The sequence below is a fragment of the Ruegeria sp. N4 genome (assembly GCF_056531425.1).
This window is the reverse complement of sequence record NZ_JBQFLT010000011.1, coordinates 56889-114559: the sequence shown is the minus strand read 5'-3', so window position 1 is coordinate 114559 and position 57671 is coordinate 56889. Positions and strand designations below refer to the sequence as shown.

The window sequence follows — 57671 nt, the reverse complement described above, 5'->3', positions numbered from 1 at the left end:
GTCTGGTGGCCCCAGCCGATCTGCTCGACCTCACCCACCGCACCGAAATAGCGCGGGCGTTCCCAGCCCGCGACCTCGCCAAACACCGCGCCCTTGGCGGCCAGCCGGTCATAAAGCGGATGGCGATTCAGTGGGCGCAGGCTGTCGAACTGCTTGCCGGGGCAAGGTGTGTCATGGCGGCGCATGAACTCGTCCTTGGTGCGCTCGGTGATGAAATTGTCGGTGCTGAAATCGCCATAGCGGCGCGGGTCCATCCCACGGGTGTTGATCTGGGTTTCGCCATGCACCATCCAGTCGGCCAGCACCTTGCCAGCCCCACCGCCCCATGCGAGCCCGATCGAAGACCCGCAGGACAGCCAGACATTCGGCGCACCCGACGGCCCCACCAGCATCCCGCCATCCGGCGTATGGGTGATCGCCCCGCGCACCACCCGCCTGATTCCCAGTTCGGCCAGTACGGGCATCTTGCCGAATGCCACCATCAGAAAATCGCCAATCGAGTCGTAATCGGCCTCGAACAATTCATTCTCTGCCGCCCATGGCGCGCCTTGCGGCATTTCCCAAACCGTGGGGCAGACATGGCCTTCATAAATCCCGATCAGTCCCGATTTCTGCTCCTGCCGGATATAGCCGCCAAAGGCATTGTCGCGCATGACGGGCAATTCCGGACGGTCGAGAAACTCGGGCACCGTATCCGTGACCAGATAGTGATGCAGGCAAGACATTGACGGGATTTTCAACCCGAACCATTCCCCCACCTGATTGGCATACGAGCCTGCGGCGATCACCACATGCTGGGCCAGAACATCACCCTTTTCCGTCGCCAGACGCCACATATCACCCTTGCGCGATGCGCCGGTGACGCGGGTGTGCCGCTCGATCCTGGCCCCCCGCGCGCGGGAGGCAGCGGCCAGCGCCATGGTGACACCGGATGGATCGATATGGCCGTCTTCAAAGGTCTGCACGGCGGCCTTGATGTCAGAGGTCCGGTAGAAGGGGTTGCCTTTGGCCACTTCCTCGGGCCCGACCAGTTCCATCGGCAGGTCCAGCAGCCTGCCGACCCCCATGATCGACTTCATCCAGTCGACCTCATCATCGGTGGTGGCGATTCGGAAGCCGCCGACCTGATGCCAGCCGATGCTCTGGCCGGTCTCTGCCTCGACGCGCTTGTAGGTCTCGATCGAGGTCTTGTTAATCCAGCCCGCGATCCGGCTGCCGACCGCATGGGCGATCTGGCCCGCCGCATGCCATGTGGAACCGGAGGTCAGTTCGGCCTTTTCAAACAGGATCGTGTCTGTCCAGCCGTTTTCAGCCAGCTGAAACTGGGCGGCGACGCCCATGATCCCGCCGCCGATGATCGCGACCTGAGTGGTGCGGGTCGTATCGCTCATTGGAACGCCTCTTTGGCGGGTTTCAGGGCGGCGCGGGCGGTAAAGCGGGTGCAGGCGATTTCCACCTCCACCGCCCATGTGCCATCTGCGGTGAAAGACTTTTCATCGAAAAATCTCGGCGCGCCCGAGATCATTGCCAGCGCAACAGATCGGCCGAACCGGTAACTCCACGCGGCAGAGGTGATCTGGCCCGCGACCTTCCCTTCGAAATAGACAGGCTCGTCATGGATCGGGATCGCATCCGGGTCATCGAATAACAGCGAAACGATCCGGCGTGCGGGCGTGTGATCCCGCAACGCCTCTTCGCCCACAAACCCGGTGCACATGGCGCAGAATGCGTCCAGACCGGCCTCGTGCGGGGTGGTGCCGGGGGTCAGCTCGTGCCCGAAAGCGCGGAACCCGCTTTCGATGCGAAGGCTGCCGCTGGCGTAAAGACCCGCATGGCTGGCCCCGGCAGCTAGCAGCGCCTCATACGCGGCCATGGCCATGTCGGCCTGGATATAAAGCTCGTACCCCTCTTCGCCGGTGAAGCTCAGCCGCCCCGCCCAACCGCGCGCGAGGCCGATCTCGACCGGCGCGAAGTAAAAGCGTTTCGGATCAGGGACCGGCATGTTTGTGGTTGCTTGCAACACGGCACGCGCCTGTGCCCCAGCCAGTCCCAGAATGGCATAACCGCTGGTCACGTCGGTGAATTCCACCCGGAAATCGCCCCGTGTCTCGCGCATACGCTTTAGGACGCGCACGACCTCGCCCGCGCCGGTGATCAGCAGATAGGTCTCGGGGCCGTGGCGCTGCACGGTCAGGTCACTTTCCACCCCGCCGCGTGCGTTCAGGATTTGGCTGTAGGCGATGCGCCCGACGGGCATATCCATCTGCGCTGCGCAGAGACGGTTCAGAAAGGCGCAAGCGTCCGGCCCCTGCACCATGATCTTGCCAAAGGCGGATTGATCCAGAATGGCGGCACCGTTGCGGCAGGCCTCGACCTCGGCCCCGACCTGATCGCGCCACGCGGGCACACCGAATGTCAAAGGCAGGTGCGCGGCCTTGCCGCCGAAATGTACGGCGCGCTCCCAGCCGCCGCGCGATTCAAACAGTGCCCCCGCAGCCACCAGACCGGCGTGAATGGGTGAGCGGCGCTGACCGCGGGCGCTGTCCATCGCCCGACCCGGATAGGGGTTGTCGTAATGGCGGCCCAGCACCTCGGGGATGCGGGCCTCCAACGCGCCCAGCACGTTCATCTCGCGGCTGAACCGGCGAATATCGGCCTCGTTCAACTCCATGGTCGGCTCGCCCGCGATGATCCATTCGGCCATCGCCTTGCCCGCGCCACCAGCCAACGCGATGCCGGTCGAGTTCATGCCCCCCATCAGGAACAGGCCCGGCACCTCGGGGCTTTCGCCCAGCATGAATTGGCTGTCGAGGGTAAAGCTTTCGGGTCCGTTCAGCAGCATCCGCACCTCGGCCCGCTCCAGCGCGGGAATCCGGCGCAGGGCGTTTTCCATCATTGGCATGAAGTGGTCCCAATCCTCGTCCAGCAGATCAAAGCTGAAATGCCGGGGCAAACGATCCAGCGGCAAGCCCTTGGCGTTGGGTTCAAAGCAGCCCACCAGCAGCCCTTCGACATCATCGCGGGCATAAAGGAACGCGTCCTGATCGTTCAGCGTCGGCAGATGTGCCCCTTTGCCAAGCGCCTGCACCTCGGGCAGGGGTTTGGTCAGGATGTAGAAATGCTCGCAGGCATAAAGCGGCATATGGGCACCGGCCATCGCCGCCACCTCGCGGGACCAGAGGCCGCAGGCGATCACCACCTCGTCGGCCTTGATCACATGATCCCCCACCGTGACGCCCGAGATACGCCCGGCCTTTTTCCGCAAGCCGGTGACGGCGGTATCCTCGAAAATCCGCACCCCTCGTGCCCGCGCGCCTTTCGACAGCGCCAGCGTCACGTCCGAGGGGTTCACCCGCCCATCCGCCGGGGACCAGACCGCGCCGATTACGTCATCGGTTTCGATCAGCGGCCATAGTTCTTTCGCGCGGGCGGCATCGACTACCTCGGCCTCAAGGCCAAAGGCACGGCCCAGCGAGACCTGCCGTTTGATATTGGTCAGCCGGTCCGGGTTGGTGGCCAGCGTCAGCGATCCGGTCTGGGTCCAGCCGGTGGCTTGGCCGGTTTCACGCTCCAACTCCCTGTACAGTTCAATCGAATAGTTGATCAGCTTGGTCAGAGTTGCCGAGGGCCGCAGGCGGCGCACCAGACCGGCGGCGTGCCACGTCGTACCACTGGTCAGTTTCGAGCGTTCGAGCACCACGATATCCGTGCGCCCCTCGCGCGCCAGATGATAGGCGATGGAACAGCCGATGACGCCGCCACCGATGATGACCGTGCGGGCATGGGACGGCAGGGTCATGGCAGTACCCCGTCGCGGATCATATCGGACAGCGTGGCGCGAAACGCCTCCAGCGCCTCATCGATCATGTGCGGCTCATGCGCCGCCGAGGTGACACCGGACGTGTAGGACATCATATCCACCCCGCGTGCCAGCAATCCGTCGCGGTAGGCTTTGACCGTCGATTTGGGCAAACCGCGTATCTGAGCCGGGCCAAGACCGTCCAGAGAGTCTTGACCAAAGAACACATGAAAGACCGAGCTGTCGCCATAGGTAATCCCGGCAACACCCAGATCCGACATCGCGGCATTCATGCCGTCCCGCATCCGCGCCGCCATCGCATCGGCCTTGGCCTGAGCCTCGCCACTGGCCAGCAACGGCATTGCGGCGCAGGCTGCAGCGGCAACCAGCGGTGAGGCATTGAACGTGCCCTTATGACTGACCGCCGGTGCGATGCCGTCGCGCATGGTCGCGTTGTTCATCAACTCCATGATCTCGGCCCGGCCGCAGACCGCACCGCCCGGCAGACCGCCGGTGACGATCTTGGCCAACGTTGTCAGGTCGGGCACGATGGCGTCTCGGGCCTGTCGCCCGCCGGGGGACCAGCGGAACCCGGTGATGATCTCATCAAAGATCAGCACCACACCCGCCGCCCGCGCCACGTCGTGCAGTGCCCGCAATGTCTCGCTCGACAACGGAACCGATCCGTAGTTCGCCCCGGACGCCTCGATGATGACCGTTCCGATACGATCATCTTGCAGCGCATCTGCCATCGCGTCGGGGTTTGCCGCGCAGACATGGATCAACTCATTCACCGCCTTTGGTACGCCCAGCGACGCGGCATGATTTGTTCCCGGTTTTGCACCTTTGAGCGCGTGGTCGTGCCAACCGTGGTAATGCCCATCCACACGCAGCACGTGGTCCTTGCCGGAATACGCGCGGCCCAGACGCAAGGCGAGCATCGTCGCCTCGCTGCCTGACGCGGTGAACCTCGTACGCTCGGCGCAGGGGTACAACTGATTGACCCATTCGGCCCAAAGGATTTCAGCCTCGTGACAATCGGCGCTGAAGATTGACTGTCCGGCCTGCTGTCTGATCGCCTCAATGATCGCAGGGTGGCCATGGCCCAGCATCTGGCTGGCGCTGCCCATCTTGAAATCGATATAGCGGCGGCCTTCACTGTCCCACTTCTCGGCCCCCTGCGCGTGCTTGATGTAGACGGGATGCGGATCGCGATAGCGCAATTCGTGGCTGACACCGCCCGGAAGGGCCGCGCGGGCGCGCTGGCTGAGGTCAGAATTCTTCATTCAGGTCGTCCGATTTGGGTCCGTGTCAGACGGATGTCAAAACTGCCACGCAAGCTGCGGTCGATGTGATCGGGGATATGCGCCGGGAAGTGGCTGTTCAGGATCTCGCGCGCCCGTTCGCGGGCGACGTCGCCGATCCTTTGTCCGCCGTGTTCCTCCCAGTCACGCGGGGCCCGACGGTCGCCGATTTCGGGATAGAAATAGTCCGACTTCATCCGGCTGAACGTGTGCATTTCGCCCAGATAATGACCCTCGCCCCGGCACACATCTGCAATGACATCTGCAGCGATGTTTTCCGGCGTGGCCTCGATCCCGCGAATGGTGCGCAGGATATTGCCCAGCAAATCGTTGTCGCTGACATAGGCGGCGTGGCTGACACCCAGAAGGCTCGACATCATGCCCGCCGCCTGCGTGACGATGTTCGACCCCGCATGGGCGGCCATGGTCACGGCCAATGATTTCTCGGCCCCGTATTGGGCGTCCAGCCGCTTGGCATCGGTGATCCCGGCAATCGAGCTGGTGGGCAAATCCCAGTGCCGCCCCATCTGCGCTGCACCCGCCATCAGGATCGCCTGCTCGCCGCCGCCGCCACTCATGGAACCGGTGCGCAGATCAGCCACCAGCGGTTTGGGCGCAAAGATCGCCTTGACCTCGGGATCGACCAACCGCGCAAAAACCAGCCCGGCCAGAGTTTCCGCCACCGCCTGCACCAGCGACCCGGCAATCGTCGCCGGGCTGGTCGCCCCGGCCTGACCGGCGCTGATCAGCTGAACGGGAAACCCTGCCCTGATCGCTAGTTCCAACACCTCGCAGGCCTCTTCCGCGAAGCGCATCGGCGGGACCACGTGACAGACCATGACGGTCAGAAACGGGCGGGCACGAAACGCGGCCTCACCACCCGCGATGCCGTAACAAAGCTGGGCGATCTGGGCGACGTTCTGCGGTTCAGTGATCGAGATCGACACATGCTTGGACGTGCCCGCCAGACAGGCATAAGCGGTATTAAGGTCCATCACAGCGGGGTCTTCGATATCCCGCGCCACAACCGACCGGCTGAAATGATGGATATTGTCCATCTGATCCACGATCCGGGCCGCATCATAGAGGTCCTGCAACGTGGAATCGCGATACTCGTGCGTGTTAAGGTCGAACACCCCCGGAGCAGCCCCGCCGGTTGACATATGCACCCGCGATCCTTCGATTTTAAGGTCGCGGTCGGGGTGCTGTCCACAAAGCGAGAACCCGCGTTGCGCCCCGTCAATCGCCCAGCGCACCAGATCGGGCGGAAACAGCAATCGCCCGTCACCCGTCCGCACACCGCCCGCCGCAACAACCTTGTTGATCATCGACGGGGTGGCCTGACTTAGACCAAGCGTTTCCAGCAGCGCAAAAGCAGAGCTTTCGACCAACGCCACCTCATCCGGGGAAAGCGGTTTGAGACGACCGCCCATGACCCCCGGCCAGACAGGCAGAGAGCCTTCGCTTTGCAGGGTGTCCTTCAGCCGGTCTTTACGACCCCGGCGGCGGCTGGGTTTGACCATCGACTCATGAAGTTTGCTTTTTGTCGAGATCAGGCTTTCATATCCAGAACACGTTTACAAAGGCAGCTTACTCAGCAATAGATGAGTAAAACTATTCAATAGGCTTGGCATGAAACCGTCCCTTCCCGCCCTGCGCGCCTTTGAGGCCGCCGCCCGGCTGGGCAGTTTTCGCGCCGCGTCCGAAGCCTTGTCAGTCACCCCGACGGCGATCAGCCACCATATTCGCGGGCTGGAAGATCAGCTTGGCACCAAGCTGTTCGTGCGCAGCGGTCGGGATGTCACACTGACCGAAGACGGCGAACGACTTGCAAACGCCGCCGCACAGGCCTTTGGGATATTGGACGAAGCGGTGCGCACGCTTCACCGCCGGTCCCGCAAGGTGGTCCGCCTGGCGGCAGGCCCGATTTTCACCGCGCGGTGGCTGATGCCAAAGATCAGCGATTTCTGGGCCTCTCACGCGGATATCGAGCTTGAGGTTCTGCCCACTTTCGAACCCGGAACAAGCGTGCGGGAAAACCTCGACATCGTGATCCGCTGGGGCCGCATGGCCGAGACATCGGGTGATGCGATCAAATTGCTTGAGCTCAGCCCCGTCGCCATTGCGTCCAAGTCATTTCTTGACACCTACGGACCCATTGAGGACCCGAAAGACCTGCTGAATTTACCCCTGCTGCACCAAAGGAACCACTGGGGGTGGCTGGATTGGTTCGCAGCCATGAACGTGCCCGTCCCAAACCGGCTGCGCGGTTCGATCTTCCAGGACGCAAACGCCCTGCTGCGCGGTGCTGCCGAGGGGCAAGGGATCGTGATCGGCTGGCTGCCGCTGATTGATCAGGACCTTGCCGAGGCACGGGTGGTTCGGCTTTTCGATGAAAGCATCCCCCCCACCCATGCCTATTTCGTCGAGGTGCGCGGAAGCCGCCCGGAAAGGCGGGAGGTGCAGCAGGTCGTGGACTGGCTTGCGGGCTGATGCTTGCGGCTCGTAGCGCGTGTAATTGTGGTCGTCACACAAACCTGTTCACATAATTCTCCAGTATCTCCTGACGCCCTGAATGTGGTTCCGGGTTGATCCCATCCCGCAAGACTCGGGCGGCAATGTCGTCGAGGCTGCTGTTCAACATGGTTTGCGCTGAGGGTGAGCTCCAATTGGAATACCTGTCAGAAAGCGCAGCATCCAAGCCCCCGTCTTCGATCATTGCGGCAGCGGCCCTGAGACCTCGGGCGCAAATATCCATGCCACCGACATGCGCGGCGACAAGGTCTTCTGCATCAATCGACTGACGGCGGATTTTGGCGTCGAAATTCGTGCCGCCGGTTGTAAAGCCGCCCGCTTTCAGAATGTAGAAGTAGGCCAAGGCCACATCGGGCGTGTTGTTGGGGAATTGATCCGTGTCCCAGCCGGATTGGTAATCGTTTCGGTTCATGTCGATGGACCCCAGCATCCCCTCGGCCGCGGCAACTGCGATCTCGTGTTCAAAGCTATGACCGGCAAGGATTGCGTGTCCCTGTTCGAGATTCAGCTTCACCTCGTCCTCCAACCCGTATTTCCGCAGAAACCCGATGCAGGTTGCAGCGTCATAGTCGTATTGGTGCTTGGACGGCTCCTGCGGTTTGGGTTCGACAAGAATGGCACCCTTGAAGCCGATCTTGTGTTTGTATTCCACGACCATGTTCAGAAACCGGCCCATATGGTCCAGTTCGGTCTTCAGGTCGGTATTCAGCAGGGTCTCATAGCCTTCGCGGCCACCCCAGAGGACATAGTTTTCTCCGCCCAGCTTGTGGGTTGCGTCCATGCACGATTTCACTGTTGCCGCCGCAAACGCGAACACGTCAGGATCGGGATTGGTGCTGGCCCCGGCCATCCAGCGTCGGTGGCTGAACATATTGGCCGTCCCCCACAGCAGCCGGGTGCCGGACGCCTGCATCTTTTCACCGATATAGTCGGTGATGTCTTCCAGCGTTCTCAGATTGTCGGCGAAATTGCCCTGTTCGGGCCGGATATCGGCGTCGTGCCAGCAAAAGAAGGGCTGGCCCAAAATCTCGAACAATTCGAATGCGATATCCGCCTTCATACGGGCCCGGCCCATATCGTCCTGCGGATGCCAAGGGCGTTCGAAGGTGGGTCCGCCAAAGGGGTCTCCGCCCTCCCACGCGAAAGAATGCCACCAGGCGACCGCAAATCGCAGATGATCTTCCATGCGTTTGCCCATGACAATCTCGTCCGGGTCGTAGTGGCGGAAGGCCAAGGGGCTTTTGCTGTCCATACCCTCGAACTTGATTTGTTCGATCCCGTCGAAAAATCCGCTTTTCATTCCTGCCCCCTAGTCTGCCTTCTGACCGGGCTGTTTGCCCAGAATGATCATCGACAAAAGATCGTCATCAGTGACGTCCGCGATATCGACCGTTCCCACCAGTTTCCCGTTTTTCATCACCGAGGCGCGGTCGCACAGATCCATGACCGCGTGCACGTCGTGATCAATCAGGAAGATCCCGATGCCCTGCGCCTTGAGTTGATGGATCAGATCCGTGACCATCTGCGTTTCATGCGGGCCAAGCGCCGCTGTGGGTTCATCCATGATCAGGATGCGGGCATTGAAATAGACGGCCCGTGCAATCGCCACAGACTGTCTTTGACCGCCCGACAGCGCGGACACCGGATCGCTGAACTTCTGAAAATTCGGGTTAAGCTGCGCCATGATCTTGCGGCATTCAGCCTCCATGGCGGCGTCGTTGACCAGCCCGAAGGGCGTCGTCATCTCGCGCCCCAGAAACAGGTTCGACGTTGCATCCAGATTATCGGCCAGCGCGAGGGTCTGGTAGATGGTCTCGATATTATTCGCCCGCGCATCCCGTGGGTTGTCGATCTCAACCGGTTTACCATCAATCAGGATCTCGCCATGGTCCATTTGATAGGCCCCGGAAAGCACCTTGATCAGCGTCGATTTCCCGGCCCCGTTATGGCCAAGCAAGCCAACGACTTCGCCGGGGTAAAGATCGACCGATACATGATCGACCGCCTTGATCCCCCCGAAGGAAATCGAAATGTCGCGCATTTCGACCAAGGGCGGCGCACCGGTTCCGCGAGCGGATGTTGAGGGCGTTTTCTGCGTGTCCTGAGCTTGCATCACTTTGCCCCCAGTCGCTTGCGGTAGACGATGTCGATATAGACGGCCAGCACAAGAACGCTGCCGACCACGATGTTCTGGAACGGCGCGTCAACGCCAACCATGGCCATGCCGGACTGAAGCGCCTGCATGATCAATGCGCCAAGGATCGCGCCGTAGATTGTGCCGATGCCACCGGACAAGGCGGTCCCGCCGATCACTGCCGCCGCGATGACCCTCAACTCATCCAGCGTACCGATGTCGTTCGAATGGTTCGCCAGCCGCGCCGAGGCGACCACGGCGGATACAGCGCACAGGAACCCCATCAGCGCGAAAATCTTGACGGTCAGAAGCCGTGTATTGATGCCGGATAGCTCTGCCGCGTCCGGGTTGCCGCCGGTGGCAAAGATATAGCGGCCGAACCGAGTTTTCCGGGCCACAACAGTTAGGGTGACCGCAACGATGATCAGGATGAGGACCGAGATCGGGATGCCGTACCCCACGACCAATCCCTCGGGCATCTCCTCTCCACGTGCTTCGAACATGCGTTGCAGTCGGCGCGTGGGAATGGCGTAGCTGTTGACAATGTATACATAGCCAAGGATCGCGACAGCGATGATCCCGGCCAGGGTGCCTTCGGCCCAGACGGGTTTGACAGGAAACCCGTGCGCGGATTTTGCACGCCGACCGCTCCACAAGGCCCAGATGGCGATTGCGGTGGCGAACAGCCCGAACAGCCAGCTTACCGTTGTGCCCAGGGTTCCGTTTGTGCCGCCGAACATCAGGAAGGTGCTGTCCAGCGGGCCAATGGTCTGACCGCTGGTCAGGTACCAGGCCACGTTTCGCCAGACCAGAAAACCACCAAGGGTGACAATGAAGGCCGGGATCGTGAGATAACCGACCAACCAGCCGTGAAATGCACCGATCAGTGTGCCCGCGAACAGACCGATCACTATGGTGATCGCCCATGTTGCCGGGTTGTTCAAACCCATCCCCAGCATGTGCGGCAGCAGTTCGGTTTGCGTCATTGCCATCACCGCCGAGGTTGTCGCCAGCAGAGCCCCGACCGACAGGTCGATATGCCGCGTGACGATGATGAACACCATCCCGCAAGCCATGATGGCCACTGAAACCGTCTGGATGGACAGGTTGAACAGGTTGCGCGGGGTCAGGAACCGTCCGTCGGTGACGATGTTGAACCCGATGCACAGGATGACAAACGCGCCGATCATGCCCAAAAGCCGCAAATCCAGTTCCAGTTGCTGGAACAGGCTGGGTTTTGCCTTTTCAGGTATCGGCTGAGACGAAGTTTCGGTCATTTCCGATCTTTCATTTTCAGCAAGTACCCCCGGCCCAATCAGGGCCAGGGGCTGAGTGGTTTAGTTACAGGGGGCAGGTCCGTTTTCGACGCCCTGACACAGCGCTTCCTGCGAAATCCATCCCGCATCCACGACGACGGACAGGTTGTCCTTGGTAATCGGGACCGGAGCAAGGAAGACCGAGTTCATCTCGGTGCCGCCCGGCGATGTCCAGCTGACCACACCATCCACGTCTGCAGGGCTTGTGCCACTACTCAGCGCAACCGCAATTTCACCGGCGGCTTTGCCCAGTTCACGGGCATCCTTCCAGACCGAGACAGTCTGTGTTCCAAGTGCAACCCGGTTCAGCGCTGCATGATCGCCGTCCTGCCCGGATACCGGAATACCCTCCATGCCCTGCGCCGTCAGCGCCGCGACAACACCGCCTGCTGTGCCGTCATTCGACGCAACAACCGCGTCGACGTTGTTTTCATTGGCCGTCAGGATCTGTTCCATGTTGCGCTGCGCATTCGCAGGTAACCAGCCGTCGGTATAGGCCTCACCAACGATGACGATGTCACCGCTGTCTACCGCCGCACCTATGATCTCTTGCTGACCGCCCCGCAGGAAATCGGCGTTTGGATCGGTGGGGGACCCCTTGATCATCACATAATTGCCCTTGGGCATGGCATCAAAGACGGCGCGGGCCTGCATGCGGCCGACCTCGACATTGTCGAAGGTCAGGTAAAAGGCCCGGTCATCCTCGATCAGACGGTCATAGGCAATCACCGGGATACCTTCGTCAGCCGCAGCCTGAACGGCCGGCCCGATGGCCTGCGCGTCTTGCGCTAGAATGATCAACGCGTCCACGCCCTGTGCGATCAGGCTTTCAATATCCGAAAGCTGCTTGGCGGATGACGACTGCGCATCAGATGAGATGTATTCAGCACCACCCGCTTCCAGCGCTGATTTGATGGCCGCTTCGTCCGTCTTCCATCGCTCTTCCTGAAAGTTGGACCAGCTTACGCCGACCACCGGCTCTGCGAAGGCAGCAGAAGCCAACAAGGTGGCCGCAGCCGAGAAGCTGAGAAGCTGAGAAGCTGAGAAGCTGAGAAGCTGAGAAGCTGAGAAGCTGAGAAGCTGAGAAGCTGAGAAGCTGAGAATTCTTTTCATGATTTCCTCCCATTTGCCGAGCCATCGAATCTCGATTCGCGGCTCTCACAGTTTTGAATACCATATTTATTTTAGTCGGCAAAATATTTACTCTACAAGAAGGCGGCAATTTCAAATAGATTGGGCCAACGGCAAGATTCGCGAGGATAAGATGCTGAAAAGCAAAGCCTCTCTGGTTTCATTGGAGCAAAGAAACACAACCCGCCTGCGGGTGTTGGAGCATATTCGAGCGCAAGGATCCGTCTCGCGGATCGATATCGCATCCGCTTTGCAAACCAGCCCGGCCACCGTCACAGCAGCAACAGCCGATCTTATTTCCGCCGGGTTGATCAAGGAAACCGAAGGCGAGGCGCAGCCCGGTTCCGGCAAAAGAGGCAGGCCCAGGGTTTTGCTGCAACTGGACGGGCAATCCCACCTTGTGGCGGGTCTGAAAGTCGCGCGGCATGTGATTTCGGTTATTCTGGTCGACTTTGAAGGCAACGAAGTAACATCGCACAAACAGCCGCTGGAACACGCCCGAATGACACCGGCGGAATTCGTCGAGGCAGTGTGCAAAGCCCTTCAGGAAACCTGCAGGCAGATTGGCGGCACGCTCAACAATCTGGCCGGTGTTTCCATTGGCGTGGCAGGTCTTGTCGATGCAAAACGGAACTTTGTGCACTGGTCGTCTTCGATCACCGACCGGAACATCGATTTCAATCTGTTGCTGTCGAAGGATATCCCCTGCCCGGTCTTCGTGGACAACGACGCCAATCTTGTCGCCAAAGCCGAACAGCTGTTTGGGCTGGGCAAGGGGCTGAAAAACTTTCTGGTTGTGACGATCGAGCATGGTGTCGGTCTGGGAATTGTTCTGGAAGGAAAACTCTACCGCGGAGAACGCGGCTGCGGCGCGGAATTCGGTCACACCAAGGTTCACCTCGACGGGGCCTTGTGCCAATGCGGCCAACGTGGATGTCTTGAGGCTTATGTCGGGGATTATGCCCTGATACGCGAAATGACCGTGACAGGCCACGACAGTGAGATGGAGAGCGTGTCCGACATCTATGATCGCGCCGGTTCCGGGGATGAAAGGGCTGCGTCGGTGCTTGCCCGCGCCGGTCAGATGTTCGGCCTTGGGGTGTCAAATCTGATCAACCTGTATGACCCTGAGTGTATCATCGTGTCTGGCACCCAAATGAGCTTTGAATACCTCTGCTCAGACCAGGTGATGAACCGCATCCGAAACGGTGTTGTCAGTGTCGATGCCCCCCTACCGGAACTCAAAGTCCACGATTGGGGCGATCTGATGTGGGCCAAGGGCGCAGCCGCCTATGGGATCGAACAGATCTCAATCCTCAAAGTGCAGGAGCTTACGGCCCATGCGTCCTGAACCGCTGGTCTTTTGGGTTCTGGCCAGTGGGGCTTACGCTGAGGGGCCTGCCCCCGAATTCCAGCGCATTGATGTCCCAGCCCATATCTACGATGGCGGATGGGAGCATTTTGTCGGCGGCGGCGTCGCGGTTTTCGATTGCAACGGTGACACGCTGCCCGAGTTGTTTGTTGCCGGTGGATCAAATCGATCTCAACTGTTCAACAATGCCTCAGGCGACACGGTTTCCTTTCGGGCCGAAACACCCGGTCAATTGTCGCTGACCGGGGTAACCGGTGCTTATCCCCTGGACGTTGACAGCGACGGCTTGTTGGATCTGGCAATTCTGCGCGTTGGCGCAGACCTGCTTTTGCAAGGCCTGCCAGATTGCCAGTTCAAGCCCTTTGACAACCTTGGTTTTCTGTCCGCCGACCACTGGACCACCGGCTTCTCGGCCACTTGGGAAGAGGGTCAAGACTTGCCCACTCTGGCCTTTGGAACCTATGTTGATCGATCCGATCCGGACGGTCCGTTTGAGGCCTGCGGGCCGACCCTGCTCTATCGCCCCGAAGGGCACAGCTACGGGCAACTGCAACATCTTGAACCCGGCTATTGTTCCCTGTCCATACTGTTCTCGGATTGGGCACGAACGGGGCGTGCGGATCTTCGTGTCAGCAATGACCGCCACTATTATGTGCGCAACGGGCAAGAGCAGCTTTGGGCGATGGAACCGGAACCCCGCCTGTTCACGCCCGAGGACGGCTGGATGCCCTATTCGATCTGGGGCATGGGGATCGCCTCGCGCGATCTGACGGGGGACGGCTTTCCCGAGGTTTACCTGACCTCCATGGGCGATCAGAAGCTGCAGGTGTTTGACCCAGCGGCGCAAGGCCCAACGTGGCGCGATGCCACTTATGACAAGGGAACGACAGCCCACAGACCTCATGTCGGCGATGATGGCAGGCCGTCGACCGGGTGGCACGCGCAGTTTGGCGACGTCAACAACGACGGCCGCGACGACATTTTCGTTGCCAAGGGCAATGTAGAACAAATGCCGGATGCCGCTTTGAACGATCCCAACAACCTGCTTGTGCAGACACCCCATGGGCAATTCGCTGAGACCTCGGCTGAGGCGGGCGTTGCTTCAATGGCAAAGTCCCGCGGTGCGGCAGTTGCCGATCTGAACAATGACGGGCGGCTTGATCTGGTGGTCGTCAATCGAGGCTCGGAACTGGAAGTCAGCCAGAACATTTCGCGCGCGGGCCACTGGCTGTTGCTTGGCGTTTCTCAGGATAGATCCAACCGCTTTGCAGTTGGTGGATTTGTCGAAATAAAAACTCCGGCAGGGGTTCAAACCCGCGAAATAACGATTGGTGGCGGTCATGCAGGGGGCATCTCGGGGTTTCATCATTTTGGCCTGGGCGATGAAAGCGACGCGCAAGTTCGGGTCATTTGGCCGGGCGGAGAAACGGGCAAATGGCAAAGGGTCAGCGCCAACCAAATCGTCCGGATTTCCCGTTAATCACTGATCCACCGGCAGGCCACTTGGAACTTGAGAGGGCACCCCCAACCGCTTTGCCGGGTCTTCAAGACTTGCCAGAAAGCTGAGAAGAGCGTCGATCTCCTGATCCGTCAGAGACAGTGGCGACAGGCTGTTGCTTTCCGCGATCTCGTCTATGTGTTGCCGATCCAATAACGGGCTTTGATCATCAGCACCGGGGAAATCCGGCAACAGGTCCATTTCAATCGTGTAATTCCGCAAAGAGGCCACTGGGTCCAAATGGTGGCGCACCATATCCTCGAGCCGGGCGAAGGCACCGTTATGTCCGTAAGGCGCGGTCAATGTCACATTGCGCAGCGATGGTGTGCGAAACGCAAATGCATCTTCCGGGTTACCTGTGACGCGAAAACGCCCGTCATCGCGCAGATGACTTTCAAATCGCGCGGATTTTCCCGGCCCGATCTGCGGCACTGCAATCGAATGGAAGCCGTGATCTGTCTGGAACCAACCTGAATGGCAGGTGCTGCACCCGGCCTTGCCATAGAACAGGCCCATGCCGGTTTCGGCGTCTTCCGGCAATTCACCTTCGCCTCTCATCGCGCGGTCAAAGGGGCTGTTATCCGCGCGCCACTCGAACGCGATGAAATCTGCGATCGCGTTGGCAATGGCGGTAAAGGTAATCTCGGCATCCGGGGCGATGACGCCAAACCTCTGCCGGTATTCCGGAATGGCCGCAACACGGGCGGCTATCAAATCCCACGCGCCGCCTTGCTGGGTCAAAAGACCCAGTCGAACCGCCTTGCTGACGTCATTTTCCAAGTAGTGACCCGCCATTTCATCCGGCGAAAGCACCGGGAACATGGCTTGCGCCGCCAAGGCGGATTGAAAGCCGGGCCGCATATGCGTGCCCAACGGCGTTCTGATCCCGTTCGGTTGCGTGGGGTCCGCCTCAAGCCGCCCATCGTGGAAAAACGTTGTAAACTCCGTCGCGCCGAGGTTCCAAAGCCCCGGTGAGTTTCTGGGAATACGTTGCTCAGGCGTGTTCTCGGGATCCAGCCTGCGTTCGGGACCCAGACCAAGCCCCCCTTCCCCGATGCCAAGGGACAGGCCATCTGATGTACCAAGATCGGGATGGTGACAGGTTGCGCAACTGATGTTCTTGTTGCCGGACAAAATCGGGTCATAGAAAAGCAGCTGCCCCAGTTCGACGCTGTTTAAATCAGGCTCGAGGAACTCGGGCCGATCACCAAGGTTCTGGGCACTTGTGCTGCCTGCGCTTGAGATCAATACGCAAAGAACCGGAAAGAGCCACCTAACCTTCATCACGACCCTCTGAGATCTCAAGGGTAAGCACCTGCCGGTACGGGCTTTCGGGCGTATGGATAATCGAAGGAAAGGACGGGATGTTGGGGGCGTTTGGGTATCCCGAAGGTTCGATGCACAGACCGGGCGATGCATATGGCGGTTTTGCCAGATTGGCACCTGAATAGACCTGCGCACCGGGCTGGTCGGAATAGGCTGTCAGCGTCAGGCCGGACGGCGCAGTGAACACCGCCACCGGTGCGACCGGGTCACGATCCTGGTCGAAGCAGAAATAATGGTCGATCCCCTTTGACGCCTGTCTGATCGGACTTGGTGCCGAAAAATCCAATTCGCTGCCAACGGTCGAACACAGTCGACCAGTAGGAACTCCCTGCTCATCGATTTCCAGATATCGGCTTGAAGCAAGTTCCAATCGATGTGCGGCAACGCCTTTGAAGCCACCTAAAGTGTAGTAGTTGTGTTGCGTGACACTGATGGGCGTCGGAAGGTCAGGATGTGCCGTGATTGTATAGATCAATCGCGGAAACCGCAGGGTGACGCGGACCTCGAACCTGACATCGCCGGGGAACCCGCCTTCCCCATCACGTGACTGATGGCTCAGCACAGCCTCGTTTGGTGCCGTCTGCGCAAGGGCCCAGAACTGCCGGGACAGTCCCTGTGCGCCACCGTGAAGAGTATTGCTGCCTTCATTGGCGCTCAGGTCGTAACTGCGACCCGCCAATTCAAACCGGGCACCGCCGATCCGGTTCGCGACGCGCCCAATGATTGCGCCCATGAAACTTGTATCCGAGAAATACGCGGCAGGGTCATCGAACCCAAGCACAAGTGACGTGTCCTTGTACCACCACCCTTGCGTGATCGCCCCGTAGTTCAGAACCGTGACCCGCATGTCACCATCCGACAACATGGCCGTTTCGATCCGAGAGCGCGTTCCCGCATCAGGTGTCATCTTGCAGCCAACGGCGCCAACGCCTTGTAGAATTGCCGGTATCGCCCGTATTCACGTTCATACATGTCGATCAGGTCGCTGCGCGGATCGATACGATCCTCGATTTCAGGCGGCGTCATAACCTCGGCTGGCGCGGCGCTGTTGACGGCGCAGATGGCAAGGCGCGCGGCCCCCATTGCGGCACCGAACTCGCTGCCCCTGGGCAGGTCCAGCGGCACTTGCAAGACGGTGGCCAATGTCTCCAACCAGAACCGGGATCGCGCGCCTCCGCCCACTGCCATCAGACTGCTTGGTCTTGTCCCCGTGCGTTTCAGGGCCTCAAGGCAATCCCTCATCGCAAAGGCAACGCCTTCCATGACGGATTGCGTCAGATCAACGGGCTCCGAGGCGACATCCACGCCCAAGAACGCGCCCCTGATGTGGCTATCGTTATGCGGTGTCCGTTCGCCCGACAAATAGGGCAGGAACGTAACCGACGACGGGCCCGACACCGCGCGAGGCAAGGCCGCAACCAGTTTTTCAACAGGCTGGCCCAGGTTCCGCGACAACCAGTTCATGCTGTTCGTGGCAGACAGGATGACGCCCATTTGTATCCACTTGTCAGGTACGGCGTGACAAAAGCAATGCACTGCCGTTTCCGGCGCAGGGGCGTAACCATCCCGCGCAACAAGCAAAACGCCCGACGTTCCCAGCGAGACAAACCCCGTGCCGTCCCGAATGCTGCCAATGCCACAAGCCGCAGCCGCGTTGTCACCTGCCCCTCCGGCCACGATCACATCGCCGGAAAGCCCCCATTCCTGTCGCAATGCAGCCTTCAACGCGCCGCCCGGATCGCTGCCTTCAACCAATCGAGGCATCTGATCGGCGCGCATATGACCCAATGCAAGCGCTGTTTCCGACCACCGCCGGGTTCCAACATCCAACCAGGATGTTCCGGCACTGTCTGACACGTCCGAAATGCATTCGCCCGTCAGCCAATACCGCAAATAGTCTTTCGGAAGCAAAACCTTGGCTGTCTTCGCAAACACATCGGGCTCGTGCGAACGCACCCACTCCAGCTTTGGCGCTGTAAAACCCGGGAAGACAATGTTACCCGAGATCGCGCGCATGTCCTGTGCCTGATCCAGCACTGCCGCCTCTTCGGCTGAACGCGTGTCATTCCAGAGGATACAGGGCCGCAACACGCGACCGTCCGCATCCAGAAGTGTCGCGCCGTGCATATGTCCGCTCAGGCCAATTCCACGCAATTTGGAAAACGCCTGTGCATCACGCGCGCGGAGTTCCGTGACAACCTTTTTGCATGCATCGATCCAATCTGACGGTGTCTGCTCGGACCACCCGGGTTTGGGCGTTGCGGTCGAAATGCTGACTTCGGCGGCACATAAGACGAGACCGGCGTCATCCACCAGAATCCCTCTGAGACCGGACGTTCCCAAATCCAACCCAAGGTACATTCGGCATTATCCCGTGTTATTATTTTAGTTGATAAAATTAATTGTGGCAGAAATCTTGTCAAGGTGCCTTGAAAGATACGCCTTTCCCAACCTGAAAAGGCCGCTATGGGCGAACACCTCTCACGCGCCCAGCGGAAAATCGCAGTTTCTATTGCTGTGACGCGGACGAGGACATACTGTTTTCAGTATGGTTAGGCTGCCTTCACAAATTGAGCTGTCATTTTGTAATTTAACCCGGCCTTCCGGTTTCAGTTAAGTGTGAGTCGGGGCAAACCAAAATCTCCCATTGGTTGTGCATTTCCGCCACAGCGCTTCCGTCAAAAAAGCTTAACGTCGCGATCAGATTGACTAATTAGATCAATGAACTAATGCTGCCGTCATATTACGTGATTTGAGGCTATTGCCATAAATGGACCCTGCTTCTTCGCCATTAGGCATACATCTTATAGCGGATTTCTTTGATTCAACTGCGCTTTATGATCCTACCCCTGCTCAAGACGCTTTGACGCGCGCGGCACTGGCTGCCAAGGCCCAAATTCTGGGCGTCGAGACCCATGATTTCGGACAGCGTGCCGGCTTTACCGGCGTGGCGTTGCTGGCCGAGTCCCATATCTCGGTCCACACCTGGCCCGAGCATGGCTATGCCGCCATCGACATCTTCATGTGCGGCGACGCCGAGCCGCAGCGCAGCCTGGACGTGCTGAAGTCCTTTTTCCGCCCGCAGCGCGTCGAAGCGCAGTCCCTCCAGCGCGGTCTGATCAGGCAAACCGTGCCACAGCTGGCGGTGGCGGGTTGCTGAAGGGCGAATGAAAAAACTGCGCAGATGCCCGGTCACGATCTCTCTTATCCTGTGCGCGATCTGCGTTTACATGCTGTTCGGTCCGGTGCGCTATTCGGGGCCGGTCCTGAGCTTGCCCGACCATCTGGTGTTCGTAATCCGGCATGGGGATCTGAACCATCTGACGCTCAATTGCCTGATGATCCTTGTTGGCGGTTCCCTGACCGAACCCCGGCTGGGCAGCATCGGAACCGCAGGTCTTGCGGTTCTGAGCACGCTTGCCGGAACAGTGGCAGAGTTCGCTCTGGCCGGGCCGGGATTTGTTGGGTTGTCGAGCGTTTCCTACGCCCTCGTCGCCTATGGCGTGGTTGCATCCCGCCCGGCAGCGCAGCGTGTCTGGGCGCTGGCGCTGATCTGCGGGCTGCTGACGGCCGAGTTTCTGTATCTGTGGTCTCAGATCGCGGTTTTCACCCATATTGCATCCGCGTTGATCGGAGGAGGTCTTGCCGTGTTTAACGCCCTGTTCGGCTCGAAAGGTCCGACGCTCAAACCTATGGAATGGCGGCATGTTTCGCCCGCCGTTCAGATCATCGCCCAGACCGACGAGGATGACGCGCTTGAAGCTGAAAGCACGTTTGTCAACGAAGGCACCGACAACATGTTTGTGCTGCTGGACCGGGGCGACGTGCTGGGACTGATCGGCTACAGCGTCGACGAAGACGTCCCCGATGTTGCCTGGCTGTCCTGGACCTATCTGGATCAGGCCCATACCGGCAAAGGTCTGGGCGGGCAGATGCTGAACGACTTGCTGGGCAAGCTGGCGCAGCTGCACATCCGCAAGATTTTCATCGAAACCAGCGACTATGAAGAGTTCGGCAAAAAGATCTATGCCGCCGCGCACAAGCTGTATGAAGAGTTCGGCGCTTCGGTCGAGCTGACTGTGCCCGGATATCACAGCCCCAAAGAGGCGAAGATCATCTATGGGCTGGACAATCCCGACGCGCCGGACCTGCCGCCCGCGCCTCCGGCCTCGACCGCGGGCCTGTCTGTCATTGACCTGCATAAAGCCGCTGAAACCGATGATGTCGCGGGTCTGCGCTGGCGTGAAGCCGGGACCGGGCTGGCCGGGCTGGATCAGCAGCTTTCGCTTGCGCGCACGCAGAAATACCGCATGGCGGTTCTGGCTGTCCCCTCTGACCTATCCGATGCCCACGCGGATGAATTGCAGGCGCATGGGATGACGAAATGCGGCGAACTGAATGAGTTCTACGGCAAGGACCTGCACCAGGTGTGGTGGTCCTGCCCCCTTGGTGAAACCTGAAAACACTGACTAAACTCGATAGGAGATTTCATGTTTGGAAAACTTAAACTGATTGCCATTTTGGGCGTTCTCGGCTTCGTCGGCTACACGATGTTCCTGGCCCCCAAATCCGAACAAACCGCCGATCTTGGGCAGGTTCTGGACCGGACCGAATTTGCGATCAATCAATATCAGGAATACCTGACAGCCAACAGCATCGCCGAAGCCTCGGACGAGCAAGTGGATGAATTCACAATATATCTGACGCAGGTCATGAACTCGGAACCGCGCTTTTATGACAAGCCGCTGGGTCTGGAGATTCTGTCCGACGCCAAATTCTCGGGCTATGCGGATCCGAATGGCAACGGCGTTCGCGACTCGGACGAGGGTGAGGTTTTCACCATCGAGATCGACGAGGCCAACAACCGTCTGATCGCCACTGACACCGCCGGTGAATCCGCAGGCCTGCGTTTCTCGGGCGCTGGTTTTCTGGCGGGTGCGCTGATTGGCAACCTGATCAGCCGTCAGCGTTCGGCCGGGATCAGCGCGTCCAGCTTCAACAATCGCAGCGTGACACCGCGCACCAGCTATTCGGCCCCGCGCAGCGCCCGCGCCGGTGGTTTGCGCGCCGGTAAATAAGCGCCGCGCCTACCCGAACCCCAACCTTGGCCCGGCGCGCTGATCGCGCCGGGCTTTCCAGTTTTCCGGATTTCACTATGACCGACACATTGACACCGCGTTACACCGACCTGCCGCGCCGACAGGCGATGGTTCTGCTTGGTGCGATCCTTGTTGTTGCCCTGTGTGGCATCGTCTACGAACTGATTATTGGGACGGTGTCCAGCTACCTGCTGGGCAACTCGGTCTATCAGTTTTCACTGACCATCGGCTTTTTCATGTTTGCCATGGGGGTCGGGTCGTATGTCTCGCGCTTTTTCCACGGCAACCTGATCCAGACCTTTATCTGGGTCGAGCTGATCCTGGCCCTGATCGGCGGCCTGTGCAGCGTGTCCCTGTTCATGCTCTTTCCCTATGCCCCGTGGTTCTACACGGTCGGCATGTTCACCTTCATCTCGTCCATCGGGTTTCTGGTCGGGCTGGAGATTCCGCTGCTGATGCGGGTCCTGTCCGAAAGCAGCACGACGCGGGAATCCATCGCCGACGTGCTGTCGCTGGACTATGTCGGCGCGCTGTGCGGGTCGGTTCTGTTTCCGATCCTGCTGCTGCCGTCGCTTGGGCTGATCTCGTCCTCGTTTGCCATTGGCCTGACCAATGCCATGGTCGCGTTGCTGAGCGTGCTGTGCCTGCGCGATCAACTGGACACGCCCAAACGGATGCTGGGCTGCGCCATCGGGACCATTGTCCTGCTGTTCGCACTGACCCTGCTGGCCGGGCGGATCACAGCATTCGCGCAGGATCACCTGTATTTCGACCGCATCGTCTGGCGCAAGCAGTCGCAATATCAGTCGCTGGTTGTCACCAACACCTGGCAGAAAAACGATATCCGCCTTTATATCGACGGCCATCTGCAATTCGCCGAAACGGATGAGTATCGCTATCACGAAGCCCTGGTTCATCCCGCCTTGTCCTGGGGTGAGGCCGCCCCCAAATCCGTGCTGGTTCTTGGTGGAGGCGACGGGCTCGCCGTGCGTGAGATACTGAAATACCCCAGCGTGTCGCGCATCGATCTGGTGGACCTCGACCCGGCGATGACCGATCTGGGGCGCAATCTGGCCCCCATCGCGCGTCTGAACGAAAACAGCATGGAGGCGTCGGCCCTGCACGTGCACAACACCGACGCGTTCAACTATGTCAAATCCACCGACCAGACCTATGACCGGATCATAATCGATTTCCCCGATCCCCATAACGAGGCGCTGTCCAAGCTTTACTCGGTCGAGTTCTACGCCATGGTCCAGAGCATCCTGACCGAGAACGGCGTACTGGTCACCCAAAGCAGCTCGCCGTTCTTTTCGCCTCATACCTACTGGACGATTTCCAGAACCTTGTCCGAGATTTTCCCGCAGGTCGTGACGTACCAGATGTCGATCCCATCCTTTGGCGTCTGGGGATACAACCTTGCCGCCAATGACCCGAACTCGACGCTGGGCCAGCTTCCGGACGGTCTGCGCTTTGTCACGCCTGATGTTTTTGCCGCCGCGCGGGTGTTTTCCGAGGACCTTCTTCCCAAGCGCGAACTGGCGGTCAATTCCATCTTTGATCCGGGCATCTATCACGAATATTCGCGCGACGTTTCGGGGTACTGAGCACTCCGTGACGCCGGGTGGAGGGCCGGCTTTTGCTGGGGTCGTTTCGGATCTGAACGTTCTGGACCGAGTTGTCTGTAAAATATGATGTTAGAAGTCTTACGGATAAGCGGACCGAATGGGTTCAATTTCGTTGGGTCGTGACGTGTAACTATCCGGTACAATGGCTTTCCTACGCCCGCTTAGCAGAGCAAACCCAAATCCCGAAACATTGTACCGGCGAATTCAACGATATTCCGATCACTGAATATATTTGCTACCTTAGCGCTATTGGTGACGCCGCCAACCTAGGTGATCAGTTCCGTGGGGCCAGCAATGCGAAGAATTCTTGCAGTCGTGATATGCGTCCTTGGGCTGGCCATACCGCGTGCATCATACGCCTGCGCGGTGTGTATTGAGCTGCCGGACGCATCCTTGGCCGATCACATTCTATCCGCGGAAGTCATCGTGCTGGCGGGCCCAGCATCAGACAATCCTTTCAGGTTCGAGGCGCAAAAAGTTCTCAAAGGGGATAACGAAAAGCTTAAATCCGCACCGGACATTCCGTTTTTGATCGACAGCGTTACACGACGGTCGTTCCGCTCGGATCCAACGCGAACCGTCTTGCTGACCTATGGACCGACCTACAAGGATAGTACCGGTCGCAGTTCTTCGCGGCATTGGAGACGTTTGTTTATTCTGACCCCCGAAAGACACGACTTTCTGGAAGACCTTCGTAGCTTCGGTCGGCTTTGGGCTTACGGAGAAACGGATAATCCCGACAGGGTTTTGTTCTTTACCCGGTATTTAGGGCACTCGGATCATGTGTTGCACAACATGGCCCTGATTGAAATCGGTCGCGCACCCTACGCGCTTGTGCGCCCGTTGAGCGACAGAGTTCCCGCAAGCTTAATTCTACAGGAATTCAGCGACATAAACCGCTTCGCATACAGATCCGCCGCCATCCGTTTGCTCGGGTTGCAATCCGATCCCCAGGCGCGCTCGTTTGTACGCACGCGATATGTTCGTTCGCTGGAATCAGGTGGGCTGAATTCTTTCGAGTGGGCTCTTGCTGGAATAGAAGCGGACCAATCGACTGCAATCAGCGCCATTGGCGCGGCCCTTCAAGATCCTGGCAAGACAAAAGAACACAAAAAGGCGTTGATCCGGGCTTTGGCCGAAGCGGGCACCTTACAATCAGAGTTTAAGCCAAAAATCGTTCAGATTTTTTCCGCTGCTCTGGAAAATGACCCCGAGCTTTTGGTTCAAATCGCTATCGCGACGCGAAATTGGGGCGAAACTGCGCTGCATCAACAGTTTGAAGCTTTAGCCGCTTTGGAAGAAACGGACCTCGCAACGCAGTTTGTTCTCAATATGGTTTTGGAAGCTGATTTACCGGCAGATTGATTTGGGTCTGTTCATGCCTCGCCGGTGCTGCACGTCAACGCTCGGGCCTTGGCGCTTGAGCCGACCAAGTAGTCAGCACTTGGCACGCGAAGGGACACGGCTGCATAGCTCAGGCCAGCGTTCTGACCAGCTTCAAGCACATCGGAAAGAAAAACCTCACAGAAACCAAAACAGCGTGATATAAACAAAATCGAATATAAACAGATTGCGAAAACTCTTCTTCTTCGCAGAATTTTTCGATGTGGGAGGTCCCAATGCTTCGGTTATCCGTTTGTTTTGTCGCTTTGATGTTGGCACCGGCAAGTGTTCTTTCTGACGCCGTGCCCAGCGAACAGGCGGCAGAAGGTTTATTTCAGGATCAGCCGTATTCTCCATATGCCGAACGCTCGTTCCCTGAACGTCCGCTTTGGGGGGACACCCATCTTCACACCGGGCTTTCGCTGGACGCCGGGGCCTTTGGGAACACTCTGCTACCAGATGAAGCCTGGCGTTTCGCAAAGGGCGAGCAGGTCATTTCGTCGACAGGTCAAGCTGTCAGATTGGCGCGACCTCTGGATTGGATGGTTCTTACGGATCACACGGACCTGATGGGATTTGCGCCGGACCTTCAAGCCGGAAAACCCGGCGTTATTGCTGATCCAAAAGGGTTAGAGTGGTACGAAGGCTATAAAGCTGGCGGGGAAGAGGCCGGGAAAACGGCCTTCGATATTATCACCAATTTCTCGCAAATGACTTTGCCGGAAATTCTTCTGGAATCCTACAGCCCCGGCGCAGACGCTTTTGCGTTCACTTGGGAACATATCGTTCTGGCGGCCGAGCGGCATAATGACCCCGGCAACTTTACCGCCTTCATCGGGTTCGAATGGACCTCGGTTCCCAAGGGTTTCAATCTGCACCGGAACGTCATGCTGCGTGACGGCCCGATCCGGGCCTTGCAAATGGTTCCCCCGGTCACGCAGCCCCCTTACGGCGATACGGACCCTAAATCGCTCTATGCCTGGCTTGAGGAGTATCAGGAAAAAACCGGGGGCCGCGCAGTTGCCTTTGCGCATAACGGCAACCTGTCGAACGGATGGATGTTCCCGACCGAGGATACGTATCACGGCGGCAAGGTTGACGAGGAATACGTCGCAGCCCGCGCCAAATGGGAACCTCACTATGAGGTTACGCAGATCAAAGGTGACGGCGAAGCCCACCCCTTCCTGAGCCCGGATGACGAATTTGCGGATTACGAGAACTGGGACGTCGGCAACCTCGACATAACCGAATTGAAAACCGATGACATGTTGGCCGGGGAATATGCCCGTGAGGCACTGAAACGCGGCTTGATGTTAGAAGAAAAATTCGGCGTTAACCCCTATAAGTTCGGCATGGGCGGTGCGACGGACAGCCATACCTCTCTGGCCACGGCGGAAGAAGACAACTTCTTTGGCAAATCCGTCAGCGTTGAGCCCTCGGCCTCGCGTATCAAGCACCCGTTTATCGCCAATGATCTGGGTGAGATTCCCGGTGATCTGCTTGTAGCGTCCGGCTATACGGCTGTTTGGGCGACCGAAAATACACGTGCTGCAATTTTTGACGCATTCAAGCGGCGTGAAACCTACGCGACCACGGGCCCCCGGATCGGTCTGCGATTCTTTGGCGGGTGGGATTTCAGTGATGCTGATGTCGAAACCCGCTTTCTGGCAGATGTTGGCTATACCAAAGGTGTTCCGATGGGGTCGGACCTGCGCCCCCGCGAAGGGGACGGCGCGCCATCCTTCCTGATCGCCGCTTTGCGCGACCCGATCGGGGCAAATCTGGATCGTGTGCAAGTCATTAAGGGCTGGCTTGATGCCGAGGGTGCCTTGCAGGAAAAGGTCTATGATGTTGCGTGGTCAGACAACCGTGTTGCAGATGATAGCGGCAAGATCCCCGCGGTGGGGAACACGGTGGATGTGGATACCGCCAGCTGGACCAACACAATCGGAACCGCCGAACTGGTCACTGTTTGGTCTGACCCTGATTTCGACCCGAACGCGCGGGCCTTCTACTACGTGCGGGCGATCGAAATCCCGACCCCGCGTTGGGTGCTTTACGACAAGCTAAGGTTCGGCTCCGAGCTGCCCGAGGATGCAGTGCTCACGCATCAGGAACGCGCGTATTCGTCCCCGATTTGGTATACGCCGGCCGAGTGATCCGCTGCCCACTGAGGTCGTGACCGCGACCTCAGTGGGCACGGCCAGCCCCTGAATCGGCAGCCGTCCATCACCTTGCAATATCCAACCCTCTGATGCCAGCATCGAGACGTAGAACCAGATCACGTTTTACGAGGAGCCTTCATGCGAATACTGAAAGAACCTCTGTTCCACTTCTTCCTGATTGGAGCGGCCATTTTCGGTTGGTTCCATATTGTTGCGCCAGAGTACCAGACGGCCGAAACCTCCGAGACGATTGCAATCGACGAAGAAGATGTCGCGGCTTTGTCCTCTCGGTTCAAAGCCCGATGGAAACGCCCGCCAAACGATACAGAGCTTCAGTCTTTGGTCGATGCATCCATCCGCGAAGAGGTTCTGGTCAGGGAGGCAAGGAAACTGGGTCTGGATCGCGGAGATACCGTGATCAGGTCTCGGCTAAGCCAAAAGATGGATTTTCTGACCGAAGCAATCGCCATGTCGGTTGTTCCGAAAGATGAAGATTTACAGGCATTTGTCGATCAAAACCCGGACCGCTATGCAACGCCTGACAAGGTTGCCTTCACCCACGTCTTTCTGGGGGAAAGGCCAAGCGAGGCAGAAATTGAAACAGCTTTGGCCGCGCTGCCTGAGACCGACGAAACCTCGGCTTTCGGGACCTCAACGCTGCTGCCCGCTTCGATGCCGTTGACCGCGACAAAGGTCATCGACTCGGTCTTTGGGACAGGGTTTTCCACGGGGCTACTACAGGCCGAAACAGGCCGCTGGACGGGGCCTGTCCAATCTGGCTACGGGACGCATCTTGTGCAGGTAATTGCCGTTGAACCGAGCCAGACACCGCCGCTGGCTGACATTCGCGATGCGGTACTTCAGGACTGGCGTCGCGCCACAAGCGAAGACATAGCCCGGGCGCAATACGAGACGCTTGCCGCCAGCTACGAGATTGTAATCCCCGATCTTTCAGGCTTGGCGAAATGAGACCCCTGATCTGCCTATTGTTTGCGATGTCGCTGTCCTGGCTGGGTGGCAACGTCACAGCCCATGCCCTTGACCCGGGATACTTGGAAATGCGGCAGATCGCGCCCGACACCTGGGCTGTTCATTGGCGAAAACCCGATGTGAATGGTCAACCGATGGCGATCGAGCCCATATTGCCGGAAACCTGTGTTCCGGCCCGTGGGCCAGATCCCGTTTTCGACAGCCGGGCCTGGGTTTCATCCTGGGTCACGGAATGCCCCAAGGGCATGGCAGGTGAATTCATCGCCATTGAGGGTCTGGAACTGCAGTTGAATGACGTATTGGTACGTTTGCACCCGACGGCATCCGAACCTGTGACGCTTCGACTAACCCCTGATGCGCCCGTTCAGGGAATTCCTTCCGATCAAACGACGTGGTCTGTGTTCGTGGCATATTTCCAGTTGGGATTTGAACATATTCTGGAAGGCTGGGATCACCTGCTGTTTGTCTTGGCGCTGTTCATTCTGGTTCGCGATCCTTGGCGGTTGGTCGGCGCCGTGACAGCTTTCACCCTTGCACATTCCATAACTCTGGCGCTGGCAACTTTTGGCGTGCTGAGCATTCCCGGCCCGCCGGTTGAAGCCGTTATCGCGCTGTCTATCGTCTTTCTGGCTATGGAGATCGTAAAAGGCAGCAAAGGTCTATTACGGCTTTCAAACCAAAAGCCCTGGATTGTCTGTTTCGGGTTCGGACTTTTGCATGGGCTGGGTTTTGCAGGGGCTTTGGCCGACATTGGGCTGCCCGCGAACGATATTCCTGCGGCGTTGTTTGCGTTCAACCTGGGTGTTGAAGCCGGTCAGCTGAGTTTCATAGGCGCTCTGGCTCTTATGGTTGCCGTCTGGCGGCTGATCGCGCGCCCGGTTGGCCAGAGGGCCACAGTGATTGCCGCCTACTGTATCGGCTCGGTGTCGATGTATTGGCTCATTGAACGAGCCAGCGGGTTTTGACTGATCCCCGGCGTTGCTCTTCCAGTGAGTGCCGCAGTGTATAAACGCGCAACAAGGCAATCATTCAGGTCAAACACAGCCCGAAGGCGATCAATCGGCAGGTCGGTCCGGCAATCCGGCAGTCCGCAAATCGTCGACAAAGCGATCCGGAATGCCCTGATCCCGGAATTTGCCCTTAAGACTGTGGCGTTGATCCTCAATCGTATAGCCCGGTTGATTTTCCAACAGCTTGTCTATCGAGGCTTTGGCCTCCTCCAGCCGCCCCAACCGGACATAAAGCGCCGCCTGTGTACGGCGCGCCAGATTGGGAATGTTTGTCATCCGATCGATCGCTTCTAACCCGGCTTCATACTCACCGGTGAAATACTGCGCCCAGGCGAGGCTCCACAGGTACCAGTCCGGATGATGGGGATTCAGCCGGATCGCGGTTTGAAGCCTTTCGACGGCCTCGGTCGCGCGACCAAGATATACCAACGTTTCGACCGAGCCCGCCAACACACCTGCCGAGTTCGGATTAAGCGCAATGGCGCGGTCGTACTCTCTTTCGGATTGCTCAAGATCGTTGGCCTGCATAAACGCATGCGCAAGAACCCAGTGCGCCAGAGAACTGTCGGGATCAAGTTCAACAGCTTTGCGAGCCGCCGCAAAGGCGAGGTCCAGAGCTTGGCCTCGTGGCCGGTCAGCACACCATCCCCACCGATCACAATTGATATGCACCCAGGCAAGGCTGAAATATGCAACGGAATAGTCGGGGTCCAGTTTGATAGCCTCTTCAGCCAGCCGCTTGGCTTCTTGATTACCGGCCGGCGTGAATTTGAAACGTTCGGCGCGGCTTAGATAAACAAGTTCGTACGCGCCGTGGCTTTGAGTGGACTGGCGCAGCAATCGGTCGAATTCGGCAAGGTCAAGGTTCTGTTCCAGCGTCGCAACAATTGTTCGGGTAATTTCATCCTGCAGCGCAAAGATATCCGTCAAATCGCGATCATAGGTTTCAGTCCAAATTGCATTCCCGGCCGCCGCGTCAATAAGGGTTGCATTCACGCGAAGCTTGTCGCCGAACTTTTGCTGGCTGCCTTCCAGTACGTACCGCACGCCAAGTTCTTTGGCGATTTCACGTATATCTGCCGATTTGTCGCGGTAAAAGAAGCTCGAGTTTCGGGCGATGACAAAAAACTCGGGGAACCGGGAAAGCTTGGCAATGATCTCTTCACTGATTGCGTCGCTAAGGTAGCCCTTGTCGGCACCCTGACTTACGTCGCTGAACGGCAGCACGGCAATCGAAGGCTTGTCCGGCAGTGGGTGTTCCATTTCTGCCGTTCCTACCGGCTGAAAATCCGGTGCAATGAAACGCCAAGCGACAAATCCGGCGACAAGAGCCAAAGCCAAAAAAGCAATGGCAGCCGTCCGCACGGTAAAGGGTTTTCGGTCTGGTTTTGCGGGTTTGACCGAAGATACTAGCGTTGCCGCTTTCTCGTTCAGGTTCAGGCGGAACACCGGAACAGGCTGTTCGATATTCTTGACCGTGATCCCGCCCAGATCCTCGAAATCCAGATCCAGTTTTCCGCGGACCTGACTGAAGACGTTGCGGTGAACGCAGACTCCGCCGGCTTGGGCGAGGCTCTCGATCCTTGCAGCCAGGTTTACACCGTCGCCGAAAATGTCCCCGCCCTCATCAATCACGTCACCGACGTTGATGCCGATACGAAATTCTATTCGGTCGCCAACGGGAACGTCCGAATTCCTATCGGACATGGCGCACTGTATTTCGACGGCAAATCGGACCGCATCGACAACGCTGGCAAATTCCATCAACGCGCCGTCGCCCATCAACTTGATCGTTCGCCCGCCATACTGAACGGCCTTTGGATCAATTAATTCCGAGCGATGCGCTTTGAGCGCGTTTAGTGTTCCCGTCTCGTTTTTTCCCATGAGGCGGGAATAGCCCACTACATCGATTGCAAGTATGACCGTGAGTCGACGTTTCACCATGGGCCTCCTTTAGTGCAGGTTAAGGAAGAACGATAAGGAATTCCACTTTGCCCCACGGTCTTCGAAATGCAGGGCTTCATAGCGCAGTTGTTTCGGGGTCACGCGGCCTTGGCGATTGCCTGCAACTCATGGCCGAGGTCAGCAACTGACGGTTCCTATCAGCAATCAGCTGTCAGGTTCGGGCGGATTCGAATTCAGACCACGCGGTTTCGAAAGCTTCAAAATCAAATCCAGGCTGGCTGGCCGCGTCCAGGACAATGCGCTCGGTCGTCAGCAGCTTTTGGATCGCGGCCTCTAGTTGGCCCGCGACGTCTTCGGGCACCACCAGCGCGCCGTGACGGTCAGCATGGATCAGATCGCCGGGATTGACCGTCAGGCCAAAGACCGAGACCGGAGTATCGAGTTCGCGCACATGGACAAAGCCGTGGCTTGGGCCGACCGACCCGGCAACTACCGGGAAGCCTTGCCGCAAATCCCCAAGGTCACGCATCACCCCGTTGGTCAGCGCACCCGACAGGCCGAAACCTTTGTGGACCGTCGTGTTGATTTCACCCCAATAGGCACCGATGCAATCGGGGAAATCCAGATCCTCGATCACCGCGACGGACGGTGACGGTGCTTCGGCCATGTATCTGTAATAGGCCATGCGCCGCGCCCTGATGATTTCGGGCGGTTCGGCGGGCGGATTGACGGCGGCGATTTTGGCAGTCCGTGCATACCCCACCATGGGCGGTTCTTCAGGGGCCGAGCAGTGCATGGTGCCGCGCGTGAAACGGTCGAAACCGCGCTGGCCTTGTGCCACTTCGATGGCATTGCAGACCGTGGGGGTATCAACCTTGCGAAGCAAAGACAAAAGGGACGGTTTCATAGGTCCTCCAACCAGCGCGAGATTGCGGCTGTGGTTTCATCGGGTTTTTCGAGGGTGGGCAGATGCCCTGCGCCGGAAATGATTTCGAGCGTGCTGTTGGCCAGAAGGCGGTGCATCAATTCATGGCGTTCGACGGGGCAAAGCCCGTCATCCTGACCGCACAGGACCAGAGTTTTGCCTGCATAGGCAGACAGGGTATCGCATTGATCAGGGCGATCCATCAGCGCCTGCGATTGACGCAGGAATACGTCCGGCCCCAGATCGGTCGCCATCGCCATGCACAGGTCAAGAACGGCCCCCTGCCTTGGTCCGTCTGCCAGATAGTTGGGCTTCATTTCGTCCCGCATAACGTGCCACAAGCGCCCCTCGCGCACCGCAACCATCTGGGGGGCGCGGCGGGCCTTTACCTCGGGGGTTTCAGCAAGCGGGTTGGTATCGAGCAGCGCAAGGCGCGACACGCGCTCAGGGGCCTGACGCACCACCTCCATCGCGACGATCCCACCCATCGAAAGGCCCAAAAGCGCAAAAACAGGCGGCGCGTTTCTCAGAATGTCTGCCGCCAGAACTTGGACGCTGTCATGCTGGCCAAGTGGAAAGGTCATTACGGGCATTCGGCCCGACAGCGCCTGAATCTGCGGGCCGAAAAGGCGCGCATCGCACATCATGCCGGGCAACAGGATCAACGGAGTCATGATGCGGTCAACTTGGCCCCGTCTGACAACGCCGCCAGCTTGGCATAAGCGATCTGAGGATCAACCGCGCCAAAGCCCGCAAATGTGCCAAAGCCGCAATCGCTGCCCGCGATAACGCGATCGGCACCTACGATTCCGGTGAACCGTTCAATCCGCTGAGCCACAAGTTCGGGATGTTCAACGAAATTGGTGGTAGTGTCGACCACCCCCGGCACAAGAATCTTGTCATCTGGAATTTCGGCTTTGCGATCCCGAAACACCGTCCACTCATGCGCGTGGCGGGGGTTTGACGTTTCGAACAGGACATAACGCGACTTAGTCGCCATCAGGGTGCTGAACACCTTGTCCATCGCAATATCGCAGCAATGCGGGCCTTCGTAATTGCCCCAGCAGATATGCACGCGAACTTTCTCGGCAGGCACGTTCTGCAGCGCGTGGTTCAGGGCCTCGACATGCATGTTGGCGATCATGACGAACTCGTCATCAGACAGATCGGTGAACAGCATATGCCGGGACAGTGCCAGATCCGGGCAATCCAGCTGAAGGTCCAGACCTGCCGCCACGATGGTTTCGTATTCTTCCTTCATGGCATCGGCCAACGCGGCCAGATACGCCTCGCGCGTGGGATAGAAATCATTCTGCAGGAACAGCGAAATGACACCGGGCGAGGCCGCATTCATAAAACCCCGTTCGGCCCCGTGCTGCGTCATGGCGGCTTTGAGGTGGGCGATATCCTTCTCCAGCTCACCCTGCCCTTTTGAGCGCACCTCATCCGTGCACATGGGCCGCGCATATTGGGGCGTGCCACCATCATCTGCCAAGCGTTGCAAGAAGCCCGGAAACATTTTCAAATCCGCAGGCGCATTGCGCGGGCTATCACCCGAAAAGCCGGTATAGCGGTCTTTGACATAAGTTGCGTAGGAGATTTTCGAGGTCTCCCCATCGCTGACAATATCGACCCCGGCTTCAACCTGTTTGCGCACCGTCTCGGACACGGCATCCGCCATGCAGGCGTCAAAGGCCCCCGCGTCGTAGGGTTCATTGTTTTCACGGGCGAAGATGAAATCCACGACCTCCTGCGTGCGGGGCAGAGACCCGACATGGGTGGTTTTTACGGTCATTGGGGCCTCTCCTTACAGTTTTCGTGCCATCAGGACTGTGTGGCTTTGGGTCTCGGGGTCTTCGGCCAGAAATCCGGTCAGGTGCAGCCCGTTTTCTTCCAGACACACGGCATAGCCTGCCGGGGACAGCGAGGCGTGATATACGCGCTCGGCTCCTACCGTGCCGCTGACCTCACCGGCACGCGGACCGACGGTCAGCATCAGCATTCCACCGGGCCGCAAATGACGCGCCATGCGGGCGATGCAGGCCTTCTGCTCATCCGCTGTCAGGTGAAAAAAGCTGTTCCACGCGATGATGCCGTCAAACTGCTGGTCCAGCTCGAAATCCCGCATGTCGGCTTTGCGCCAATCGCCATCGGGCCAGCGGTCCCGCGCCAAGGCCAGCATCGCCTCGGAAAAATCGACGCCGGTGACGGCGAAACCTTCGGCCATGAACCAGCGCGCTATAGGGTCGCCGGTGCCGCAGCCCAAATCCAACACATGATCGCCGGGCTTCAGGCTGGCCGTAAAGCGCGCCAGCCAGCGCGCCTCGAACAAAGCCTTCGAGCGGCGCTTGTCATATTCGCTCGCCTGCCGCTCGTAAACGTCGTGTGTGTCATTGGGATCCGCGTTCATCCTGTCCAGGTCGCTCCTGCCGGGTCATCGGTTGCGGTGATCCGGTACAGGCCAGCCTGCCCGGTCATCGATGGAACAACGCTATAGGATTCACCGGGCAGAACCAAAGCGGTGTCTCCAACGGACAACGTGGTTTCGTACCCATCAACAGAGATATGCCAATGGCCGCTGGCTGGCATCAACACCACGGGTTTCTCAGCCTGGGTCGCGTCTGCTACGCAAGAGCCCCGCCCAAGGAAATCGACCTCGAAACCCGGTCTGTCCTTGATCAAGCCATCCTCGCCAATAACCACGGCTGGCTTGTTGGACGACAATGCCATCAAGTCCCAGTATCGGGCGACGTATTTGCCAACCACATCTTCAACCGGAACCTCGGGATACGCCTTCAGTTGGTCTTCGCTCAGCAAAGGCATCGGGCGCACATTGTGCGGCAGCTCCTGCCCTTTCTTGGAATCATAAAGAACCCCGTTGTCGCCCAGCATCAGACCATGCGCCTGCGCGTCTTCGATCACCTGCGGTGCCCATGTGACGCCGCCGCCCGCGTCATCGCCGCCGAGGATCGACATGATCATGCCGTAGTCCTGACCGACATTTTCAAAGCCGCGAAAGATACCGGTGGGGATGTTGAAGATGTCACCTTCTTCGGCAATGAACTCACCAGCCGTGCCATAGCGGCCCCAGAAGAACCGCCAGCGGCCTTTGGCGACAAAGAACACCTCGGCCGTGGTGTGGCTGTGCAAAGAGTTGCGGCATTTCGGAGGTTGCCCGGCAGCGCCGATATTGAACCCGATCTTGTCGGTGATGTGCACATGCTGATCCGGAGATTCGGACACCCCACCGCCGATGATGGTAAAGTTCTCTTTCTGATCGCTGCCCGGTGTGTGGGCGTCGATAAACGCGGTTTTGCAGGGTTTCAGTTCGCCGTAGCGAACGATGCGTTGCTGAATGGTGCTCATGTCAATTTTCCTTGTGTTTGGGGTACAACGATCTCAACCCCAAAGCCCGGAGGACGGTTGTTCAGCCGCCGGGCGCGCAGGCTGGCCCGATGGGCGTGAAACCGCCGCATCGCCTGCCCGGCATCCAGATTTGACATAAGACAGGCCATGTCAGAGATCACCGGTCTTCAACAGGATCTGTTTCCAGACAGATGTTTCATCGAACAGCGTGTATTCGCGGCGCAGGCCCCACGGGCCGAATTCGGCATGGCTGATGCCAAGCACAAAAACCTCGGCTCCGGTGGGAACACCGAAGACACCCCACCCATCGTGTTTGCCGTGCAACGTCCAACGAAGCGCGGCACGCGGCGGCATCATCGGGTCGTCCCGACCGATCTGGTGCTGGATTTGGAACTCGGCATTCGGGAACGAGGCGCGTAGGCCCATCCAGAAACGATCAACCGGTCCCCAACTATGTCCGGTCGTCCCGCCGGGATATTCCGACTGCACGGCCCGGTCATATTCGGCCTCAATAGCGCTCATATCCGCGCTCATGATCCGGGTCAGGATATCGGCGTATTTCTGACCCCATTCATTGTCATTGCCGCTGCCTTCATACGGGCCAGGCTGATCATTCGACGGGGTGTAAGGCCGCACGCAAGCCTCTGGTCCGCCTTCGCGTGCGATCAGATCACGGGCATAGTCTTTCGACTCCCAGCCCATCTGCTGCACGATTGCACCCTGGTCCCGGATCAGCCACTCATCATTGATCTGGTTATTGATGGCGTGGCAGTCGGCCAGAATACGGTAGACCAGCTTTTTCCCGGTGGCCTTTCCGTACACCCCGTCCCCAAGATGTGTCGCAGTCGACAAAAGACGGTGTGAGGACAACATCCCCTCTTCCGGCGTACCGGACCAGATCACGTCTTCGCCCAGCAGCGTCCGATCCGGAAACTCGGCCAGCGTCGCCATCGTGGCCGCTATTACCCCCTGATTGCCGACAACCACCGATCCGGGCGAACGCACGACAATGTCCGGCGCATAGTAATCATGCAGCGTGGCAATTCCGCGATCTTCCCAAATCTCTTTGGTGATCCCGATGATGTAATCGGGAAAGTCTTTGAATTTGGGATCAAACCCCTTCATGTTTTCCATCCTTCAGGTACGCGGGCCGATCCGCGAACGATCAGCGGCCCATCAATCTCTAAACGTCGGGGACCCATGCGCGGGTCATTGATTTTGCTTAGCAAGATGTCCACGGTTTCAGACACCATGCGGTTTGCCGGTTGTCGGACGGTGGTCAGGTCGTAGCTGGGCCAGGCTGCTACGGTAACGTCGTCATAGCCCACAACCGACACATCCTGTGGGATCTTCAGGCCAATTTCGAACCTGAGCGTGTCCATAACGGCGATGGCCATATGGTCGTTTGCAACAAAGACGGCCTCGGGCGGATCCGAGGCGAACATCCTGCGGGCCGCTTCCTGCGCCTTTTCGGTTCCGAAATTGCCGACCTCGCGGGCATGCAGCGCAACGCCTGCTTCGTTCAGCGCGGCCGTAAAACCAGCTTCGCGATCCCGCTGCGTCGATGCGCCCTCCCACCCGGCGATGTATCCGATCTTCTTATGTCCGGCGGCCAGCAGGAACTCGGCCACTTTGCGACCGCCCGCCGTGTTGTCCGAGGTGACCGATGACATGGCCGGGTCATCCTGCGCCCGGTTAAACAGCACCATCGGCACACCGGCGGCACGGCACCGATCGGAAAGGTCCGATGACAATGCAACCGACGCCGCAATGATCCCATCCACCTGAAAATCAAGAATTTCTTCGACAACCTTGTCGATATTCTGCGCCGAGTTCGAGGCCATGAAAATCAAGACGTGATAACCACGCTCCTGCAGCGCGTTGGTCAGTTTTTCCAGCGCCTCGGGGTAGAACTGATTGTTCAGATAGGCGACCACAAGGCCAATGATCCGGCTTCTGCCCGACACCACTGCCCGGGCCAGAACATTTGGACGATAGCCCAACTCCTCTGCCGCTTTGCGAACCTTTTGAATGGTCTTTTTGGAAGCCGATGCGCCGGGGGTGAAAACACGACTGACCGCCGATTGGCTTACACCGGCCAACCGCGCAACGTCCATCGATGTGACCTTTTGTATTGCCATCAGTCCGCCGTCCAACCTCCATCCACCAGCATGGAGGTGCCCGTGACCAGCGCCGAGGCGTCAGAGGCCAGATAGACAACGGCGCCCATGATGTCTTCGATCTCACCCGGCCGGCCCAGCTTGATCTTGTCCAGAATCCAGGCGCGTTTATCAGGGTCTTCAAAGGTCGGGCGCGTCAGATCGGTCAGAATGAAGGTCGGGCAGATTGTGTTGACGCGAATTTTCTCCGGGCCGAATTCCAGAGCCATGGCTTTGGTAAACCCTTCGACAGCGAACTTCGAGGCGCAATAGACCGCACGCTCGCGCCCGCCGACATGGCCCATCTGGCTGGAGATATTGATCAGCGATCCTGACCGCCCGGCCTCCAACAACCCCCTTGCCACGGCCTGAGTCAGAAAATACGCACCCCGGACATTCACATCCATGACGGCATCAAAATCCTCGGGGCGCGTGTCCACAGCCTTGCTGTGACGCGCCAACCCGGCTGAGTTCAAAAGAACATCAAACGGGCCGCTTTGTGCCACTGCCTGCGCCGTCGCCTCGATATCCGACACATCCAACTCCAGCACATTGGCCTGCCAGCCACGCGCCTGCATTTCAGCGGCTATGTCTTGCAGCGCGCCGGTCCGGCGCGCTGCTAATGTCACCTCTGCCCCGTGTTCCGCCAGCGCCACGGCACAGGCCATGCCGATGCCAGAGGATGCCCCCGCAACCAAAGCGCGCTTGCCGCTTAAACTGAAACTGGGGGTGCTGGGGAATTGGGGCATATCAAACCTCGCCGACCGGGAATGGAATCTCGCCCTGTACGCGTACCTTGTTGAATTCACGCAGCCGGGCAAAGACATCTACGCCCAGTTGCCGGTAGGCGTCCAGCAGGTCGACCAAAACCCAGTTTTCACGGATCAGACCATTCTCCAAGCGCCAGAAATCAAGGCTGCGCATGGTGATCCGCTTGCCAGATGGCGCAATGCCCATCCAACCGTCATGGGTCACCGTCTGGATCATGTTCGGCCAGCCGGTCACGGCGGCGTATTCAGCATCCCCGAAGAAATGATAGGTGATGTCGTCCACGTATTTGCCGCGATCCGGCATCCCGTTCAGGAATGGGATCTGATGCCAATTGCGGAACCCTGCAATGCCGCGCCCGGTGCCGATCCCTGCGGGGCCATACCAGTTCATGCGAGGATGCCAGAATTTTGGCATCTCCATCACCTCAGAGCCACCCTGGCTTGGGTGTTTCTTGAGGTGTTCCAGCATTTCAACGATATGGGCGCAGGACGCCTGAGATTTGGCCTCATCCCACGGGCCCGGCACAATTCCATCTAAGGTGGCAGGGCCTGGAATACAGAACTCCAGACCCAAGGACGGCGCCATGGGCCAGGCTTTGGCCTGCATCATCACTTCGGGGATATCCCAGAGCGTCTGAATCTCGACCACTTGCCCATCCACGACGCGATAGAATTCGTGATACCGCATATGGGTCAGGTGCCCGGTTGGCGGAATGTCCAGCCACGGGGCGACAAAGGTGCCGTAGTAATGACCGCCGCACCCGATCCAGTCATCGCCATGTTCGGTTTTGCCGCCCATCACGATCCAGTCCCGTCGTTCAAGGTCGGGCATGGCTTTCAGCAGGGGCGCATAGCAGGTGTCATAGAGTTCCTGCGGACCGGTCAGATCACCGAAGGGATGCGGCATATGGATGACGGCGTCGGCGGCGATCACGCCCTTCAGCGCCGCCTGAACACGGACGTCGTCAAAGTCATACATCGCGGCCCGAAGCGGCGCGATCAGTGCCTTGTTCGCCGAATGGATATCGCTCATTCCGCCGCCTCTCGATAAGGCGCACCTTCGCCATAGGGAACATTGATGCCGCCATAGCGACGCACCCGGATATTGCACTGCTCAGCATGGCCAACGAAACCTTCGAGCATACACAGGCGCGACCCGAACTCGCCGATCATCGTTGCGGCTTCATCCGTCAGAACCTTTTGATAACTGTGCGTTTTCAAGAATTTACCGACCCAAAGACCACCAGTATAACGCCCGGCTTTCTTGGTGGGCAGCGTGTGGTTGGTGCCGATCACCTTGTCACCATTGGCCACATTCGTTCGCGGCCCCAGGAACAGCGCGCCATAGCAGGTCATGTTCTCAAGGAACCAATCGTCGCGGTCGGTCATGACCTGCACATGCTCGGACGCGATGTCATCGGCCACTTTCAACATCTCTTCATACGTGTCGCAGACAATCACCTCACCATATTCATCCCAACTGACGCGGGCCGTGTCCGAAGTTGGCAAAATGCCCAGAATACGGTCGATCTCGGCCAAGGTGTCCTCGGCCAGTTTGCGCGAGTTGGTGAGCAGAACACAGGGGCTGTTATACCCATGCTCGGCCTGACCCAGCAGATCGGTGGCACAAAGCTCGGCATCTGCGGCAGTTTCATCTGCGATCACCATGGTCTCGGTCGGGCCTGCGAACAGGTCGATGCCGACACGGCCAAAGAGTTGCCGCTTGGCTTCCGCAACAAATGCGTTGCCGGGACCGACCAGCATGTGCACGGGCTCGATCGTTTCCGTTCCGACGGCCATGGCACCCACAGCCTGAATGCCGCCCATCACGTAGATCTCATGCGCGCCGCCCAGATGCATCGCCGCGATGACAGCGGCATTGGGCTTGCCCTGAAACGGCGGGGTGCAGGCGATGATGCGCGGGACACCGGCAACCTTGGCGGTCGCGACAGACATATGCGCCGACGCCACCATCGGGAACTTGCCGCCAGGAACGTAGCAGCCCACAGACTGAACCGGGATGTTCTTATGCCCCAGGATCACTCCGGGCAAAGTCTCCACTTCGATGTCCAGCATTGAATCGCGCTGAGACTGGGCGAAATTCATCACCTGCGCTTGCGCGAACTTGATATCCTCCAGTTCCCGTTCAGACAGCGATGCGATCAGATCATCGATCTGTTGCTGGCTCAGGCGATAGCTTTCGGGTGAGTAGTTGTCGAATTTCTCCGACAATTCGCGCACAGCCGTATCCCCACGCGCTTCGATGTCTTTCAGGGTCGCCTCGACGACAGCGCGGGTCTTGGCATCATCTTCGGCCCTGTCGGCCTCGGGTTTGCCGCGTTTCAGATATTCGATTGCCATTATCCTGATCCTCAGTTTGCGGGCCGGGGCGGCGTTTTCTCGCCCCGGTCAAATGCTTCCCAGCCTTCGCCGTTGAAGACGTCCACGCCCAGCTGTGCGGCGACATGAGCGAAATCGACATTCACCCAATTGTCGACGATCTTGCCGTCGACAACTTTCCAGAAGTCCATGTAGCGGATTTCGACCCGCTTGCCGGTTGGGGCGATCCCCAGAAATTCGCCTGAATGGGTGGCTTCCTGGCGACCGAATGCGGCGGCCCATTCGCCCATGTAAAGGCGGGCCTCATCAATGCAGGTCTTGTCCGAAAACGCCGCCTGAAACGGGCGTTGCCAGTTGTCCTGAAACTGTTGCAGGCCGGTTTTGGTGCCACATCCCTGATTGCCCATCCAGCGGAAGCCCTGCGAGAAGAACTCGCCAATGTCGTCGATGCGATGATCGTTCAGCCCATCGACCATCCCTTCGATAACAGCGCGCGTTTCTTCGGTTTTGCTCATATCCGTGTCTTTGGTCAGCACGGCCTGTTCGGGGCGGGAGCCCTTCATGTGTCTCGTCCTTTTGTTGGTGCGTAAGGAATTTCCGTTTTTTCAGAGAGTGTTAATGCTCTGACAGAAAATCCCTCGGCATCCGGTTGAGCGCAGGGTGACGCGCAATGGCCTTATGTCGTGCAGACGCGCTCATCAGCCTTTTACCGCCCCGGCAGTCAGACCGCTGACAATCTGGCGCTGGAAGAACAGGATCAGCACAAACAACGGAGCCGTGGCCGATACCACAGCCGCAACCGCATACATCACCTTGCCCTCGACCTGGGTGGTGCCCATGAAGCTGTTGATGGCCGGAATGATGGTTTCATTCTCTTCGCTCAGCAGCATCACCGCGACGGTAAAGTCGTTATAGGCCAGCAGGAAACTGAACAGACCCGTGGTGATCACGCCGGGCCACATGACCGGAACGATCACATGCCGGAAGGCCTGGAACCGGGTGCAGCCATCGACCATGGCACTTTCGTCCATGTCTTTCGGGATGTTCTTGAAGAATGAATGCAGCATCCACAGCGTGAAAGGCTGATTGATCGCCACAAGCACAATGATGGTCGTTGGCAGAATGCCCCAGACGTTCCATTCGAAGAACCACAGCAGATAGCCTGAAACCAGCGTGATATGCGGCATGGCGCGGAATACCAACGCCGCCATCAGGATCCAGAACGCATAGCGGAAACCGGACCGGGCCAATGCGTAGCCGCCCAATGTTCCGAAGGTCAGCGAGATGACCACGGTAAAGAATACGACGATGCCCGTGTTCTTGAAGTTGAACCAGAAATCTTCTTCGATCCACGCGCCGTAATAGCCTGCACCGGTAAAGGCGCTTCCGGTTTGCTCGATGGTGTTTGTGCCGCGCAGCGCGTTCATCCAGTCGGCTTTCGACAGGAAGTCAGCCTGAACCTTGAAACTGCCCCAGAAGGTCCAGAAGAAAGGGAACGCTGCGATGATCAGCCAGAACGCGACAAAGGTGTATGAGAACAGCTTTAGCGGGGTCATGCGGGATTGTGCTTTGGTCGCCATGTCGTGTCCTCAGTGAGATTTGCGGGTGAAGTCGCGCCATGTGCGCACCAGCACCGGCATCATCAGAATGACCACGATGATGATGGTGATCAGCGAAGTCGCGCCAGCCGAGGCGTAAAGCGGATTGCCGCTTTCGCGCAGGTCGTTGAAAATGATCCAGCTGAGCGAGCGCGCATGGGCCTCGGCCTTGAAGCTGACGATTGGTTCAAAGACACGCAGGTTGTCCATGATCATCATCAGGGTCACAAACGAAACCAGCGGCATCAGATGCGGGACAACCACATGGATCATGCTCTGCCATTTGCTGGCACCGTCGATCTGCGCCGCTTCCATCGTATCTTCCGGCACCGTCTGAAGCCCGGCGTAGAAGGTGATGAAGCTGAACGGCAGGGTGTGCCAGACACCATACACCATCAACATGATCCACATCAGCGGCGTGGATGCCTTCAGGCTGAGGGTTGGATCATTGAAAAGCCGTTGAATTGTTGCCCCGATCACCCCGTCACCGTCGACCATCCAGAACAGGATCAAGGAACCAACCAGTGGGGTTACGAGGAATGGCAAAAGGGAAATGAAGATCGCAAGGCCCTTCAACGCGCGTGGCAGGTTGTTGACCCCAACCGCAATCGCCAGACCCAGAACCAAGACCAGAGGCGTCACAATGAAGGTATAGGCCAGCGTAAAGGTCAGAGCGTTGTAAAATGGCAGGTTGTAGACCTTCGACCAGAACTCACCCAGGCTTTCTGAAGTTGACCAGGCCTCTCCAATGTCGCCGAGTGCCAGATGTGACCGGTCGAAATACGTGCCCAGACCGTTGAAACGGCCCAGCGGTTGTTCTTCCCGCAGCTTCTCGGTCGCTTCCGTATCGACTGTTGTTGTCGGGTTACATCCAAACGGACCGCAACTTTCCGAGACGACCAGAACCTGCTCGTGTTCGACAAAAAGCGACTGGATAAACACCGACACGATCGGCAACGCGATGAACAAGATCATCGCTGACAGTGTCGGCAGAACAAACCAGAAGAAGGTGCGGTGTTTCATAACATGCGTCCCGATCTAAATTCGAGAAAGAGAGGGGGCCGTGACAGCCCCCTCAAGTCGGGGAGATTTACTGGAGGAAGCCAGCCTCTTTGGCCGACGTCCGGTAGGACGCTTCGACATCCGAAAGCGCTTGCTCAGCAGACTCGTCACCCTTCAGGAAGTCTGACAATTCCTTGCCAAGCGCGGCATGCAGAATGCCGATCTGCGGGATCATCGGATACGGTTTTGCACCGCCTTGCGCCGTCGCCGAAACACCAGCTGCGGCTGGTCCAGGCTGATAGCCATTCAGCAGCCAGACGGCATCATCGTTGTTTGCCGCCACCATCTCCGGTGTCAGCGCGCTGACCAATGCCGCAAAGGTTGCCTCGGCCTCTTCATCCGACACGTTCGAGGCAATCGAAATGCCATCCCACCACAGGGTCGCAGCAGGGATCGAACCGCCGCCAACAGTCGGTGCTGCAGACAGTACCGTGTTCGACGTCACCTCTTCCGAGGATCCTTCGTCGTCCAGAATTGGCGCACCGCGCGAGCCCCACATGACGCCCAAAGCTGCCTGACCGGCTTCCCACAGGCCTTGCGTCTCGTTGGACGCATGCGTCAGGTGATCGGGGTGCGCGTATTCTGCCAGCGCCTTCATGGTTGCCAGCGTGGCCAGACCTTGTTCGTTGTTGATTGCTGGCTCGGCTGTGCCCGGCTCAAAGAACTCGCCGCCATGCCCGAGGTAGATCATGTTGAACACCTCAGCGAGGTTCCAGCCGCCGTCACCGGCGCTCAGGTTCATCACGATCGGATGTTCCATGATACCGGCGGCGCGGATCATTTCGGCGGCTTCAAGGACTTCTTCGTAGGTTGCGGGAATACCGTCAAAACCTGCCTGCTCCAGAATGTCCGTACGCGAGAACAGGTGCTGCGAGTTGGCCATGAAGGCCACAGCCATGACGTTGCCATCGATGGTGATCAGAAGGTTGGGCGAGATATTTTCGCCATACTTTTCAACCAAATCGTTCAGCGGACGCACCAGACCGTCATTCATCAGCTGGGTCAGTGTCGAATTGGCCAGAATGACCGACGTGTATTCAGAAGGGTTCGGCGTCAAGGCCGCGTTCATGATCTGGCGCGCTTCGGTTGTGTGGTTGGTCGAAAACTCGGACGCCCCACCTGCACAGTTTTCCTCGGCTGTGCCTGCAACGGCATGGATGGCCGGAAAATCACTGGCCAGAATTCGGATGGATTGACCTTCGGGACCGCAGTTCGCCGCATATGCAGCCGAACCCATCAATCCGACGAAAGTGGTTACGGTAGCTAGCTTTTTCAGAAACATCTCATCTCCCTGTTTCTCTGAAGTGTCGTGCGCGCCCCTGTCGCGCACAAAGTTCTGGTCCCGAGGCTGATCCCCGGTGATTTACGGGGCTACTTTCAGATCCGTTCGCCGGTTTGGCCGTCAAACAGATGGCAAATCTCGACCGGCACCGAGATCGACACCATGTCGTCAATTTCAGCCCGGAAATTCTTGTCGGCCTTCACGGAAACCAGCGCGCCACCAACGCGAACCGAGATCATCGTCGCGTCGCCCAGCAACTCCTGGGTATAGATCGGAGCATTGATTTGCCCCTGCCCGTTCTCCGCAAGCGTGGCATCTTCTGCGCGGAACCCCAGTGTCAGCGGGCCCTCGGGCGCTTGCACGCCAGGAATTTCCACGTTCTTCGTGACAAAAACACCGTTGCGCACCTCGCCTTCCATCAGGTTCATCGCCGGGTTGCCGATGAAGCTGGCGACAAATGTGTTGGCAGGCGTGTCGTAAATCTCGGTCGGGCTGCCCACTTGCTGCACGACGCCCTTCTTCATAACGACCACACGATCAGCAAGGGTCATCGCCTCGATCTGGTCATGCGTTACGTAGATGGTTGTCACCGCAAGCTCGTGGCTCAGGTTCTTGATCTGAGCGCGCGTGGAAACCCGCAGCTTGGCGTCTAGGTTCGAAAGCGGCTCGTCCATCAGGAAGACATTCGGCTCGCGCACAATTGCGCGCGCCAGGGCGACGCGCTGACGCTGACCACCGGACAGTTCCGCCGGTTTGCGATGCAGAAAATCATCAAGTTCGACCATAGCCGACGCGCGGCGCACCTTGTCGTCATGGGTCGACGGGTCAATGCCGCGCACTTTCAGCGGAAATCGGATGTTTTCGTAGACGTTCATATTCGGGTAGAGCGCATAGGACTGGAACACCATCGCCACGTCGCGGTCCTTGGGCTCCATATCGTTGACGCGCACCCCATCGACCAGAATGTCGCCTTCGCTGGCATCTTCCAAACCCGCAATCATGCGCATGGTCGTCGTCTTGCCGCAGCCCGAGGGCCCCAACAATACAAGGAATTCCTTGTCAGCTATGGTCAGATCGAAATTGTCGACGCCGACAAACGAACCCCATCGCTTGCCAACATTCCGCAATTGAATCTCGGCCATCAGCCCCTCCCGTCAGATTTTTTTGCATACGCTTGCATTGACGGTAGACTTAACTGCGGCATTTTGGCAAGATTTTTTTGCAATCGTATGCAGGGAGCGCCTTCACATGCCAGATTTTTCGGCGGAAAAACAAGTCATAAGAAACTTCTACGCCAAGCTGGACACTGCCGAACCGGGGACTGAAAGCAGCGTTTTGGCCGAGTTCTACGGCTCGAATCACATATGGCGAGGCTTTCATCCCTTTGACGAAATTCACAACGCTGCAGAGGTCGCGCACACCTTCTGGACCCCATTGAAGACTGCCCTGAAAAACCTGCAAAGACGGCAGGATATCTTTATGGCCGGGGCCAACGAGAGTGATGATTTCTCGTCGGTCTGGGTTGTTTCGATGGGGCATTTGATGGGGTTGTTCGATGCACCCTGGCTGGGCATCCCACCGACCGGCAAACTGGCGTTTCTGCGGTATTGCGAATTCAACAGGGTCGAAAACGGGCAGATCACCGAGACAGCCATGTATTTCGACATACCGCATCTGATGCTGCAAGCTGGTTTGCAGCCCTTTCCACCGCAAACGGCAGCGCAGCTTGTTCAGCCCGGACCCATGACCCATGACGGGTTGATTTTCGAACCGCAGCCTCCTGAAGAAGGGCAAAAGACCCTTGCCGCAATCAACGCGATGATCGCAGATCTCGGCCAATGGAACAGCGGTCTGAGCCTTGAGGATGAACTGCGGCGCACATGGCACGAAGACATGCTGTGGTGGGGGCCGACCGGCATCGGCGCGACCTACACGATCAAGCGGTATGCCAAACAGCATGCCGGGCCATTCCGGGCCGGGTTCACGGACCGGTCAAAGACCAAACATATCTGCCGCATCGCCGAGGGGCACTACGGGGGGTTCTTCGGATGGCCCAATTTCACCGCACGGCCCACCGGTGGTTTCATGGGCATGCCCGCCACAGACAAGGCGGGTGAGTTCCGCGTCATCGACATCTACCGCCGCGCCGGAGACAAGCTGGCCGAAAACTGGATCTTCATCGATCTGCTGCATTTCTGGAAACAGCAAGGCATCGATATTCTTGAACGCACACAAGAGGTGCCGCGCACATGACCGGCTGGATCGACGCCCATCACCATCTTTGGGATCTCGGGGCGGTTCACTACCCCTGGCTGATGGCCCGCGGGGTAAAGCGCTTTTTCGGGGATCCGACGCCAATTCAAAGAAACTACTTACTGGATGAATTCCGGTCCGACGCACAAGCCAACGGCATTCGCGCCTCGGTTCACATTCAGGTCGGCGCTGAAGACGGTCTGGCCGAGGCTCGCTGGGTTCAATCTGTTGCCGATGCCAATCCCGATTGGCCAATGGCGCAGGTCGTTTTCTGTGATCTCACCGCACCGGATCTGCCCGACCAACTCGACGCGTTCCAAAACCTAAACACAGTGCGCGGCGTGCGCCAGATCGTCGGGCGTGCACCGGGCGAGGATGCCCGGACCGGCACCAATGCCCTGTTGGACGACCCCCGCTTTCTCGCAGGATTGCAGGAGGCAGGGCGCGACGGGCTGAGCTTTGACTTGCAACTCATCCCCGAGCTTTACGCAAAAACCGCCCACATCCTTGCGCAAGCCCCGGACACGCAGATAGCGCTCTGCCACGCGGGCTCGCCTCATGACCGGAGCGCTGACGGTTTGGACCAGTGGGCTGAAGATCTGCGAGCATTGTCAGAGCTGCCCCACATAACATGCAAGTTGTCCGGTTTGGGCATGTTTGATCACAGTTGGTCAGGTCAGAGCATTCGTCCGATCATTGATACTTGCCTCGCGCAGTTCGGAATGAACCGAGTGATGTTCGGGTCGAACTTTCCAGTCGACAGCCTCTACAGTGACTATACAACACTGATGAAAGCCTTCCGCGATCTGATCCCAGATCAGGCCAAGTCAGCAGTATTTCGCGAAACCGCGGAACGGTTTTATCGATTTGGTACTTCTTAGAGCGGTTAGCGGGTGCGTTGAAGATCTGGAAGCAGGTCAGAGCCAGCAGGCTTTGCGGCGGACATATTTCAAGTCTGTTCAGGTCAATCCCAACGACTAGGCTCAGCACCCAAACTACTGGATGCTGCAAAATGCAACAGAATCCAGCAGTGTCCGACCCTGTCAATCGAGAGCGATCCTTTGCGCTCGACTACAGCTGGGCGCGCGAGATTCTGTGTTACACTCAGGTCTTCAAGGCTTCGAAAATACAGATCACTTTCGAGCTTTGATCGTGCAGTATCGTGCCGGTCACCTACGGCTATTCGCCCCAAGCCGGACAAGCCGATACCCCAACGTTGTCGCTATTTTTTTGATTTCCAAACAACACGTTACCCGGAAATCAATGAATTAGTGACTCAAGAGTGTCTATTAGCTTAAACTTTATCCATTAACGGGTCGAGGTATTTCAATGAAATTGAATTCCAAAGAGCCTAGCTCTGAGAGTGGGTATCCTGAAACCAATATCATCATAATTTGTGCGCGCCTTCTTCAGGATCGATCTGAAAGAGGATCGCGCGATTTCTTACAATCAATGAGCGCGCTTCACTTGGGATCATTGATTGATCGGAAAAAATATAATCTGAAAATTCATTTGGAAGATTGGCATGGCCCATACAATTGCGCCGAGACTACTGGTGTGGATATCTGCGTTCTGACCGGACTCCAAACGGATTTTGACCGCATGCGGCAACTTGCATATTCCTTTCGAAGCGCCGGTGCAAAGGTGGTCGCCGGGGGTAGTTTGTGCACGCTGTTTCCAAGATTCGCCAGTCAATTTTTTGACACCGTCTGTGCAGGCGGGGTGGAAGCGTTCCGGGATTTTCTAACCGACTACGAAATTGGCGAAACGAATGAGATCTATTATTCGTCGTCGCATCAGATTCGAGATTATGAGATTGATCACGGTTTGCTTTCAGAGAATGGAATCGACCTGCCGCTTCATTTAATCGAGGCGTCACGTGGATGCAGCTTTCGTTGTGATTTCTGTGTTCTTCCGGCAGAAAATGCCCTGCACGCTAAATACAAATTGGAGCGGGTGGCCGCAACGATCGACGACGCAATCAAAAAAAGCCCGTCGGGCAGCGCTCGCGCCAAATACCCAATTATCTGGTTCATCGACAACAACTTTATCGACAACCGCGCCCACATGAAGGCAGTAGTCAACCTTCTTGCCCGCAACCCAAAAGTCAAAGCGTGGGGCGCAATGCTCACGCAAGATGCTTTGCGGGACCGGGATTTGATCAATCTTCTTGTTCAATCAAAATGCAAATACGTCTTTGTTGGAATTGAGTCGCTTGATGAGAATTTTCTGAAGAGCCACAGAAAAAAGCAAAACCTGTCACGCAGATCGAACGTCATCGACGACGTTATTTATGCCGAAAAGCAGGGTTTGTGTGTCGGATACGGGTATCTCTTTGATCCTGAGACAACATCTGTCGAGACAATGCGCCGACAATTGCGCAACATTGGCGATATGCGTAATTTTCCGCTTCCCTGTTATTGCAGTTTTGTGACGCCCTTACTCGGAACCGGTTTTTTTTGGAAGTGCGTCCGCGAGAGGCGCCTTATGCCCAATGTCCGTCTGCGAGATCTGGATTGCGAGACTATCGTGGTAAACAACACGATTAGCTCCCATGATGAAATTACGGTTTTCGCTCGAGAAATGCTTGAGAGCCCCGGACGTCTGTTTGGCTGGGCAAATGTTGTTTCATCAACACTGTACCGGCTTTTCCGGACTCGCAGTCTTAATCCATATTTTTGGTTTATTGCTGTACGTTCCAACCTGCGCATGATGTCTTTTGCCTCAAGATATTCAGATGTGGCAGAGCGCAGTTTCATCGCCGGCCAAGATCGTCTGGATCCTCAATATGCTAATATACCGGACGGCATTACCGAGGCGGATCGAAGAAAGTATTTCGAGCCAATTATGATAACCGGCAACGACGGACAACTGGCAAGTTGGCTGATGGATGCTGCGCCCAAAGATGTATTGGAAACCGACGAGATGCACTTGATGGAGGCGCATTCATGCTGAAGGGTCAAAACTCGCAATCGTCAGGCGGCGAAAGACGTCAGATTACAGCTTTGTTTTGTGATCTCGTTGATTCCACCCAGTTGTCACAACATATTGACCCCGAGGACTTGCACAGCATTCTAGAAGGATTTCGCGAGGAATGTATGAATGCGGCCCGGGCGGCGAATGGGAAAATTGGCGGCTTTTCCGGGGACGGTGTTCTTGTTTACTTCGGTTACCCAACCGCTCACGAGGATGCCCCTCGATTTGCAATTTCGACCGGGCTGGAGATTGTGCAACGCATATCAAAACTCAACGAACGGTTCTCTCTCGCGCTCGACAAACAGCTGCAGATACGTATCGGTATTCACACCGGAATAATGTTTGCGAACGATACGGGGGCTGACGAAGGGCCGGAGGCTGCAGAGATCGTTGGCGATGTTCCCAACGTAGCCTATCGCGTCCAAGGAATGGCAGAACCCAACTCGATTGTTATCAGCGCAAATACCCAACCACTGGTCTCTGGTTATTTTGACCTTGAAACGATGGGGACGGTCGAGCTTAAGGGTGTTTCTGTTCCGATAGAGCTGTTCCGCGTCGCTTCCAGCCGCGATGTGCCCAACAAGCTCTCCATCCGGCTTAATAAAGTTGTCAGCCCTCTTGTGAATCGTACAAGCGAGCTAAGAATTCTCGAGGAGACGTGGAAGAGTACGACCGAAGGTCAGGGTCGCTGTATTGTCCTGATAGGGGAAGGTGGGATAGGAAAATCCCGCCTGATCAGGGTGCTGCGCAAACAGCTTTCAGCTCAGGGTAATGCCAATATTCTATCTCTTTATGGCTCAGCAGAGCATAAGAATGAGGGGTTCTTTCCCATCTTCGATGGAATAGCGCGGCTATTGGCTTTGAACATGCCGGACGCGACCCACAACACCCCTGCTCAATTACACGAACTACTAAGTGAAGCAGAATTCGATGGCTCAGATCTCGCGAATTCCCTATCGCAGTTCTTAACCAAGGAACCCAAGCAAACGAGCGAAACGAGAGATTCCTGGGAGCTTCGCCAAAAGCTGGTTTCTGATCTGATCCAGTTTATTCTCTCACTTGCGGAACAGAAGCCGTTGCTTGTCATTCTCGAAGACGCGCACTGGGTCGATCCTTCAACGATGGAACTGTTCGGCCGTTTGATCGCGGAGATTTCATCACGGCAAATTATGATAGCAATAAGTTCGCGTGAACCGATCGCTATGCTAGCCGGAACCCTCGCAGTTGAAGTCGCGTTGGACCCGCTTACTCGCGATGATAGCAGAAGATTATGCCTGCAAGTGGCTGATGAAGAAACTTTGGTAACCGACGCGGTTGACGCGATTGTCGCTCGGGCCGATGGAAATCCATTGTTTATTGAAGAGGTCACTCGCGTATTTCTCGACGCCGCCGACAAGGAAAGTCATTACGAGTCAGGTACCAGCGGATTCCGTGTTCCCGCGACACTGCGGGATTCTTTGATGGCCCGATTGGACAAGCTGGGTCCGGAAAAGGAGCTTGCGCAAGTTGCCGCCGTTTTTGGCCGCAGTTTCGACAGGGCGGGTCTGAGTGCAATACTCGGATGGGATGAACTTGAAATCGATCAGGCACTGGAATCCTTGCTTGCGGCGGGACTGATCTTCAGGGTTATTCGAGACCCTTCCACTGATTATCGCTTCAAACATGCGTTGGTGCGAGATGTGGCCTATCTGTCCCTGCCGAAACCGCGGCGACGGGAATTGCACAAGGTCGCGCTGGACTTTCTCAGAAAGATGCCTTCCGACCGCAGTTCCTGTTCGCCGCTTGTACTTGCACAACACGCGTCCCGGGCGGGATTTGCCAAGATCGCGGCGACCTACTGGCTGCAGGCGGCGCAGCTTTCGTTAAATGGATCATCCAATCTGGAGGCAATCGCAAACCTTCGCCATGCGCTGGAAGAGGCAGAAAAACTGCCCGAAGGGCAAGAACGGGATCAGTTGGAGTTGGCGGCGCAAACTGCGTTGCTGGGACCATTGTTTGCAACCAAGGGCTTTGTGGCGAGCGAGGTTGAAACCGCAAGTGATCGCGCGCTTGAACTGTGCCACAAACTTAATGACACACAACGTTTATTTCCGCTGCTATACGCGCGTTGGGTTTCACGGCAAACTGCCGGAGATGTTTATTCCGCACTGTCGCTGGCCCAAGAGTTTCTGTCGCGGGCCCGGCGCGAGTCGCACGACGACGCAATTCTCGTAGGGCTGCGCCTAAGCGGGTTCTCACTCTTCTTGTCGGGCCGCCCCGCCGAAGCGCGCGAGCACCTGGAAGCGGCCTTGCATCAATACCAATCTGAACGGCATCGTGATCTCGTCTACTTCTATGGCACCGATGTACGTGTGATGGCACTGTGCAGCCTGGCGCTGGTCTGTTGCGCCGAGTGCCGCGGTGGTGAAGCCAGCAGGCTGATCGAGCGTGCGTTGGTTGAAGCGAAGGAATTGAACCATGCGCACACGCTGGGCTATGCGTTGTCATTCGCGCATTTTGTAAAGCTGAACACCGCGCAGTTCGACGAAGCTGAAACGATCTCGGAAACCATCTTTGACTTTGCAAAAGAGCGCAACATGCCGTTCTGGGAGGTGCTCGCTGACGAATGCCTAGGCATTGTCGGGATCATGCAAGGGCATGCTGCAGAAGCAGTCAATCGCTTGGAAAGAGGTTTGGCGATACATGCCGAGACCGGGGACAACTTCGCTGAGCCGTTCAAGCTGGTTTTCCTGGCGAAAGCGTATGCGACGTTGGGAAGGCAGGATGAGGCGTTAACGGCCTTGCAAAGCGCCGAAGAGGCAGTCGAAACCGGAGGAGAACTTTGGGCCCAACCAGAGGTCATTCGAGCCAAAGCCGATCTGCTCGCCGCAGGGCGGGCTGCTGATCCGACTGCCATTGAGGCCTTGTATTGTTCATGCATAGAGCAAGCCCGCGAACAAGGGTTCAAGTCACATGAGTTACGCGGCGCCCTGTCGTTCGCGGAATTCTTGGGCGCAACCGGGCGGCCTCGTGAAGCCGCCCAGGCGCTTATGCAAGCGGCAGAGGGGTTGGACCCAGCCGCTGACAGCAAGGAAGCCGAAATGGCGCGCGCGATTATCGAGGGCCTGTCGAGCTGATCATCCCTCGAATTTGGAGCAAGTGCCAACAAAGTAGCATTCCTTCTTGCTGCAACCAGCAGGACAACGGTGCCGAGGGGCCAAAAACTCCCGGCGGGACAAGACCGGAGTAAAAGATGGCCAACCAAACCAAGAAACTCTCACCAGGGACCGGTCGCAGGCTGTTCATGAAGGGCGTCGCAGCGCAACTTTTGCTCAGCGGTTGTACGGTCTGGCCGCCACGCGCTTCCACTAGGCAACTGCCGATTCGAGCAATCGACCCCCACTGCCATGTTTGGAACGCGTCCGACATGCCGGCTTGGGGTTTCGTCTACTATGTGCTGCTAGGTCACGATGAAGAATTCGGGCACCCCGTAGGGGTGAAGAAAAAGATTTATGACCCATTGGTGGCTTTCTACGTAAACCTCATTTTTGGAAAGGCCACCACTGCCAGAGAAGAGCTAGAATTGCTCAGCGATGAAGGGTTAGAGGCAACAGCAAGGGCTAAGTCGGACGAGGAGTTTGAAGATGATTTGGCAAAAACATTGGATTTCTTTCTCAACCGACCAACCGTGGCATCGCAGTTATATGGCGTCGACGCCCAACCCTTGCGCGATATGATCGTCAAGGATCTCAAACTGACGCCTGACGGTTCCGAGTATAACTCGAGGACAGCTGCGCGCCGCGCGATGCGAAGCCGTTCCGTTCTCTTTGCACCTTTAGTGTTTGTGCGACACATGCGCCAAAACCGGTCGTTTCTGATAAAAGAAATGAACCGGATCTATGGTGGCGAAGCACGTGTAGGATTGTTCACTCCGGCGCTTATCGACATGAAGGCCTGGCTGGCTGGGGAGCCAGGACAGGAGTGCAATCTACCTGTGCGCAGAAACACCTACAGGGGCGATGTGCGTGACGACCAGCGTTCAAAACTGATCGATCAGCTTATTCTTATGGATAAGTTGCAGCAAAAGCGATTTGACACGCCGTTTCACTGTATGGTCCCTTTTGATCCTTGGCGTCAGGCACGGGATAGACAAAAAGGACGCTCAGAACATTCGAAAGGGGATAATCACACTCGGGAAAGCGCGCAGCAGCTTTCTGCGTTGGGCATGGTGCAATGGGCTATTGATTGTCTCGGTTTTGTCGGCGTGAAGATTTATCCGGCAATGGGGTTCAAGCCATTGGAAAACGGTAAATTTGATCTATACCCGTGCCGCGCGATCAAAGAATTTCGACAGTTTCACAAAGAGTTAGATAAATCGCTCGAGGAGCTCTACAGGTGGTGCGTCAATGACGAAAATGACGTACCAATCTTGACCCATGCATGGAACAGTCAGGCTCCGGCCGATGGGCTGGGCAAACGGGCTAATCCAAAATACTGGCGGCCAGTACTCAAAAAGCATGAGTTTTCGAAACTTCGAATTTGTCTTGCGCACAATGTTGGACTTAAGCCGAATAAAAAAGGGGAGCTTCCAAAATGGACACATGAGTTTGGGAAGACAATGAATCTTCCTGATCGAGCTGTTTATGCCGATATCTCTGATTTAGGGGACATCCTGCTTTGGAAGAACAACTTAAGTAAATATGCCAGAGGTTTACGCGATTTCGTCGATGACTATGACGAAGACTGTAACCGGTTAATGTATGGCAGTGACTTCGCTGCTCTAAGCCGAACGCCACGCTACGCGCGGTATCCGGACAGAATGAACGCATTACTTGATGCCGCCGGATTTGACGAAGCGCAAAAGCACCGTTTCTTCCAGAAAAATGCGTTGGATTTTTTGGGTTTGCGCCCAGGCAGGAAAGCCTACGAACGCCTGCGTGAATACTATGCGCGACATGGCCTGAGCTTCGAGCGAATATCGAGCTTTAGTCAGTCAACTAAAACTTGACTGTCCAGCCGTGGATCTTTGTCGATGTCGAAAATGATTGGTCAAGCCTGTTTCCACAGTGTTTTCGTCGCGGCGTTTTGCCAGTTCGCTGGGATCTGGACCCATTGATTTGGTTGCCCTCGACGCGCCGAGATTATCAAAACTCTGAACTTCAGGAGGCGAGATGAGCAACTTGCTTTGGTTGACCGACGAGCAGATGGCTAGATTGAGTCTATACTTCCCAAGGGTCATGGCAAGCCATGCATGGATGAAAGGCACATGGTGCGGGGGTTATCTTCTTCAGTCGCAACGGCAGGAGATGGTCGGACGCTCCGCCCGCCACATACACTTCACGACCGCTGTTAGCGTTGAAAGTAAGTGGCAAACGCCATTGGTCAGAGCGCCGCTGAAAACAGGGTGTGTTTGCCCGGATCATGGAAGGGCTGACCGCCGAGCTTTCCGATCACAAGGCTATCATGATCGATGCAACCTATCTGAAGGCACATCGCACGGCTTCAAGCCTGCGGCAGGAATCCCGACAGGTCGGTGTCACCCTGATGGCGGTAAAGGCTGCACTCCGGACCAATTTCCGCCGATAGGAAAGGAAAGATACAGCGAACGGCGGCAATACGGACTGCAAACGCGGCATTTGGAGTGCAAGCCTAGGGTCCGAAATAGGCCACCAATTGCAAAATGGACTTGCCTCTACTCCCAGCGACAATCGACCCGGGTATTCACCTAGCTCGGCAGGTATTCCTCACTCCAAGACTCGGCGACATCGCGGGATTTGATCATCACTTCGATGGCCTCGCTCGAATAGCCAATTTCACCGAGGATCGTGCGGGTTGAAGTACCGAACTTCTCGGATGGCTCGACGGCAAAAACCTTTGCACGGGTTGGGCGCACCGCGTAGGGATCAAGCTGTGTGACTTCATGCCCGCTGGGGTGATCGGGATATATCGAGAAAGAGTAGCTGCCGTTTTCGGAGCCCGGTGTGCCATCCGCCACGCGTGAATTCCTCGCCCGCAAGGCGTCAAGGTTTTCGCAGATTGCCACGCCGATATCGGCGGCGCGCAGCTTTTCCACCCAATCCGACGCAGGCAGGGATTGGAAAGCCGTCGCCAGATAGGCGGCGCGGTCTTCTTCTGGCAGATCAGGCAAATCCTCCAAGCCTTCGACTTTGCGGAACCTCGGTAGGTCGGCTTCGTAGGCGCTGAGCAGGACGTAGCGACCTGATGCGGTGCTATAGAACCGGGTCAATGCATCATAGCCATTTGCCTCGGGGCCTGATGGCTCGTCAAATAGCCCACGGCCCTTGTAATCAAAAGCAAAGGGGATCTGCAAAAGGCCGCTATTGGAACTGAGCGAGGTGCGCCCGCGCCCAATCCGACCGAAGCGGTATTTTTGATAAAGGGCTGCCGCTACGCCAAGCGCGCCACCAAATCCGCACATAACGTCGATCGTGCCCACATGGGCGTGCTCCTCTGGTCGGTCCATGGCACCACCAAAGCGCAGCATGATGCCGGTTGTCGCCTGAACCAGATCGTCATAGCCGATGTAATCGGTCCGCGTGCCCCGGCGGACACCGCTGAAACAATCGAGCTTGCAGAACAGCGCATCCGGGTTGAGCTTGCGCAGGCTATCGGCATCAAGACCCATTTTCCTGATCTGATTGTCCGGTGCGTTCCAAACGATGACATCAACAGACTTCACAAGGTCTTCGAATACCCGGCGTCCGTGATGCGAGGTGATGTCTGCCAGAACAGAGCGTTTGCCGCGCATTTGCGACATGCCATAGATGACGGTGTTCCAACTGTCATACATCGGCACGGATGGGTCGAGCTTGATCACCTCGGCCCCGAAGCGTGCCAGATAGCTGGCCGAATGCGGGCCCGCGATCACATTGCACAGGTCCAGAACCCGCACGCCAGACAGCCAGCCTTCTTTGGCGGCTGTGTCACAAGGGGCTGGGATCTCGGTGCGGTGTTTCTGCAAAAGTTTCAGCGCTTCGTCGAAGTCGACCCATCGGCGGGGCTCGGGCTGCAATGCCTCTTCACCGCTTTCTTCCATCCAAACCACCGGGCCGGGTTGCGTCATGTCCCCGTAGATCGGGTCGTGAACGTCGATCATCAGCCCCGAGGTCTCGGCATATTCGTCGTGAATCCATTCCTGCAGCCAGCGCTGCGGCGCGCCGGGGATCAGCCCACGGCCGAACATTTTCTTCCACTCGTGCGATGTGCGGGTCATGAAGACCTCTTTCATCCGCGCGGCGATCTTGTCGGCCCAGAACTTCGGCATCGGATAAACACCCAGCGAGGTGTCGTGTGTCCATTCCGACCATGGTTTGTATGTGTCTTCTTCCGATGTCAGCCCGTCCGCGACCAATTCGTCATAAATGCCGAGCACTTCCAGACAGCGGCGGGCGTGGTTCTTATGGCTGGGGCAGACCACGTAGAACATGCGCCCGTCCTTGCACATGTAGCTGCGGAAGAACGGGTCCAGCAGCTCCTGCAGATCTTCATATGCAACATTCATCGGCAGGCCTTCGATGCGCCGGCGTTCAATCTCGACCTCGCGCTGGGTCAGATAGCGCTCGGGCATGTTTTCAACCTTGATCGAGTTGTAGCAGAGCCCCTCCATCACGGCGGCTGCCAAGGGAACTTCGATCTGGTCGCCAAGGCCAGTCACCTGACGGGACTGCAATGCCAATACCGTGGCAGAAGCCGCGATTTGCGAGGCGTAGGCTGAGGCAAGCGGCAGGGGAGAAAATGACGGGTTCAGCCCCATCAGAACCCGATTCAGCCCCATGTCGGTAAACACGCCCGAACTTGCCGCGACGATGCTTTCATAGGCACGCAACTCGCGCCGTTCTTCGTCGTTCGAGGCAAAACCGGGGATTGAGATCGTGATCAGCTCGGGCCTTTCGTCACGCATTGCCGCAAAGTCTATTCCAAGCGCGGCCAGTTTCCCGGGGCGGAAGTTCTCGACGATGATATCGGCCTCGGCGCAGAGCGTCTTGGCCCTGTCCAACCCCTCTGGTGTCTTGAGGTCCAGATTTACGATCACCTTGTTTCGGTTCAGAGCAGCATTAGCCGGGCTGTCCCACATCGGGCCATCAGGTGGGTCGATATGAACCACGGTTGCGCCCAGATCGCCTAGCAACATCGCAACAGCAGGGCCCGCGATGTACTGACCGAAATCGACGACCTTCACGCCGGTTAGCGGAAGATTGGAAAACGAATTGCGCATGGGTCCTCCCGGAAACTCTTATACCCGCATGTCGACGTGTCTTATTGGCCCGCCAGCATCCAGCCTGCGGCCTTTTCTGCGATCATGATCGTGGGTGAGTTGGTGTTGCCACTTGTGATCTCTGGCATGA

The 57671-nt window shown here is 57.6% G+C and carries 47 protein-coding genes (2 of these 47 cut by a window edge); 18 read left to right on the top strand and 29 right to left on the bottom strand.

Annotated features, from left to right (window positions below; all coding sequences use genetic code 11):
• The 4 genes in view from ACR0LW_RS16425 to ACR0LW_RS16410 are tightly spaced (each overlapping or abutting the next) and all read right to left on the bottom strand, a layout consistent with a single transcriptional unit that may run on beyond the window.
• Nucleotides 1-1391, bottom strand: partial view of an FAD-dependent oxidoreductase gene (locus tag ACR0LW_RS16425; protein ID WP_480883341.1) — the 5' portion only. 1021 nt of this gene lie to the left of the window's left edge; 1391 of the gene's 2412 nt are visible here — the first part of the coding sequence; the start codon lies at nt 1389-1391; its stop codon lies off the left edge, out of view.
• Complete coding sequence (locus ACR0LW_RS16420; protein WP_480883339.1) at nt 1388-3799, bottom strand: GcvT family protein; 2412 nt, start codon at nt 3797-3799, stop codon at nt 1388-1390. The genes ACR0LW_RS16425 and ACR0LW_RS16420 overlap by 4 nt, the downstream gene beginning before the upstream one ends.
• A complete protein-coding gene (locus ACR0LW_RS16415) occupies nt 3796-5085 on the bottom strand; it encodes an aspartate aminotransferase family protein (protein ID WP_480883337.1) in 1290 nt (429 codons plus the stop codon). The genes ACR0LW_RS16420 and ACR0LW_RS16415 overlap by 4 nt, the downstream gene beginning before the upstream one ends.
• A complete protein-coding gene (locus tag ACR0LW_RS16410; protein WP_480883335.1) occupies nt 5082-6626 on the bottom strand; it encodes a trimethylamine methyltransferase family protein in 1545 nt (514 codons plus the stop codon). Before ACR0LW_RS16410 ends, ACR0LW_RS16415 begins: the two co-directional genes overlap by 4 nt.
• Nucleotides 6627-6735: 109 nt before the next feature.
• Between ACR0LW_RS16410 and ACR0LW_RS16405 the strand changes: the two genes are divergently transcribed.
• Nucleotides 6736-7596: a LysR substrate-binding domain-containing protein gene (locus tag ACR0LW_RS16405; protein WP_480883333.1), complete on the top strand. Its 861-nt coding sequence runs from the start codon at nt 6736-6738 to the stop codon at nt 7594-7596.
• Nucleotides 7597-7630: 34 nt separating this feature from the next.
• Here ACR0LW_RS16405 and xylA read toward each other — a convergent pair whose 3' ends face one another.
• From xylA to xylF, 4 genes are read right to left on the bottom strand one after another with little or no spacing between them, the layout of a single operon-like run.
• Nucleotides 7631-8938: a xylose isomerase gene (xylA, locus tag ACR0LW_RS16400; RefSeq protein ID WP_480883331.1), complete on the bottom strand. Its 1308-nt coding sequence runs from the start codon at nt 8936-8938 to the stop codon at nt 7631-7633.
• Between the two features lie 9 nt (nt 8939-8947).
• Entirely contained in the window at nt 8948-9751 is an 804-nt protein-coding gene (locus ACR0LW_RS16395) for an ATP-binding cassette domain-containing protein (protein ID WP_480883329.1), read from the bottom strand.
• Nucleotides 9751-11049 carry a sugar ABC transporter permease gene (locus tag ACR0LW_RS16390; protein WP_480883327.1) on the bottom strand — a complete coding sequence of 433 codons (1299 nt, stop codon included), beginning with the start codon at nt 11047-11049 and terminating at the stop codon, nt 9751-9753. The genes ACR0LW_RS16395 and ACR0LW_RS16390 overlap by 1 nt, the downstream gene beginning before the upstream one ends.
• Before the next feature lie 60 nt (nt 11050-11109).
• Complete coding sequence (gene xylF / locus ACR0LW_RS16385; RefSeq protein WP_480883325.1) at nt 11110-12201, bottom strand: D-xylose ABC transporter substrate-binding protein; 1092 nt, start codon at nt 12199-12201, stop codon at nt 11110-11112.
• A 151-nt stretch (nt 12202-12352) separates the two neighbouring features.
• Here xylF and ACR0LW_RS16380 point away from each other — a divergent pair, with 151 nt between their 5' ends.
• Together ACR0LW_RS16380 and ACR0LW_RS16375 are read left to right on the top strand one after the other, a co-directional pair.
• The gene (locus ACR0LW_RS16380; RefSeq protein ID WP_480883323.1) at nt 12353-13570 is read left to right on the top strand and encodes an ROK family protein; all 1218 of its coding nucleotides are present in this window, start codon (nt 12353-12355) and stop codon (nt 13568-13570) included.
• Nucleotides 13560-15071, top strand: a complete 1512-nt coding sequence (locus ACR0LW_RS16375; RefSeq protein ID WP_480883321.1) for a CRTAC1 family protein — start codon at nt 13560-13562, stop codon at nt 15069-15071. Before ACR0LW_RS16380 ends, ACR0LW_RS16375 begins: the two co-directional genes overlap by 11 nt.
• On the opposite strand, the gene ACR0LW_RS16370 is transcribed toward ACR0LW_RS16375, so the two are convergent.
• Genes ACR0LW_RS16370 through xylB form a run of 3 tightly spaced genes read right to left on the bottom strand, consistent with a single transcriptional unit; the run spans nt 15072 to nt 18776 of the window.
• Nucleotides 15072-16373 carry a cytochrome-c peroxidase gene (locus ACR0LW_RS16370; protein ID WP_480883319.1) on the bottom strand — a complete coding sequence of 434 codons (1302 nt, stop codon included), beginning with the start codon at nt 16371-16373 and terminating at the stop codon, nt 15072-15074.
• Nucleotides 16363-17322 (bottom strand): aldose epimerase family protein, encoded by a 960-nt coding sequence (locus ACR0LW_RS16365; protein ID WP_480883317.1) that lies wholly within the window; start codon nt 17320-17322, stop codon nt 16363-16365. The genes ACR0LW_RS16370 and ACR0LW_RS16365 overlap by 11 nt, the downstream gene beginning before the upstream one ends.
• The gene (gene xylB / locus ACR0LW_RS16360) at nt 17319-18776 is read right to left on the bottom strand and encodes a xylulokinase (RefSeq protein WP_480883315.1); all 1458 of its coding nucleotides are present in this window, start codon (nt 18774-18776) and stop codon (nt 17319-17321) included. Before xylB ends, ACR0LW_RS16365 begins: the two co-directional genes overlap by 4 nt.
• Nucleotides 18777-19185: 409 nt before the next feature.
• On the opposite strand from xylB, the gene speD reads away from it, so the two are divergent.
• The 8 genes from speD (at nt 19186) to ACR0LW_RS16320 (ending at nt 28645) form a co-directional block, all read left to right on the top strand.
• Entirely contained in the window at nt 19186-19575 is a 390-nt protein-coding gene (gene speD, locus ACR0LW_RS16355) for an adenosylmethionine decarboxylase (protein ID WP_480883313.1), read from the top strand.
• A 7-nt stretch (nt 19576-19582) separates the two neighbouring features.
• On the top strand, nt 19583-20875 hold the full coding sequence (locus ACR0LW_RS16350) for a GNAT family N-acetyltransferase (protein ID WP_480883311.1): 1293 nt from the start codon (nt 19583-19585) through the stop codon (nt 20873-20875).
• A gap of 30 nt (nt 20876-20905) precedes the next feature.
• Nucleotides 20906-21493 (top strand): hypothetical protein, encoded by a 588-nt coding sequence (locus tag ACR0LW_RS16345; protein WP_480883309.1) that lies wholly within the window; start codon nt 20906-20908, stop codon nt 21491-21493.
• 77 nt (nt 21494-21570) lie between these two features.
• Entirely contained in the window at nt 21571-23121 is a 1551-nt protein-coding gene (locus tag ACR0LW_RS16340) for a polyamine aminopropyltransferase (RefSeq protein ID WP_480883307.1), read from the top strand.
• A gap of 414 nt (nt 23122-23535) precedes the next feature.
• Nucleotides 23536-24507 (top strand): hypothetical protein, encoded by a 972-nt coding sequence (locus tag ACR0LW_RS16335; protein WP_480883305.1) that lies wholly within the window; start codon nt 23536-23538, stop codon nt 24505-24507.
• A gap of 254 nt (nt 24508-24761) precedes the next feature.
• On the top strand, nt 24762-26684 hold the full coding sequence (locus tag ACR0LW_RS16330; RefSeq protein ID WP_480780130.1) for a DUF3604 domain-containing protein: 1923 nt from the start codon (nt 24762-24764) through the stop codon (nt 26682-26684).
• 144 nt (nt 26685-26828) lie between these two features.
• Nucleotides 26829-27659 (top strand): peptidyl-prolyl cis-trans isomerase, encoded by an 831-nt coding sequence (locus ACR0LW_RS16325; protein ID WP_480883303.1) that lies wholly within the window; start codon nt 26829-26831, stop codon nt 27657-27659.
• The gene (locus ACR0LW_RS16320) at nt 27656-28645 is read left to right on the top strand and encodes a HupE/UreJ family protein (RefSeq protein WP_480883301.1); all 990 of its coding nucleotides are present in this window, start codon (nt 27656-27658) and stop codon (nt 28643-28645) included. Before ACR0LW_RS16325 ends, ACR0LW_RS16320 begins: the two co-directional genes overlap by 4 nt.
• Nucleotides 28646-28735: 90 nt before the next feature.
• On the opposite strand, the gene ACR0LW_RS16315 is transcribed toward ACR0LW_RS16320, so the two are convergent.
• The 16 genes from ACR0LW_RS16315 to ACR0LW_RS16240 form a co-directional block, all read right to left on the bottom strand.
• On the bottom strand, nt 28736-30631 hold the full coding sequence (locus ACR0LW_RS16315) for an adenylate/guanylate cyclase domain-containing protein (protein ID WP_480883299.1): 1896 nt from the start codon (nt 30629-30631) through the stop codon (nt 28736-28738).
• Between the two features lie 175 nt (nt 30632-30806).
• The gene (locus ACR0LW_RS16310; RefSeq protein ID WP_480883297.1) at nt 30807-31502 is read right to left on the bottom strand and encodes an RraA family protein; all 696 of its coding nucleotides are present in this window, start codon (nt 31500-31502) and stop codon (nt 30807-30809) included.
• The gene (locus tag ACR0LW_RS16305) at nt 31499-32194 is read right to left on the bottom strand and encodes an alpha/beta fold hydrolase (RefSeq protein WP_480582798.1); all 696 of its coding nucleotides are present in this window, start codon (nt 32192-32194) and stop codon (nt 31499-31501) included. The genes ACR0LW_RS16310 and ACR0LW_RS16305 overlap by 4 nt, the downstream gene beginning before the upstream one ends.
• The gene (locus ACR0LW_RS16300) at nt 32191-33315 is read right to left on the bottom strand and encodes a cobalamin-independent methionine synthase II family protein (protein ID WP_480883295.1); all 1125 of its coding nucleotides are present in this window, start codon (nt 33313-33315) and stop codon (nt 32191-32193) included. The genes ACR0LW_RS16305 and ACR0LW_RS16300 overlap by 4 nt, the downstream gene beginning before the upstream one ends.
• A 12-nt stretch (nt 33316-33327) precedes the next feature.
• Nucleotides 33328-33930, bottom strand: coding sequence for a class I SAM-dependent methyltransferase (locus ACR0LW_RS16295; protein ID WP_170631842.1), 603 nt, complete (start codon nt 33928-33930; stop codon nt 33328-33330).
• Nucleotides 33927-34886 carry a cupin domain-containing protein gene (locus tag ACR0LW_RS16290; protein ID WP_480883293.1) on the bottom strand — a complete coding sequence of 320 codons (960 nt, stop codon included), beginning with the start codon at nt 34884-34886 and terminating at the stop codon, nt 33927-33929. Before ACR0LW_RS16290 ends, ACR0LW_RS16295 begins: the two co-directional genes overlap by 4 nt.
• Before the next feature lie 150 nt (nt 34887-35036).
• Nucleotides 35037-36011 (bottom strand): nuclear transport factor 2 family protein, encoded by a 975-nt coding sequence (locus tag ACR0LW_RS16285; RefSeq protein WP_480883291.1) that lies wholly within the window; start codon nt 36009-36011, stop codon nt 35037-35039.
• Nucleotides 36008-37027: a LacI family DNA-binding transcriptional regulator gene (locus ACR0LW_RS16280; RefSeq protein ID WP_480872142.1), complete on the bottom strand. Its 1020-nt coding sequence runs from the start codon at nt 37025-37027 to the stop codon at nt 36008-36010. Before ACR0LW_RS16280 ends, ACR0LW_RS16285 begins: the two co-directional genes overlap by 4 nt.
• The gene (locus ACR0LW_RS16275; protein WP_170521527.1) at nt 37027-37794 is read right to left on the bottom strand and encodes an SDR family oxidoreductase; all 768 of its coding nucleotides are present in this window, start codon (nt 37792-37794) and stop codon (nt 37027-37029) included. The genes ACR0LW_RS16280 and ACR0LW_RS16275 overlap by 1 nt, the downstream gene beginning before the upstream one ends.
• 1 nt (nt 37795) lies before the next feature.
• Nucleotides 37796-38848, bottom strand: coding sequence for an ester cyclase (locus tag ACR0LW_RS16270; RefSeq protein WP_480883289.1), 1053 nt, complete (start codon nt 38846-38848; stop codon nt 37796-37798).
• Entirely contained in the window at nt 38845-40176 is a 1332-nt protein-coding gene (gene hisD / locus ACR0LW_RS16265; protein WP_480582815.1) for a histidinol dehydrogenase, read from the bottom strand. Before hisD ends, ACR0LW_RS16270 begins: the two co-directional genes overlap by 4 nt.
• An 11-nt stretch (nt 40177-40187) precedes the next feature.
• Nucleotides 40188-40718, bottom strand: coding sequence for an ester cyclase (locus ACR0LW_RS16260; RefSeq protein WP_170521521.1), 531 nt, complete (start codon nt 40716-40718; stop codon nt 40188-40190).
• 135 nt (nt 40719-40853) lie between these two features.
• Nucleotides 40854-41735, bottom strand: a complete 882-nt coding sequence (locus ACR0LW_RS16255; protein ID WP_170452930.1) for a carbohydrate ABC transporter permease — start codon at nt 41733-41735, stop codon at nt 40854-40856.
• A gap of 9 nt (nt 41736-41744) precedes the next feature.
• A complete protein-coding gene (locus tag ACR0LW_RS16250; RefSeq protein ID WP_170622744.1) occupies nt 41745-42776 on the bottom strand; it encodes a carbohydrate ABC transporter permease in 1032 nt (343 codons plus the stop codon).
• Nucleotides 42777-42843: 67 nt separating this feature from the next.
• Nucleotides 42844-44097 carry an extracellular solute-binding protein gene (locus ACR0LW_RS16245; protein WP_170452936.1) on the bottom strand — a complete coding sequence of 418 codons (1254 nt, stop codon included), beginning with the start codon at nt 44095-44097 and terminating at the stop codon, nt 42844-42846.
• A gap of 95 nt (nt 44098-44192) precedes the next feature.
• Entirely contained in the window at nt 44193-45239 is a 1047-nt protein-coding gene (locus tag ACR0LW_RS16240; RefSeq protein WP_480780121.1) for an ABC transporter ATP-binding protein, read from the bottom strand.
• Between the two features lie 106 nt (nt 45240-45345).
• Here ACR0LW_RS16240 and ACR0LW_RS16235 point away from each other — a divergent pair, with 106 nt between their 5' ends.
• From ACR0LW_RS16235 to ACR0LW_RS16205, 7 genes are all read left to right on the top strand, one after another.
• Nucleotides 45346-46350: a nuclear transport factor 2 family protein gene (locus tag ACR0LW_RS16235; protein WP_480883286.1), complete on the top strand. Its 1005-nt coding sequence runs from the start codon at nt 45346-45348 to the stop codon at nt 46348-46350.
• Entirely contained in the window at nt 46347-47231 is an 885-nt protein-coding gene (locus ACR0LW_RS16230) for an amidohydrolase family protein (protein ID WP_480883284.1), read from the top strand. Before ACR0LW_RS16235 ends, ACR0LW_RS16230 begins: the two co-directional genes overlap by 4 nt.
• A 131-nt stretch (nt 47232-47362) precedes the next feature.
• On the top strand, nt 47363-47500 hold the full coding sequence (locus ACR0LW_RS16225; RefSeq protein ID WP_480883282.1) for a hypothetical protein: 138 nt from the start codon (nt 47363-47365) through the stop codon (nt 47498-47500).
• Between the two features lie 302 nt (nt 47501-47802).
• A complete protein-coding gene (locus tag ACR0LW_RS16220; protein ID WP_480883280.1) occupies nt 47803-49305 on the top strand; it encodes a B12-binding domain-containing radical SAM protein in 1503 nt (500 codons plus the stop codon).
• On the top strand, nt 49299-52442 hold the full coding sequence (locus tag ACR0LW_RS16215; RefSeq protein ID WP_480883278.1) for an ATP-binding protein: 3144 nt from the start codon (nt 49299-49301) through the stop codon (nt 52440-52442). The genes ACR0LW_RS16220 and ACR0LW_RS16215 overlap by 7 nt, the downstream gene beginning before the upstream one ends.
• Nucleotides 52443-52558: 116 nt before the next feature.
• The gene (locus ACR0LW_RS16210; RefSeq protein WP_480883276.1) at nt 52559-54313 is read left to right on the top strand and encodes an amidohydrolase family protein; all 1755 of its coding nucleotides are present in this window, start codon (nt 52559-52561) and stop codon (nt 54311-54313) included.
• A 413-nt stretch (nt 54314-54726) separates the two neighbouring features.
• On the top strand, nt 54727-54891 hold the full coding sequence (locus tag ACR0LW_RS16205) for a hypothetical protein (protein ID WP_170452955.1): 165 nt from the start codon (nt 54727-54729) through the stop codon (nt 54889-54891).
• 139 nt (nt 54892-55030) lie between these two features.
• Here the strand turns inward: ACR0LW_RS16205 and ACR0LW_RS16200 are convergent, their stop codons facing one another.
• Together ACR0LW_RS16200 and ACR0LW_RS16195 are read right to left on the bottom strand one after the other, a co-directional pair.
• The gene (locus tag ACR0LW_RS16200) at nt 55031-57541 is read right to left on the bottom strand and encodes a CoA transferase (RefSeq protein WP_480883274.1); all 2511 of its coding nucleotides are present in this window, start codon (nt 57539-57541) and stop codon (nt 55031-55033) included.
• Nucleotides 57542-57582: 41 nt separating this feature from the next.
• A protein-coding gene (locus ACR0LW_RS16195; protein ID WP_480883272.1) for a GMC family oxidoreductase crosses the window boundary here: on the bottom strand, nt 57583-57671 show its 3' end. Its footprint extends 1579 nt past the window's final position; the window shows 89 of its 1668 coding nt (coding positions 1580-1668); its start codon lies beyond the right edge, outside the window; it ends in the stop codon at nt 57583-57585.

Coding starts and splice junctions, on each gene's coding strand:
- ACR0LW_RS16255 (WP_170452930.1), bottom strand. CDS start 41,735: ATGGCGACCAAAGCACAATCCCGCATGACCCCGCTAAAGCTGTTCTCA.
- ACR0LW_RS16285 (WP_480883291.1), bottom strand. CDS start 36,011: ATGAAGGGGTTTGATCCCAAATTCAAAGACTTTCCCGATTACATCATC.
- ACR0LW_RS16225 (WP_480883282.1), top strand. CDS start 47,363: ATGCAACAGAATCCAGCAGTGTCCGACCCTGTCAATCGAGAGCGATCC.
- ACR0LW_RS16410 (WP_480883335.1), bottom strand. CDS start 6,626: ATGGTCAAACCCAGCCGCCGCCGGGGTCGTAAAGACCGGCTGAAGGAC.
- ACR0LW_RS16230 (WP_480883284.1), top strand. CDS start 46,347: ATGACCGGCTGGATCGACGCCCATCACCATCTTTGGGATCTCGGGGCG.
- ACR0LW_RS16375 (WP_480883321.1), top strand. CDS start 13,560: ATGCGTCCTGAACCGCTGGTCTTTTGGGTTCTGGCCAGTGGGGCTTAC.
- ACR0LW_RS16215 (WP_480883278.1), top strand. CDS start 49,299: ATGCTGAAGGGTCAAAACTCGCAATCGTCAGGCGGCGAAAGACGTCAG.
- ACR0LW_RS16270 (WP_480883289.1), bottom strand. CDS start 38,848: ATGAGCGATATCCATTCGGCGAACAAGGCACTGATCGCGCCGCTTCGG.
- ACR0LW_RS16380 (WP_480883323.1), top strand. CDS start 12,353: ATGCTGAAAAGCAAAGCCTCTCTGGTTTCATTGGAGCAAAGAAACACA.
- speD (WP_480883313.1), top strand. CDS start 19,186: ATGGACCCTGCTTCTTCGCCATTAGGCATACATCTTATAGCGGATTTC.
- ACR0LW_RS16210 (WP_480883276.1), top strand. CDS start 52,559: ATGGCCAACCAAACCAAGAAACTCTCACCAGGGACCGGTCGCAGGCTG.
- ACR0LW_RS16395 (WP_480883329.1), bottom strand. CDS start 9,751: ATGCAAGCTCAGGACACGCAGAAAACGCCCTCAACATCCGCTCGCGGA.
- ACR0LW_RS16245 (WP_170452936.1), bottom strand. CDS start 44,097: ATGTTTCTGAAAAAGCTAGCTACCGTAACCACTTTCGTCGGATTGATG.
- ACR0LW_RS16415 (WP_480883337.1), bottom strand. CDS start 5,085: ATGAAGAATTCTGACCTCAGCCAGCGCGCCCGCGCGGCCCTTCCGGGC.
- ACR0LW_RS16310 (WP_480883297.1), bottom strand. CDS start 31,502: ATGAAACCGTCCCTTTTGTCTTTGCTTCGCAAGGTTGATACCCCCACG.
- xylB (WP_480883315.1), bottom strand. CDS start 18,776: ATGTACCTTGGGTTGGATTTGGGAACGTCCGGTCTCAGAGGGATTCTG.
- xylA (WP_480883331.1), bottom strand. CDS start 8,938: ATGAAAAGCGGATTTTTCGACGGGATCGAACAAATCAAGTTCGAGGGT.
- ACR0LW_RS16220 (WP_480883280.1), top strand. CDS start 47,803: ATGAGCGCGCTTCACTTGGGATCATTGATTGATCGGAAAAAATATAAT.
- ACR0LW_RS16340 (WP_480883307.1), top strand. CDS start 21,571: ATGACCGACACATTGACACCGCGTTACACCGACCTGCCGCGCCGACAG.
- ACR0LW_RS16345 (WP_480883309.1), top strand. CDS start 20,906: ATGTTTGGAAAACTTAAACTGATTGCCATTTTGGGCGTTCTCGGCTTC.
- ACR0LW_RS16390 (WP_480883327.1), bottom strand. CDS start 11,049: ATGACCGAAACTTCGTCTCAGCCGATACCTGAAAAGGCAAAACCCAGC.
- ACR0LW_RS16205 (WP_170452955.1), top strand. CDS start 54,727: ATGGAAGGGCTGACCGCCGAGCTTTCCGATCACAAGGCTATCATGATC.
- ACR0LW_RS16275 (WP_170521527.1), bottom strand. CDS start 37,794: ATGCCCCAATTCCCCAGCACCCCCAGTTTCAGTTTAAGCGGCAAGCGC.
- ACR0LW_RS16365 (WP_480883317.1), bottom strand. CDS start 17,322: ATGACACCTGATGCGGGAACGCGCTCTCGGATCGAAACGGCCATGTTG.
- ACR0LW_RS16300 (WP_480883295.1), bottom strand. CDS start 33,315: ATGACCGTAAAAACCACCCATGTCGGGTCTCTGCCCCGCACGCAGGAG.
- ACR0LW_RS16250 (WP_170622744.1), bottom strand. CDS start 42,776: ATGAAACACCGCACCTTCTTCTGGTTTGTTCTGCCGACACTGTCAGCG.
- xylF (WP_480883325.1), bottom strand. CDS start 12,201: ATGAAAAGAATTCTCAGCTTCTCAGCTTCTCAGCTTCTCAGCTTCTCA.
- hisD (WP_480582815.1), bottom strand. CDS start 40,176: ATGGCAATCGAATATCTGAAACGCGGCAAACCCGAGGCCGACAGGGCC.
- ACR0LW_RS16290 (WP_480883293.1), bottom strand. CDS start 34,886: ATGAGCACCATTCAGCAACGCATCGTTCGCTACGGCGAACTGAAACCC.
- ACR0LW_RS16370 (WP_480883319.1), bottom strand. CDS start 16,373: ATGAAGGTTAGGTGGCTCTTTCCGGTTCTTTGCGTATTGATCTCAAGC.
- ACR0LW_RS16200 (WP_480883274.1), bottom strand. CDS start 57,541: ATGCGCAATTCGTTTTCCAATCTTCCGCTAACCGGCGTGAAGGTCGTC.
- ACR0LW_RS16420 (WP_480883339.1), bottom strand. CDS start 3,799: ATGACCCTGCCGTCCCATGCCCGCACGGTCATCATCGGTGGCGGCGTC.
- ACR0LW_RS16280 (WP_480872142.1), bottom strand. CDS start 37,027: ATGGCAATACAAAAGGTCACATCGATGGACGTTGCGCGGTTGGCCGGT.
- ACR0LW_RS16325 (WP_480883303.1), top strand. CDS start 26,829: ATGCGAATACTGAAAGAACCTCTGTTCCACTTCTTCCTGATTGGAGCG.
- ACR0LW_RS16405 (WP_480883333.1), top strand. CDS start 6,736: ATGAAACCGTCCCTTCCCGCCCTGCGCGCCTTTGAGGCCGCCGCCCGG.
- ACR0LW_RS16260 (WP_170521521.1), bottom strand. CDS start 40,718: ATGAAGGGCTCCCGCCCCGAACAGGCCGTGCTGACCAAAGACACGGAT.
- ACR0LW_RS16350 (WP_480883311.1), top strand. CDS start 19,583: ATGAAAAAACTGCGCAGATGCCCGGTCACGATCTCTCTTATCCTGTGC.
- ACR0LW_RS16320 (WP_480883301.1), top strand. CDS start 27,656: ATGAGACCCCTGATCTGCCTATTGTTTGCGATGTCGCTGTCCTGGCTG.
- ACR0LW_RS16235 (WP_480883286.1), top strand. CDS start 45,346: ATGCCAGATTTTTCGGCGGAAAAACAAGTCATAAGAAACTTCTACGCC.
- ACR0LW_RS16330 (WP_480780130.1), top strand. CDS start 24,762: ATGCTTCGGTTATCCGTTTGTTTTGTCGCTTTGATGTTGGCACCGGCA.
- ACR0LW_RS16295 (WP_170631842.1), bottom strand. CDS start 33,930: ATGAACGCGGATCCCAATGACACACACGACGTTTACGAGCGGCAGGCG.
- ACR0LW_RS16305 (WP_480582798.1), bottom strand. CDS start 32,194: ATGACTCCGTTGATCCTGTTGCCCGGCATGATGTGCGATGCGCGCCTT.
- ACR0LW_RS16240 (WP_480780121.1), bottom strand. CDS start 45,239: ATGGCCGAGATTCAATTGCGGAATGTTGGCAAGCGATGGGGTTCGTTT.